Below are 57,671 nucleotides of genomic sequence, written 5' to 3'. Positions count from 1 at the left end.
CGGAAACGGCGTGGTCGGATAGGCGGGCGGGGCTTCAGAGCTCGCGCAGCGCGTAGAACTCGTCCCGTTTGAACGGGGCGGCGGCCGTCGCCACGGCCCGTCCGACGTCGGCGAACTCGGCGTCGAGCGGTGCGATCGTGACCCGGACGTGGTCGGTCTCGGGCGTTCCCACGACGAACGGGGTGCCGGGCGCCACCCGGATGCCCTCCGCTGCCAGGTGGATCAGGGCCCGCCGCTCGTCGTCCACGGGGATCCAGAGGTTGAGGCCCTCGGCGGTGGCCGCGGCGGCGTCGATTCCCTCGATCGCGGGGACGAGGGCGTCGCGGCGGCGCGCGTACTCCTCGCGGGCCCGGGCCACCGTGCGTTCCGCCGTCGGATCGGAGAGCAGGTCGTAGAGCAGGCGCTGCAGGATGCGCGGCGTCCAGCCGGGGCCGAGCGCGCGCCGGGTCACCACCCGGTTGATCACCTCGGCCGGGCCGGACATGGCCGCGATCCGCAGGTCGGGGCCGTGCGATTTGGAGAAGCTGCGGATGTGCAGCACCCGTTCGGGGATCCATCGGCCCAGGCTCAGATCCGGTGCGGCCACCACGGAACCGGAGTGATCGTCCTCGATCACCATGCACTGCGCATTCCCGCGCAGCAGGCGCACCAGTTCCTTCGCGCGGCCCGGTGACATCGAGCGGCCGGTGGGATTGTGCGCGCGGGGCTGGATGATCGCGGCCGACGGTCCCTGCGCGAGCGCCTGCGCGAAATCGTCGGGGCGGATCCCCTCGTCGTCGAGGCCCACGGGGAGCGGGTGCAGGCCGTTGATCTCCAGCAGATCCAGGAACTGGGGGAAGGTCGGGTTCTCCACGATCACCCGGTCGCCGTAGCGGGTGGTGGCGTCGAGCGCGCGCACGACCGCGTCCAGGGCGCCGTCGACGATGGTCAGGGCCTCTGAGGAGGTGGGCCAGGTGCTGCTCAGGAGCGCCCCGAGCTCGGGGACCACGGGGTGCTCGTGATAGTTCGTGGTCTCGCCCCGGCGGGCCACCGCCGCAAGGGATTGCGCGATCTCCGGCAACAGCCGCGGATCGGGAGCGCCGAGCGAGAGATCCCATCGGACGTCGCCGTGCTGGCTTGCCATGGCGCCCGTCCGCGACGACGAGGCGGGGCGACGGTCCGCACCGTCGGCGACGAAAGTGCCACTGCGCCCGCGCGATACGACCAGGCCCGAGCGGGCCAGGGCCTGCCAGCCGTGGCTGATCGTGGCGGGGGAGACGCTCAACTGCTGGGAAAGGGCGCGCACGGTGGGCAGCCGGTCGCCCGGCAGGAGCTCGCCGGTGTTGATCATGCGTGCGATCGCACCCGCGATCCCGGCGGGTGTGGGGTCGTCGATGTGCAGCGCCGGCGTGGGACGAATCGGGTCGGCCGGAGATTTATCCATCTCGCCTCCTCGGGGGCCGCGGTGCGGCACACTCCGTAACATACTCTCGCGCAACTGAAATATTCGGGAAATGTTTACCCAGGAGAGTATCAGAAGTAGTCGAGACGGATCGGAGGACACGATGACGGTGATCAGGGCGGCCATCACGCAGGCCACATGGACCGGTGACGAGGCGTCGATGGTGGACAAGCACGAGGCGCTGGCACGGCAGGCCGCGGCGGACGGCGCGCAGATCGTCTGCTTCCAGGAGCTGTTCCACGGCCCCTACTTCGGCATCGTCGAGGACGCCAAGTACTACGAGTACGCCCAGCAGGTGCCGGGCCCGCTCACCGAGCGGTTCGGCGCGCTCGCCAAGGAACTCGGCGTGGTGATCGTGCTCCCCGTGTACGAGGAGGAGATGCCCGGCCTCTACTACAACACCGCCGCCGTCCTCGACGCCGACGGCAGCTACCTGGGCAAGTACCGCAAGCATCACATCCCGAACCTCGACCGGTTCTGGGAGAAGTTCTACTTCCGCCCCGGCAATCTCGGCTACCCGGTCTTCGACACCGCCGTCGGCAAGGTGGGCGTGTACATCTGTTACGACCGGCACTTCCCGGAGGGCTGGCGCGAGCTGGGCCTGGGCGGCGCCGAACTGGTCTTCAACCCGTCCGCCACCAAGCCGGGGCTGTCGAACCGGCTGTGGGAGCTGGAGCAGCCCGCCGCAGCCGCGGCCAACCAGTACTTCGTGGCGGCCAACAACCGGATCGGCACGGAGACCGATGAATTCGGCGACCTCGCGGTCACCTTCTACGGCACCTCCTACTTCGTGGACCCGCGCGGCAACCTGGTCGGCGAGGCGGGCTCGACCGATACCGAGGAGATCGTGATCCGCGACCTCGACCTCGGGCTGGTCCGCGAGGTCCGCAACGACTGGCAGTTCTATCGGGACCGTCGCCCGGACTCCTACACCGCGATCCCCGCGCGCTAGGGCGGCCGCCATGACGACGACCTTCATCAAGGGCGGCACCGTGGTCTCGGCCACCGGACGCGGCGCGGCGGACGTCCTGGTCGACGGGGAGCGGATCGTGGCGCTGCTCGAACCCGGCACCACGGTGCTGGGCAGCGACCTCGCGGCCACCGCCGACACCGTGATCGACGCGACCGGTAAGTACGTGATCCCGGGCGGCATCGACGCGCACACGCACATGTCGATGCCCTTCGGCGGCACCAACGCCTCGGACACCTTCGAGACCGGGACGCGCGCCGCCGCCTGGGGCGGCACCACCACCATCATCGACTTCGCGGTGCAGAAGTTCGGTGAGCGCCTGGAGGATTCACTCGCCACCTGGCACGAGATGGCCGGCGGGGAATGCGCCGTGGACTACGGCTTCCACCAGATCGTCGGCGATGTGAACGCGGCCTCGCTGTCCGCCATCCGCGGCCTGCAGGACGAGGGCATCACCAGCTTCAAACTGTTCATGGCCTACCCGGGCGTCTTCTACAGCGACGATGCGCAGATCCTGCGCGCGATGCAGGTCTCCGCCGATACCGGGCTGCTGACCATGATGCACGCGGAGAACGGCCCGGCGATCGACGTGCTCGTGGAACAGCTGCTGGCGCAGGGCAAGACCGACCCGTACTACCACGGCATCGCCCGCGCCTGGCAGCTCGAGGAGGAGGCCACGCACCGCGCGATCATGCTCGCCCAGCTCACCGGGGCGCCGCTGTACGTGGTGCACGTCTCCGCGAAGCAGGCGGTCGCGCAGCTCGCCGCGGCGCGGGACCAGGGGCAGAACGTGTACGGGGAGACCTGCCCGCAGTACCTCTACCTCTCGCTCGAGGATCAGCTCGGCGCACCGGGATTCGAGGGCGCGAAGTGGGTGTGCTCCACGCCCCTGCGCTCGAAGCACGAGCACCACCAGGACGAGGTGTGGCAGGCGCTGCGCACCAACGATCTGCAGATGGTCTCCACCGATCACTGCCCCTTCTGCATGAAGGGCCAGAAGGACATGGGCATCGGGGACTTCTCCAAGATCCCCAACGGCATCGGCTCGGTCGAGCACCGGATGGACCTGATGTACCAGGGCGTGGTCTCGGGGAAGATCACCCTGGAACGCTGGGTGGAGATCACCTCCACCACCCCGGCGCGGATGTTCGGAATGTACGGCCGCAAGGGCGTTCTCGCACCCGGCGCCGACGCCGACATCGTGATCTACGACCCGAACGGGCACACCTCCATCGGACTCGAGAAGACGCACCACATGAACCTCGACTACTCCGCCTGGGAGGGTTTCGAGATCGACGGCCACGTCGACACCGTGCTCTCCCGCGGCAAGGTGATCGTGGACGACGACCAGTACCTCGGCCGCAAGGGCGATGGCAAGTACGTCCGCCGCGCGCTGAGCCAGTACCTCATCTAGGAGCTGACCATGGATTTCGGTGTCGTCCTGCAGTGCCACCCACCCGCCGCACGCACCATCGCGCTCACCAAACTGGCGGAGTCGCACGGTTTCAACCACGTGTGGACCTTCGATTCGCACCTGCTGTGGCAGGAGCCCTACGTGCTGTACGCGCAGATGCTCGCCGAGACCCGGCGAGTCACGGTGGGCCCCATGGTCACCAATCCCGCCACCCGGGACTGGACGGTAACGGCGTCGCTGTACGCCACGCTCAACGAGATGTTCGGCAACCGGACCGTGTGCGGCATCGGCCGCGGCGACTCCGCCGTGCGCGTGACGAACGGCAAGCCCACCACGCTGGCCACCCTGCGCGAATCGATCCACGTGATCCGCGAACTCGCCAACTCCCGGCCGGTGGAGTATCGCGGCTCGACGCTCCAGTTCCCGTGGAGCACCGGCTCCGAGCTGGAGATGTGGGTCGCGGCCTACGGCCCGAAGGCGCTGGCGCTGACCGGAGAGGTGGCCGACGGATTCATCCTGCAGCTGGCCGATCTGGACATCGCGGCGTGGATGATCGACGCGGTGAAATCGGCCGCGTCCGATGCCGGCCGCGATCCCGAGGCGGTGAAGATCTGCGTCGCCGCGCCGATGTACGTCGGCGATGATTTCGCGCATCAGCGCGATCAGTGCCGGTGGTTCGGCGGCATGGTGGGCAATCACGTGGCCGACATCGTGGCCCGGTACGGCGCCGGCGGCGCGGTACCCGCCGCCCTCACCGACTACATCGCCCAGCGCAGCGGCTACGACTACAACCAGCACGGACAGGCCGGGAACACCCACGCCGACTTCGTCTCCGACGAGGTGATCGACCGGTTCTGCCTGCTGGGCACCGTCTCCGACCATCTCACCAAGATCGAAGCACTGCAGAAACTCGGCGTGCACCAGTTCGCCGGCTACCTGCAGCACGACAACAAGGAGGAGACGATGCGCCAGTACGGCGAGCACATCATCCCCACCGTGAACCGCACCATCACGGCGAAGAAGGACGCCTGAGATGGCCGCCGTGGACACCGCGGACCCGGACCGTCTGGCCTACGAACTGGACCGCGAGTACGTCTTCCACTCCTGGTCGGCCCAGGCGGCGCTCGACCCGATGGTGGTCAGCCGCGCACTGGGAACCCGGGTGTGGGACGGCGCCGGGCGCAGCTATCTCGACTTCTCCAGCCAGCTGGTCAACGTCAACATCGGGCACCAGCACCCGGCGATGGTGCGCGCGATCGCCGACCAGGCCGCGCGCCTGTGCACCATCGGCCCCTCCGCCGCCAACCTGGCGCGCGGCGAGGCGGCGCGCCGCATCGTCGAGCTCGCGCCCGACGGCCTGACGAAGGTCTTCTTCACCAACGGCGGCGCGGACGCGGTCGAGAACGCGATCCGGATGGCGCGCCTGCACACCGGGCGCAGCAAGGTGCTCAGCGCCTACCGCTCGTACCACGGCAACACCGGGTCGGCCGTCACCGCGACGGGGGACTGGCGGCGGCTGCCGAACGAGTACGCCCAGGGACACGCGCACTTTCACGGCCCGTACCTGTACCGCTCCGAATTCTGGTCGCAGACACCGGAGCAGGAGTGCGAGCGGGCGCTCGCGCACCTGGAGCGCACCGTCACCGTCGAAGGCCCGGACCGCATCGCGGCGATCCTGCTGGAGTCCGTCCCCGGCACCGCCGGGGTGCTGGTGCCGCCGCCCGGATACCTGACCGGTGTGCGCGAGATCGCCGACGAGCACGGCGTTCTGCTGATCCTCGACGAGGTCATGGCGGGCTTCGGTCGCACCGGCGCGTGGTTCGCGCACACCCGGCACGGCGTGCGACCCGACCTCATCACCTTCGCCAAGGGCGTCAACTCCGGGTACGTGCCGGTGGGCGGCGTCGTGATCGGCGAGGCCATCGCGAAGACCTTCGACGACCGTGTGTTCCCGGGCGGCCTCACCTACAGCGGCCACCCGCTGGCGTGCGCCTCGATCGTCGCGGCGCTCGACACGATGGCCGAGGAGGGCATCGTCGACAACGCCGCCCGGATCGGGCGCGATGTGCTCGGCCCGGCACTGCGCGCGCTGGCCGAGGACTGCCCACTGATCGGCGAGGTGCGCGGCGAGGGCGTCTTCTGGGCACTCGAACTGGTCGAGGACCGCGCCACTCGCGCACCACTGCGCGCCGACCGGATGGGCCGGATCAAGACCGCCCTGATCGCGGGCGGCCTGCTGCCGTTCGTGACGGACAACCGGATCCACGTGGTCCCCCCGTGCACCGTCACCGATGTCGAGGTCGCCGAGGCGATCGCTATCTACCGCTCCGTCCTGATGTCAGGAGAAATCTGATGACCGTTCCCACCCTCGATCACCTCGTCGCCGGCCGCCCGTGGTCCGGCACCTCCACCCGCACCTCGCCGGTGTACGACCCCGCCGTGGGCACCGTGAGCACGCAGGTGCGGCTGGCCTCGGCCGCCGATGTCGACGCCGTGGTGGCGCAGGCGAAGGCGGCGCAGGTCGAATGGGGAGAGGCGTCGATCGCCCGCCGGATGGACGTGCTGTTCCGGTTCCGCGAGCTGCTCACCAGCCGCCGCGACGAGCTGGCGCAGATCCTCACCGCCGAGCACGGCAAGGTGCTCGCCGACGCCGCCGGCGAGATCGCCCGCGGGATCGAGGTGGTCGATTTCGCGCTCAGCATGCCGCACCTGAACAAGGGCGAGTTCACCCAGAACGCCTCCACCGGTGTGGACGTGTACTCGGTCCGCGAGCCGCTGGGCGTGGTCGGCATCATCAGCCCGTTCAACTTCCCGGCGATGGTGCCGCTGTGGTTCTTCCCGCTGGCCATCGCGGCCGGGAACGCGGTGGTCCTCAAGCCGAGTGAGAAGGATCCGTCGGCCTCGAACTGGTTGGCCGCCCTGCTCGACGAGGCGGGACTTCCGGCCGGCGTGATGAATGTGGTGCACGGCGACAAGGAGGCCGTCGACGCGCTGCTGGTGCACCCGGGCATCGCGGCGATCTCCTTCGTCGGCTCCACTCCGATCGCGCAGTACGTCTACCAGCAGGCGACCGCCGCAGGCAAGCGCGTGCAGGCCCTCGGCGGCGCCAAGAACCACATGCTGGTGCTCCCGGACGCCGATCTGGACCTCGCCGCCGATGCCGCCGTGAACGCCGGATTCGGCAGCGCCGGTGAGCGTTGCATGGCCGTCTCCGCGCTCCTGGTGGTCGACTCCGTGGCGGACGACCTGATCGAGCGCATCCGCACCCGGATGGCGTCACTGCGCACCGGCGACGGCCGCCGCGGCTGCGATATGGGCCCGCTGATCACGGCCGCGCATCGCGACAAGGTCTCGGGCTACATCGACATCGCCGCCACCGACGGCGCCACCGTGGTGGTCGACGGCCGGGGCGACGAATTCGACGGTGCCGCCGACGGATTCTGGCTCGGCCCCACCCTGCTGGACCGGGTGCCGCTCGACTCCGCCGCCTACCGCGACGAGATCTTCGGCCCGGTGCTCTCGGTGATCCGAGTGTCCGGGTTCGCTGAGGCGATCGAGATCATCAACGCCTCGCCCTACGGCAACGGCACCGCGATCTTCACCAACGACGGCGGCGCCGCCCGCCGGTTCCAGCGGCAGGTCCAGGTGGGCATGATCGGGATCAACGTGCCGATCCCCGTTCCCGTGGCCTACTACAGCTTCGGCGGCTGGAAGGCGTCCATGTTCGGCGACGCGAAGGCCTACGGCGCCGCCGGCTACGCCTTCTTCACCCGCGAGAAGGCCGTCACCTCGCGCTGGCTGGACCCCAGCCACGGCGGCATCAATCTCGGTTTCCCACAGAACGACTGATCGAACGACAGGGGCTCCGCCATGTCCGAACCGGTAACCGCGCCCAGTGATTCGGCGCTGCTGAACGCAGATCTGGCCCCCACGACCAAGGAGAACGCCACCTGGAAGTCGTGGGACCTGTTCTGCCTGTGGATGACCTCCGCGCACAGCCTGGGCAGCTACGGCTTCGCCGTGGGCATGCTCGCCCTGGGCCTGAGCGGCTGGCAGACGGTGGCGGCGCTGTTCGTCGGCGTCCTGATGCTGTGGGCCGGGTCCAACCTGATCGGCGTGGCCGGACAGAAGGTGGGCGTGCCCTTCCCGGTGTTCGCCCGCGCCACCTTCGGGATCTTCGGCGCCAACATCCCCGCGCTGCTGCGCGGCCTGGTCGCCGTGTTCTGGTACGGCATCCAGACCTACCTCGCGGCGCTGGCGGTGATCGCCCTCATCGTGCGGATCTGGCCGTCCACCGAGGCGTGGACGCACGGCGGCTTCTTGGGGCAGAGCCCGCTCGGATGGATCGTCTTCATGAGCCTGTGGGTGGTGCAGCTGCTGATCCTGTCCTACGGCATGGACATCGTGCGCCGGGTCTCGGACTTCGCCGGACCCGTGGTGTGGATCGGGATGTTCGCGCTGGCGCTGTGGATGCTGAACAAGGCCGACTGGAGCATCGACTGGAACGCCCGCACCGGTTCGCCACTGTCCGGGCCGAGCACCGTGGCCGCGTTCGTGGCCGTCGCCTTCCTCATGGTGGCGTTCATGGCCGGCCCGCTGGTGAACTACGCCGACTTCGCCCGGCTCTCACCGTCGACCCGCGCCATCAAGCGGGGAAACGCCCTCGGGATCCCGCTCAACGAGACCGCCTTCGTGCTGATCTCCCTGGTGATCTCGCTGTGCTCGCTGAAGGTCTTCGGGGACAGCTCGAAGGATCCGGTGGCCTTGGTCTCGGAGATCGACTCGGACGTGATCGTGGTGATCGCGGCACTGCTGTTCGCCATCGCCACCGTCGGCATCAACGTGGTGCTCAACTTCGTCTCGCCCTCCTACGACATCAGCAACGTGGCGCCGAAGTACATCTCCTTCCGCACCGGCGGCATCATCACCGCCGTGCTGTCGATCGTGGTGCTGCCGTGGAAGGTGTGGGGCAGCGAGACGGCGGTGGTGTACTTCCTCGGCGGCGTCGGAGCGCTGATGGGGCCGGTGTTCGGCATCCTCGTCGTCGACTACTACCTGATCCGCAAGCAGGGCACGCGGATCGCCGACCTGTACTCCACCCGCCCCGACGGTTCGTACTACTTCGTCCGCGGCGTCAACCCCGCGGCCGTAGCGGCGCTGGCGATCTCCGGGGCCGTGGCCGTGGTGATCGCGCTGGTGCCCACCTCGCAGTACGTCACAGCGCTGAGCTGGCCGATCGGTGCGGCTCTCGGGGCGGTCCTGGTGCTGGTCCTGACCCCGTTGCTCGGCGGCGGCTCGCGGGTCCCGAGCCCGGAGGCGGTCGCCACCGAGAGCTGACGGGGCGGTCCGAAACTTAGGACTACTATTAGAAGTATGCCGAGTGTTTTCGTGTCCCTGCGGACACGGAACTATCGGCTCTGGGCCGGCGGCCAGTCCGTGAGCCTGGTGGGCACCTGGATGCAGCGCGTCGCCGAGGACTGGCTGGTGCTGGACCTGGCGCACGGCCGCGCCTGGGTGCTGGGCGCGGTGATGGCCCTCCAGTTCGGCCCCACGTTGCTGCTGTCCGCGTGGGCGGGACTGCTCGCCGACCGCTACGACAAGCGGCGGGCGCTGATGTTCACGCAGTCCGCGGCCGCGCTGTGCGCCGCCGCGCTCGCGGTGCTCACGCTCACCGGGGCCGTGCAGTTGTGGCACGTCTTCGTGATCGCCTTCGTCTTCGGATGCACCGCGGCGATCGCGGGCCCGTTCCGGCAGGCCTTCACCATCGAGATGGTGGGACCGGAGCTGCTGCCCAACGCGATCGGGCTCAACTCCATGGTCTTCAACGCCGCGCGGATCGTGGGCCCGGCCATCGCCGGGCTGCTGATCGCGGGCGTGGGTACGGGCTGGGTGTTCGCGGTCAACGCCGTCTTCACCGGCGCGATCGTGGCCGCCCTGGTGGCGATGCGGGTGGGGGAGCTGCACCCGTCGCCGCCGGTGGAGCGGGCGAAAGGCCAGCTGCGGGAGGGCTTCCGGTACGTGCGCCGGCGACCCGAGCTGCTGCTGGTGATCGTCGCGGTCTTCTTCGTCTCCACCTTCGGCATCAACTTCCCACTGGCCCTGTCCATCCTGGCCCGCAAGGGCTTCGGGCTCGGTGCCGACGCCTACGGGCTGCTGTCCACGATGCTCGCCGTGGGCACCCTCTCCGGTGCGCTGATCGCCGCCAAACGTACCGGCCGGGCGCAGCTGCGCACCTGCCTGCTCGGCGGCACCGCCTTCGGTGTGGCGCAGGTGTTCACCGGTTTCGCGCCCTGGTTCTGGCTGGCGGCGGTGCTGCTCATCGCGGTGGGATTCCTGCAGATGGCCTTCACCACCTCGGCGATGAGCATCATGCAGCTATCAGTGGATCCCGAGTTCCGCGGCCGGGTCATGGGCATCTACATGCTGGCCTTCCTCGGCGGCACCCCGCTGGGGGCCCCGCTGCTCGGCGTCATCGCGGATGCCACCACGCCCGCCGCGCCACTGATCGTGGGCGGTGTGGTCTCCGCTGTCACCTGCGCGGTGTGCGGGATGTACGCGCTGCGTGCGTCGCGAAACAGCGTCTGAGCGGCCGGCCGAGGACACTATGGCCGCAGGTGCGCGCTGAGCGACAGTTTCGCGATGCGGCCCCGCCGCGGATCAGAAGCCGAAGAAGCTGCGGACCTTGCCGCGGTCCTCATGATTCGGCTCGGGCTCCTCGACCGGGGGCTGCGGCGCACCGTCGGGGACCTGCGGGGGCGCCTGCTGGACCGGCGGCTCGGCGACCGCCGCGGCGGGCACGAAGTCGATCACCTGGATCCGCGCCGGATCGAGATCCGTCGGCTCCAGCGGGTGCGTGAACCGGAAGCCCAACAGTTCCCGGTTGGCCTGCTCGGCGAATTCCATCGGATGGAAGGGGAGCGCGCGCGGATCGGGTTGCACGCCCTCCGCGTAGGTCAACGGGTGCTCACCCGCCCAGAACGGGCCCTCGAACCGCTCCGGCAGACCCTCGTCCTCCAGGATGTCGAGCGGATGCGCCGCGAAGGCGCGACGCACGGCATCGCCGGTGTGGATGGCGAAACCGCCCACCGCGCGATCCGGATCGGCGATCAGCAGGAAGCTGCGCGCGGCGGGCACCAATTCCCACCACGACGAGGCCAGCTCACTGGGACGGGTCACGCGCAGGCCCTCGTGTGCCACCACCGTCAGCCCGCCGTAGGAGCCCACGTACACGTGCCCCGGCAGCGGATCCGCCGCGCGGGCCAGGGATTCCGGACGCCCCGCCACGGGGCCGCCCAGGATGCGCTCGGCCACCGCACGGGATGCGGCCTCGTCGGGCCGCCCGGCGATGGCCAGGATGCCCTTCGGCTCGGCAACGTCGATGAACCAGATAGTCGCGGCTCTCGCGCCCACGGATCGTCCCCTCCTGTCGAGAAGTGCAGTGCGGCGGTCGGTCCGTCAGCCGTTCTTACCGCCGCGGACGCCCAGGAGCACGTCCTCCCACGACGGCATCTCGGGATGCCGCCGGTCGTGATCGCGGGGCGCCTCGGGGGCCTGCCGCGGTGCCTCCGGTGCGCGGTGGGGCGGCTCGCCGCCCACCGCGCGCAGCGGCTCGTCGACCTCGAAATCGTCGACGGGGGCGGTGCGCTCGATGCTGCGCAGGGCGCGCCGGGCATCGGGATCGAGCAGCTCGCGGGCCGTGTCGTCGATCGGGGTCGCGGTGCCGCCGTGGGCGCCCGGCGCGAACTTGTAGTGCGCCTCGTTGCGGGACTTGCCCACCGTCCACGCGATCCGCACCACCCAGCGGTTCTCGGGGCCCTTCCAGGCGTCCCACTCGGTGGTGTCGGTGTGGCCGCGCTCGACCAGCGCGCCGCGGATCACGTCCGCGAGCGCCGTGTGCATCGGGCCGTCGCCCCGCACGGGATGCGCGAGCTGCGCCAGCTCCGCCGCCCGAGCACGCTCCAGCAGCACGGGGCTCGCGAACCGCTTGATCCGGTGCACGGGGGCGCCCGCGAGCGCGGCGACCTCCTCCACGGAGGCGCCGGCGCGGATGCGGGCCTGGATATCGCGGGGCGAGAGCTCCGAACCCAGTTCGAGCTCGGTCTGCACGCCGCGCGTCAGCTCACCGGCCACGGCAGCACGCAAGGTGTCGTCGATCGGCAGCCGGAAACGTCCCGCGGAGCCCTCGCAGACCAGCGACGTCCCATCGTCGTCCAGCGCTACAACCCGCAGTTCCTGCATGGTGCAAGGGTAGTTGTTCGAACCGCTACGCGTCGGCAGACACGCGCTCGACCACGAAATCGATGCACCGGGTGAGGGCGGTCACGTCCTCCGGATCGATGGCCGGGAACATGCCGATGCGGAGCTGGTTGCGGCCCAGCTTGCGGTACGGCTCGGTATCGACGATGCCGTTCTCGCGCAGCGTCTTGGCCACGGCGGCGGCGTCGATCTTCTCGTCGAAGTCGATGGTGCCGACCACCTGGCTGCGCAGCGCCGGATCGGTGACGAAGGGCGTGGCGAACTCGCTGGCCTCGGCCCACTGGTACAGCCGATCACTGGAATCCTTGGTGCGGCCCACGGCCCAGTCCAGGCCGCCGTTGCCGTTGATCCACTCGATCTGGTTCGCGAACAGCAGCAGCGTCGCCAGCGCGGGGGTGTTGTAGGTCTGGTTCTTGCTCGAGTTGTCCACCGCGATGGGCAGCGAGAGGAACTCGGGGGTGTAGCGGCCCGAAGCCTTGATCTCCTCGACGCGCGCCAGGGCGGCGGGGCTCATGAGCGCGACCCAGAGGCCACCGTCGGCGGCGAAGCACTTCTGCGGCGCGAAGTAGTAGACGTCGGTGTCGGCGACGTTCACCGGCAGGCCGCCGGCACCCGAGGTGGCGTCGATCGCGATCAGCGCGTTCTCGCTGCCCGCGAGGCGGCTGATCGGCACCGCGACACCGGTCGAGGTCTCGTTGTGCGCCCAGCCGATGAGGTCGACCGACGGATCGGCGACCAGCTCCGGCGCGCTGCCCGGATCCGACGACACCACGATCGGGTCGCCGATGAACGGGTTGCCCTTGGCCACGGAGGCGAACTTGTTGGAGAACTCGCCGTAGGTGAAGTGCTGGCTGCGCTCGCGGATCAGGCCGAACGCGGCGGCGTCCCAGAAGGCGGTGGTGCCGCCGTTGCCGAGCACCACCTCGTAGCCCTCGGGGAGGCTGAACAGATCCTTGAGGCCGTCGCGCACGCGGCCCACCACGTCCTTGACCGGCTTCTGCCGGTGGCTGGTGCCGAACACCGAGGCGCCCGTATCGACGAGCGACTGCAGCTGCTCGGGACGGACCTTGGACGGGCCGCAGCCGAAGCGGCCGTCGACGGGCTTGAGCGCGGCGGGGATCTCGATCGTCATGCCCTAAATCCTAATGGTGTCCCACCCGGGTACCTCATCCGGCCGCCGGGCCGCGGGGCCGGTGTACTGGGCGGACGGTCGGATCAGCTTGTTGGACCGCTTCTGCTCCAGCACATGGGCGCACCAGCCGGCGGTCCGCGCGCAGGTGAACATCGCCGGCATCATCCGCACCGGGACGTTCGCGTAATCCAGGATCACCGCCGCCCAGAACTCCACGTTGGTCGAGATCGCCCGGTCGGGCCGGCGCTCGGCGAAGACCTGGTTGGCCTCGCGCTCCAGGGCGGCGGCGGCCTCGTAGCGGGGCGCGTCCAGATCCCGCGCCACCTCGCGGAGCACCGCGGCGCGCGGGTCCTCGGCGCGGTACACCCGGTGCCCGAAGCCCATGATCTTCTCGCCCCGGTCCAGGCGCGCGGTGACCACCGACCGCGGATCGTCGGTGCGCTCCACCTCGTCGAGCATCGGGAGCACGCGCGACGGTGCGCCGCCGTGCAGCGGGCCGGACAGTGCGCCCACCGCACCCGACAGTGCCGTCGAGGCGTCGGCCCCCGTCGACGCGATGACCCGCGCCGTCAGCGTCGACGTGTTGAGGCCGTGCTCGGCCGCGGCCACCCAGTAGGCGTCGATCGCCCGCACGTGATCGGGATCGGGTTCGCCGTGCCAGCGGGTCATGAATCGGTGCGTCACGGTGGGGGACCGGTCGATGATGTGCTGCGGCACCGCGGGCCGCTCCAGGCCGCGGGCCGATTGCGCGACGAAGCTCAGCGTCATCACCGAGGCGCGGGCCAGGTTCTCGCGGGCCGTGGCATCGTCGATGTCGAGCAGCGGTTCGAAGCCCCACAGCGGGCCGAGCATCGCGAGCCCGGCCTGCGCGTCCACGCGGACGTCGCCGCTGTGGATCGGCAGCGGAAAGGGCTCGGCCGCGGGCAGCGGGTTGCCCCACTCGCCGTCCACCAGCAGGCCCCACACCTCGGAGTAGGTGACGTGGTTGCGCACCAGATCGGCCACGTCCACGCCGCGGTAACGCAGCACCCCGCCGTCGCGGTCGGGTTCCGCGATCTCGGTGGTGAAGGCCACCACGCCCTCGAGACCGCCGGGAATGTCACTCGCCATGACGTCGACTCTAGTGAGTAGGTTGGCTCCGTGGACCTGAGTGCGATGCGTGAGAAGTACGACGGCGACGAAACCGACCTGGGGCCCGAGAGCCTGGAGGGCGGATGGGTGCCCGTGTTCCGGGCCTGGTTCGACGAGGCGGTGGCCGCCGGTGCGCCGGAGCCCAACGCGATGGTGCTCGCCACCGTCGACGAGACGGGGCTGCCCGCCACCCGCACCGTGCTGTGCAAGGGTCTCGACGAGCGCGGCGTGGTCTTCTACACCAACTACGGCTCCGACAAGGCGATCGCGATCGCGGTGAACCCGGTTGCCTCGGTGACCTTCCCGTGGATCGCCATCCACCGGCAGGTGCACGTGCGCGGCCGGGTGACGCGGGTGACGGCGGAGGAGACCGCGGAGTACTGGGCGCAGCGCCCCCGGGGCTCGCAGCTCGGGGCCTGGAGCTCCGATCAGTCCCGCCCGGTATCCGATCGTGCCGAGATGGCCCGCCGCTTCGCCGAGGTCGAGGCCCGCTTCGAGGGGCAGGACGTGCCGGTGCCCCCGGATTGGGGCGGCTACCGGATCACCCCGCAGGTGGTCGAGTTCTGGCAGGGCCGCGAGAACCGCGTGCACAACCGCGTCCGCCTCGTGGCCCCCGATTTCACCCCCGTCCGCCTCCAACCCTGACCCCTCCTTGACTTAACAGCGTTAGCCCACACCGTCTCCTGGGGATTCGCCTACACGTAACGCAGTTAAGTCACGGAAGGCGGCGCGGGCGGGCTACGGAGGGCGGCGCGGGGTGGGGCACCGAGGGTGCCGGGGTACGTCACAGCGGGAGCCGGGACGGCGGGGACGGTGGTGAGGACGCCGTACGATTTCCTGGTGCCGAGACTCCTCGCGGATACGCGACCGCTGCAGAACCCGGACTACCGGCGACTGTGGTGGACGGGCATCGTCACCGTGATCGGCGCGCAGCTGACCGCCGTCGCGGTCCCCGCGCAGATCTACGCGATCACGGGCTCGTCGGCCTACGTGGGCCTGACCGGCGTCTTCGGCCTGGTCCCGCTGGTAATCTTCGGCCTGTGGGGCGGCGCGATCGCCGACGCCCTGGACCGCCGGCTGGTGATCATCGGCACCACCCTCGGCCTCGCGGGCACCGCGCTGATGCTCGCCCTGCTGCCCGACAACGTGTGGCTGATCCTCGGCGCCTTCGCACTGCAACAGGCCTTCTTCGGCGTCAATCAGCCGACGCGCTCCGCGATCTACGCCAGGCTCGTCCCGCCGGAGCAGCTGCCGGCGGCGAATTCGCTCAACATGACCGTGATGCAGTTCGGCGCCATCGCCGGACCGATGCTGGGTGCGCCGCTGATCCCGGTGATCGGCGTGCACTGGCTGTACACGCTCGACGCCGCGAGCCTCATGGTCACGCTCTGGGCGGTGTGGAAGCTGCCGTCGATCAAGGCGGAGGACAAGGGGCAGTCGCTGGGGCTGAGTTCGGTGATCGACGGCTTCCGCTACCTCGCCGGGCACAAGGTGCTGCTCATGAGCTTCGTGGTGGACATCATCGCCATGGTCTTCGGCATGCCGCGCGCGCTGTTCCCGCAGATCGCGCACGAGAACTTCGGCGATCCCATCGAGGGCGGCTGGGTGTTCGGTGCGCTGTTCGCGGCGATGTCGGTGGGCGCGGTACTCGGCGGCGTGCTCTCGGGCTGGACCTCGCGGGTCTCCCGGCAGGGCCTGTCGGTGATCGTGATGATCGTGCTCTGGGGTGCCGCGATGGCGGGTTTCGGTGTGGCGGCGCACTTCAGCTGGCTCTGGGCGGCGCTGGTGCTGCTCGCCCTCGGCGGCGCAGCCGACATGTTCTCCGCGGCCTTCCGCACGACGATGCTGCAGGAGGCCGCGACCGACGATGTCCGCGGGCGCCTGCAGGGCGTCTTCACCGTGGTCGTGGCCGGTGGCCCCCGCATCGGCGATGCCTTGCACGGCGCCGCGGCCGCCTCGGCGGGTGCCGCGATGGCCGCGGCGGGCGGCGGCGTGCTGGTGATCGTGTTCACCGTGATCGCGGCGCTCGCCGTCCCGGCCTTCGTGCGGTACCGCGTGACCCGCTGACCTACGCTGTGGTCATGAAGGCGAACCGCGGAATCACTCTGGTACTGATGACTGTCGTCGCGCTGCTCGCGCTCAGCGGCTGCTCCCGATCCATCACCGGGACTGCGGTCGCCGCGCCGTCCACCCCCGGACAGTCCGTCTCCGACGGGGCCGTGAAGGTGGGCTCCGGCGGCCGCGAGATCACCATGTACGTCGACTTCCTGTGCCCCGCCTGCGCCAACCTGGAGAAGCGCGACGGCGCCGCCATCACCTCCGCGATCACGGCGGGAACGCTCACGGTGGCCTACCGGCCGATGGCCTTCCTCGACCGCCAGTCCGCGAGCGGCACCTACTCCTCGCGCGCGATCAAGGCCTTCGCGGCCACGGCGAAGGACTCCTCGCCCGTGATCACCCAGCGCTTCGTGACCGCACTGTTCGCCGCCCAGCCGCGCGAGGGCGGACCGTCGGACCTGACCGACCCGCAGATCGCCGACGTCGCCGCGAAGGCCGGGGTGCCCGCCGCGACCGTGGCCAAGATCCGCGACGGGAAGACCGGCGTCGACGCCGCGGCCATCGCCGCCGCGAACCTGAACTCCCTCAAGAGCATCGGCGGCACCGGCACGCCCACCGTGGTGAACAAGGGCACGAGGGTCGACCTCACCGACACCGGCTGGCTGCAGAAGGTGCTCGCCGGCTGACCTCAGATCGGGAAGCTCACCCCGGTGAGCTCCTCGGACACCTGCCACAGCCGCCGCTGCGCCGCGGCGTCGTAGGAGTACTGCGAGGACACGGTGACCTTCGGGTTGCCGCGCCGCTCGCCGCGCCCGTCGGGACCGAAGTACTGGCCGCCGAGCGCACCAGGATCGGTCGCGGCCCGCAGCTGCGGCAGCGCGCCGCTCGCCGCGTCCTGGTACATCGGCGTGGAGGCCATGATGATGCGCTGCAGGATGGGCGGCAGGTGCCGCCCCGCCTCGGTGTTGGCGACGCCCGGATGCGCCGCGAGGGCCACGGTGCCGCGCTCACCCCGCGCCCGCGCCTCGAGGCGGCGCTGCAAGGCGTAGTGGAACAACAGATTCGCGAGCTTGGCCTGTGTGTACGCCGCGACCTTCGGGTACGACCGCTCCCACTGCAGATCGCCGAAGTCGATCGCGCGGCGGTAGCGGTGCGAATCGCTCGCCACGGTGATCACCCGGGAGCCGGGCACGTCGAGTACCAGGTCGAGCACCTGCGCGGTCCAGGCGAAGTGCCCCAGATGCATGGTGCCGAACTGCAATTCGAAGCCATCGGCGGTGGTCTGCCGCTCCGGCGGGATCACGCCGGCGTTGTTGATCAGCAGGTCGATCCGGGGCGTGCTGGCGTGCAACTGCTGTGCCGAGTCGCGGATCGCGTCCAGCGAGCCCAGGTCCAGGCTGTGCAGCCGCACCGTGGCATTCGGTGCCGCGGCGGTGATCCGGCGCAGCGCATCCTCGCCACGCGCGGTGTCGCGGACCGCGAGCACCACCTCGGCGCCGTGCTGCGCGAGGACGCGCGCGGTCTCGAATCCGAGGCCGGTGTTGGCGCCGGTCACCACCGCGACCCGGCCGGTCTGGTCGGGTACGTCCCGTTCGGTCCACTTCGTCATGCCGCCTCCTGATCGTGTGCGACTGCAACACTAGGGGGTGGCGGCGCAGATCACACCGGGAACGTGACGCCGGTCAGTTCCTCCGATACCGACCACAGGCGGCGCTGCAGGTCGAGGTCGTAGGACTGAGCCGACGAGGCGACCACCTTCGGAGCGCCGCGCCGCTCGGCCAGGCCGTCGGGACCGTAGTACTGACCGCCCAGCGCGCCGGGATCGGTGGCGGCGCGCAGCTGCGAGAGCGCGCCGTTCGCCGCGTCGTGCGAGAACAGGGGAGCGGCCGCCTGCAGTCCCTGCAGCGCCTTCGGCAGGTTGCGCACCAGCTCGGTATCGGCGATGCCCGGGTGCGCCGCGATCGCGACGGTGCCGCGCTCGCCCCGGGCCCGTGCCTCCAGGCGGCGCTGCAGCTCGTAGTGGAACAGCAGGTTCGCGAGCGTGCTCTGGCCATAGGCCGCGACCCGCTCGTAGGAGCGTTCCCACTGCAGATCGTCGAAGTGGATCGCGGCGCGGATCCGGTGGGCCAGCGAGGCGACCGTGACCACGCGCGATCCGGGAACGTCGAGCAGCAGGTCGAGAACCTGTGCGGTCCAGGCGAAGTGGCCGAGGTGATTGGTGCCGAACTGCAGCTCGAAACCGTCGGAGGTGGTCTGCTTCGGCGGGTACATCACGCCGGCGTTGTTGATCAGCAGGTCGATCCGGGGCGTGCTCTCGCGCAGCTCCGCCGCCGCGGTGCGCACCGAGTCCAGGGAACCGAGGTCGAGGCGCTGCAGGCGCACCGTCGCACCGGGGGCCGTGGCGAGGATCCGCTGCCGTGCGGCCTCGCCCTTGCCGGTGTCGCGGACCGCGAGCACCACTTCGGCGCTGTGCTGCGCGAGAACGCGCGCCGTCTCGAATCCGAGGCCGGTGTTGGCACCGCTCACGACGGCGACGCGGCCCTCCTGGCTCGGCACGTCCCGCTCGGTCCAGTTGTTCGCCACGATGTCTCCTTCGGTTCCCGGCGATCGGCCGCCGGACTGCCCTCGACGGTAGGCCAGTGGGGCCGGGCGCGGGTTGCACGCGGTTGCGCCCGGGGCGCGAACGGCGCAACGCCCGTACTATTGCGCCCATGTCGGTGCAACCCGGGTTCACCATCGTCGGCGGCGGGTACACCGCCGAGATCGCGCGCACCGGCGGGGCCCTGCGCGGCCTACGGCGCGACGGTATCGCGCTCACCGAGGAGTGGCCGCTCGGCACGAAGCCGCCCGTCTCGGCGGGCGTCGTGCTCGCCCCGTGGCCCGGTCGCACCGAGGACGGCGTCTACGCCTTCGGCGGCGAGGTGCACCGGCTCACCGTGACCCACGAGGACACCGGCACCGCGAACCACGGGCTGGTCCGCGCCGTCGACTGGGACGACGTCGAGATCGCGACCGACGCCGTGACGCTGGCCGTCGACGTGGGGCGGCACCCGGGCTGGCCCTACGACCTGCACCTGCGCATCCGGTACTCCGTCGGTGCCGACGGCCTCGCCTGTGCCTTCGAGGCGCACAACACGGGCACCGTCGACCTGCCCTTCGTGGTGGGCTTCCACACCTACCTGCGCGTCGGTGAGACCCCGATCGACGAGTGCACCCTGGAACTGGGCGCGCGGCGCTGGCAGCCGCTCGACGAACGGCTGCTGCCCACCGGACCCACCCGCGCCACCGAGGGCACGATCTACGACTACACCGGGCCCGCACCGCTGGCCGGCGTGCAACTGGACACCCCGTTCACCGCCACCGACAACCGGTACACGCTGCGGGCGCCCGACGGACAGGTCGAGTTGTGGACCGATTCCCGTCTGCCCTGGGTGCAGGTGTTCACCGCCTCGGTCGAGGCCGCGCAGGGCTTCCTCGGGCACCCGCCGCAGCGGGCGCTGGCGGTCGAGCCGATGTCCGGTCCGGGCAACGCGCTGCACACCGGGACCGACGTGGCGACCATCTCTCCGGGCGGCTCCTGGGCCTGCTCGTGGGGCATCCGGTAGTGCGCGGAGTGGACGATCTGGCGACCCTGATTACGCGCCTGGCAGCGCGACCGCTAGGTTTCTACCCGGGTAGCCTTTTTATCAGCCGACTACAGCGAGGGGATACGAACATTGTCCACCGATGACAACACCGCGCCGGCGCAAGCTACGGTCACCTACCCCGGTGGCCAGATCGAACTGCCGATCGTGAAGGCGACCGAGGGCAGCGACGGCATCGCCCTCGGCAAGCTCCTCGCAGACACCGGTTACACGACCTTCGACGGTGGTTTCGTGAACACCGCATCGTGCAAGTCGGCCATCACGTACATCGACGGCAACGAGGGCATCCTGCGCTACCGCGGATACCCCATCGAGCAGCTGGCCGAGAAGTCCACCTTCATCGAGGTCAGCTACCTGCTGATCCACGGTGAGCTGCCGAGCCCGGAGCAGCTGGCCGAGTTCACCGCGAAGATCCAGCGGCACACCCTGCTGCACGAGGATCTCAAGCTCTTCTTCAACGGCTTCCCGCGCAACGCGCACCCGATGCCCGTCGTCTCCTCGGCGGTCAACGCGCTGTCGGCGTACTACCCGGACTCGCTGGATCACAACGATCCCGCCCAGGTGGAGCTCTCCACCATCCGCCTGCTGGCGAAGTTCCCCACCATCTGCGCCTACGCGTACAAGAAGTCGGTGGGACAGCCCTTCCTGTACCCGGACAACTCGCTGAGCCTGGTCGAGAACTTCCTGCGCATGACCTTCGGTTTCCCGGCCGAGCCCTACGAGGTCGACCCGGAGATCGTCAAGGCGCTCGACATGCTCCTCATCCTGCACGCCGATCACGAGCAGAACTGCTCGACGTCGACGGTGCGCCTGGTGGGCTCGTCGAACGCCAACCTGTTCACGTCGATCTCGGGCGGCATCAACGCCCTGTGGGGCCCGCTGCACGGCGGCGCCAACCAGGCCGTGCTGGAGATGCTCGACGACATCAAGGCCTCCGGTGGCGACACCAAGGACTTCATGAACAAGGTCAAGAACAAGCAGGACGGCGTGAAGCTCATGGGCTTCGGTCACCGGGTCTACAAGAACTACGACCCGCGTGCGGCCATCGTGAAGCAGACCGCGGACCGCATCTTCGAGCTGCTCGGCGTATCCGACGAGTTGCTCGACATCGCCAAGGGGCTCGAAGACGTCGCTCTGCACGACGACTACTTCATCGAGCGCAAGCTGTACCCGAACGTGGACTTCTACACCGGTCTGATCTACCGCGCGATGGGCTTCCCGACGCGCATGTTCACGGTGCTCTTCGCCCTCGGCCGCCTGCCCGGCTGGATCGCCCACTGGCGCGAGATGCACGAGGATCCGTCGACCAAGATCGGTCGGCCTCGGCAGATCTACACGGGCTACACCGCCCGTGACTACCCCGGTGCATGATGCCTCCGATCCGTCGGGACAACCTGCATCGCCTGATCAAGGGAGATGAATTGAGCAAGCCGGAGATCGAGTTCCCCGAGGGCCCCGCGCCCACCGAGCTCGTCATCAAGGACATCGTGGTCGGCGACGGCGCCGAGGCGCAGCCCGACAGCGTCGTGGACGTGCACTACCTGGGCGTGGAGTACGACTCGGGCGAGGAGTTCGATTCCTCGTGGAGCCGCGGCGAGTCGATCAACTTCCCGCTGCGCAGCCTCATCGCGGGCTGGCAGGAGGGCATCCCGGGCATGAAGGTCGGCGGCCGCCGCCAGCTGATCTGCCCGCCGTCGCTCGCCTACGGTCCCGCCGGTGGCGGTCACCGTCTGTCCGGCAAGACGCTGGTTTTCGTGATCGATCTGCTGGGCGTCAAGTAACTCGACGCCAGCCCGGCACGGGGCCTCGTCCCCGTGATGATCTGCTGGGCGTCAAGTAGCCCGACGTCCGCCCGGCACGAGCCCCGCACCGTTCGACGGTGCGGGGCTCTTGCGTATCAGCCCTCGGCCGCGGCGCGGGCCAGGGCGACGGTGGCCTGCCGCAGGTCCGCGGGGCCGTCGATCGGGGCGAGATAGCCCACCCGCGTCACCGACCAACCGCGCGGCGTGTCCACGCGGATGTCGAGGCCGTACCGGTCGGCCCGCTCGCAGCGCGCCGATGTGGCGTCCGGGTAGCCGCCGAACCGTCGGGCCATGTTGAGCAGGGCATCGGCGTGGTCGTCGTTGAGGTGGCGCACCGCGCCCGCCGCGTGCGGCGTCACCGGATCCGGTTCGGCGGCTGCGTAGTCCGCGCGCGACGCCGAGTCCATCCGGCCGTATCCACCCACCCAGCGCACCCGCTCCACGTCGAGCAGCCATAGCGTGAAGTCGCTGTAGTCGATGTAGTACTTCGCCGCGGGTACCGCGTTCAGGTGCGCCTCCCGGGCGGCGGCGAGTTCGTCGCCCTCCGGACGGAGGACGGTGCCGGCCAGGGTGATCCGCGCGTTCGCGAGCGGGTCCGACGGTGCGTCGGGCGCCACGATCGACAGGCTCGCGCGGGGGTCCCGGGCCAGGTTGCGGCCGTGCTCGGCCATGTGTGAGACGCACAGCACCGGGGCGCCGCCCAGCAGCCCGTAGGTCACCAGCGAGGCCCACGGCCCACCGTCCTCGGACAGGCTGCCGAGGGTGGCGGTGTTGGTGGCCGTGGCCACCGTGCGCGCCTCCTCGGCGGCGGAGGGGCGCCGCGGCTGCGTGACGTCCGTGAGGGGCGGGGCGATGGTGGGGGCGTCGCCCGGGTCGCCGTGGTCGCGTGTGGTCATGGCAGCAGCCTAGGGGCGGACGGCGCATCACCCCTCCGCCTGGCAAATTTCGGTTGACCGAAACTCTGTATTTGGATAGCCTTCGAGCGTGCTGACGGACGTGGATGTGCAGAAGGCCTCGCGGGTGCGGAAGGCGATGCTGTTGGGTCCGGCGTTCGTCGCCGCGATCGCCTACGTGGACCCGGGCAACGTGGCCGCGAACATCACGGCCGGCGCGCGGTACGGCTACCTGCTGGTGTGGGTGCTGGTGGTGGCCAACGTGATGGCGATGATGATCCAGTACCAGTCGGCGAAGCTGGGCGTGGTCACCGGGCGCTCGCTCCCGCAGATGCTGGGGGAGCGGCTGCCCCGTCGCGCCCGCCTCGCCTTCTGGGGGCAGGCGGAGATCGTGGCCGCGGCCACCGATGTGGCCGAGATCATCGGCGGCGCGCTCGCGCTCAACCTGCTGTTCGGGGTGCCGTTGGTGTGGGGCGGGCTCATCGTCGGCGTGATCTCGACGGTGCTGCTCACCCTCGCCGACGGCCGCCGTCAGTACCGGTTCGAGCTGGTCATCATCGCTCTGCTCGCGGTGATCGTGGTGGGATTCCTCGCGGGCCTGGTGGTGGCACCGCCGGACGCGGGCTCCTTCCTCGGCGGCCTCGTGCCGCGGCTGCAGGGCACGGAGACGGTCCTGCTGGCCGCCTCGATGCTCGGCGCCACCGTGATGCCGCACGCGATCTACCTGCATTCGGCTCTCGTCATCGACCGGCACGGCAAGCCCGGCGGTGCCGCCCGCGCGCGCCGTCTCATCCGGATCACCCGCATCGACGTGGTGATCGCGCTGGTCGTCGCCGGCGCCGTCAACATCGCCCTGCTCGTGCTGGCCGCCAGTGCCCTCTACGGACGCGAGGGCACCGATTCCATCGAGGGCGCGCACGCCGCGTTGCGCGACGCGCTCGGCCCGGCCGTCGCGGGCCTGTTCGCAGTGGGTCTGCTGGCCTCGGGCCTGGCGTCCACCTCGGTGGGGAGCTATGCCGGCGGCACCATCATGGCGGGGCTGCTGCACCGCCGGATCCCGGTGCTGGTGCGCCGCATGGTCACCATGGTCCCCGCGATCGGCGTACTCGCGATCGGCGTCTCACCGACCCAGGCGCTGGTCATCTCCCAGGTGGTGCTGAGCTTCGGCATCCCGTTCGCGCTGCTGCCACTGCGCCGGTACACGGGCGACCGCCGGATCATGGGCGAATTCACCGATGGTGCATTGCTGCGCTGGGCCTCCGCGGCGGCCGCCGCGCTGATCGTGGCGCTCAACGTGGCGTTGATCTACCTCACGGTGTCCGGCAAGGGGTAACGCCTGGATCTCCTTCGGTTTCCGTGGTTTAATCATCGCAAATCATGGAAGCAGGAATGCGGAGTTGATCCGCTGAGGTGGTCGGACGATGGCAGCACGCGGATTGGTGATGGCGCTGGTGGGCGTCACCGGTGCGCTCGCCGTCACCTGGACCCTGTTCGCCCCCACCGGGATCGATGAGGGCCGGGTCGAAGCCGGGACGCTCTCCGAGGTGGGCGCCGACCCCAGCGACCACCTCGACTGCGACGGCGGCCTCAAGGCCGAGGTCGGCTCCGCCCAGCACTGCACCCTCACCAGTGAGGGCGAGAAGTTCTCCGTCCGGCTGCGCGTCACCGGCGTCGACGGCGACAACGTGCGCTGGGACTCGGTGGTCGACGGTGACCCGCAGGCCGGGCGCCGCGTCACCACGGCCCAACTGGAGCGGCACACGAAGTACGTTCTGGCACAGCGCGGCCCGGTCGACACGGTGCGGTGCGACGGTGCGCTGCCCGCCACCGTCGGAGCCGTGCAGAAATGCGCCATGACCGACCGCGGCGTCAGCCGGCCCGTGCGGGCCACCGTCACCTCGGTGGAACCGCAGCGCGTGCAGTGGAGCGTCGTCGTCGGCTGATCAGCGGCGCGTGCCCAGGAACCGGTAGCGGTCCAGGCGCCGGCTGATCCGGATCGAATCGGGGATCAGCGCGAGCTCGGCGAGCGATTCGCGCACCGCCAGCCCCACCCGCCGGGAGAACTCGGTCGGCTCGTCGGCCGCGTCCGGGCGCTCGGGGATGATCCGGTCGATCACGCCGTCGGCGAGCAGATCGGCCGACCGGATCCGCTGCTTCGCCGCCATCTCCGGTGCGTGCTCGGTGTCGTGGTACATCACCGCGCTCGCCCCCTCCGGCGGCAGCGGGGCGAGCCAGGCGTGTTGCGCGCACAGCACGCGGTCGGCGGGCAGCATCGCCAGCGCTCCGCCGCCCGTGCCCTGCCCGAGCAGCACCGACACCGTCGGAACGCGGAGGGTCACCAGATCGGACAGGCTCCGTGCCACCTCGCCCGCGAGCCCGCCCTCCTCCGCCTCGGGCGACAGGGCGGCGCCCCAGGTGTCGATCACCAGCACCAGCGGCAGGCCGAGTTCGGCGGCCAGGCGCATGCCGCGCCGGGCAGCGCGCAGCGCCGCCGGACCGAGCAGGGGAGGAGTACCGGCCGAGTCCTCCTGACCGGCCCGGTGAACCGCGTTGTCCTGCCCGACGACGATGCACGGGAAGCCCTGCACCCGCGCGAGCGAGAGCAGCAGCGAGTGATCGGTCTCGCCCTCGCCGGTCCCGGACAGCGGCACCCGGTCGGTCGCGGCGTGCCGCAGGAAAGCGCGCACCCCGGGCCGCCCGGCCTCTCGGCTGATCCGCACCGAATCCCAGGCGGGGGTCCCTTCGCTCGCGGGCACCAGCGCTTTGCTCTCGCCCAGGTCGGGAGCGAGCGGATCGGCATCGGCGGTGCTCGACATCACCCGCAGCGCCCGATGCGCGAGCAGGCGCACGAACCGCAGCGGCACCACGCCGTCGATCAGCCCGTGCGCGAACAGGTTCTCCGCGGTCTGCACGCCCGCGGGGAAGGGTTCGCCGCGCACCGCCTCGTACACGCGCGGGCCGAGGAAACCGATTCGGGCGCCGGGCTCGGCGATGGTGATGTGCCCCAACGATCCCCACGACGCGAAGACGCCGCCCATCGTGGGATCGCGCAGGTACACCAGGTAGGGCAGACCGGACTGCTTGTGCAGGGTGACGGCGGCGGAGATCTTCACCATCTGCAGGAAGGCGACGGTGCCCTCCTGCATGCGGGTGCCGCCCGACGTGGGGGTCGCGAGGAGCGGCAGCCGCAGCGCCGTGGCGCGCTCGACCGCCGAGACGATCCGCTCGGCCGCCGCGACGCCGATCGAGCCGCCGAGAAAGGCGAAATCGCAGGCGATCAGGGCCACCCGTTGGCCGCGGATGCGGCCCTCGCCGGTGACCACGGCCTCGTCGTGGTGCGATTTCTCCCGCGCGCGCTGCAGCGCCGCCGCGTAGTCGGCGTCCGGATGCACGTCCACCAGCGGCCCGTCCCAGGAGGTGAACGTGCCGCGGTCGAGGACCGCGTCGATGAGGTCCTGCGCCGTGATCGCCATACCGACAGGTTAGCCACCGGGACCGTCGCGTTCGGATCGCAGAAGATTCTTTTCCTCGGAGTCGGAACAATCCCGGCGGCCGGTGTCGTTGGATCGAGGTATGACGGTTCCCGACATCACCCTCAATTCCGGCAAGACCATCCCCCAGCTCGGCTTCGGCGTGTGGCAGGTGTCCGACGACGGCGCCGAGGCCGCCGTCGCGGAGGCCCTGCGCGTGGGCTATCGCAGTATCGACACCGCGAAGGTGTACGAGAACGAGGCCGGCACCGGCCGCGCCATCGCCGCCTCCGGCCTGGACCGCGGCAATGTGTACCTCACCACCAAGCTGTGGAACTCGGACCAGGGCTTCGACGAGACGCTGCGCGCCTTCGACGCCTCGCTGGAGCGGCTCGGCACCGACTACGTCGATCTGTACCTGATCCACTGGCCCGTGCCCGAGTACGGCCGCGCCGTGGACACCTTCAAGGCCTTCCAGAAGATCCGCGACGAGGGCCGCGCGAAGTCGATCGGCGTGAGCAACTTCCGCGTCGAAGACCTGCAGCGCGTGATCGACGAGACCGGCGAGGCGCCGGCCGTCAACCAGATCGAGCTGCACCCCGGCCTGCCGCAGGACGAGCTGCGCGCCTTCCACGCCGAGCACGGCATCGCCACCGAGGCCTGGTCGCCGCTCGGCCAGGGCGAGTCGCTCGAAGACCCCACGATCGTGGAGATCGCGGCGGCGCACGGCGTGACCCCGGCGCAGGCGATCCTGCGCTGGCACTTGCAGCTGGGCAACGTGGTGATCCCGAAGTCGGTGACCCCGGCCCGCATCGCCGAGAACTTCGAGGTCTTCGGGTTCGAGCTGACGGCCGATGAGGTCGCGAGGATCACTGCGCTGCCGGGCCGCCGCATCGGTCCCGATCCGGCCGAGTTCAACCTCCGCTGATCTGGTCCCGGCGAGTGCGCCGGGACAGGCAGAAGGCGGCCGCCGCGACGGCGAGCAGGCCCGCACCCGCGAGTGCCGTGGTGCGCGGCCGGTCGTCGCGCGGTGGCGGCGCCGGCAGGTCGAGGCTCCCGGCCCTGGTGGCCCCGTCGGGCAGGTCCGCGGTGAGTGCCGCGACCGGGTCGACGATGCCCGCGCCCAGCGCCCCGGCAGGCAATGCGGCGGCGTCGCGGGCGGTGGACAGGATCCGGGCCCGCACCTGGGCCGCGGTGAGCTGCGGGAAGCGGGCGCGTACCAGCGCGGCGACGCCGGCCACGTAGGGCGCGGCGAAGCTGGTCCCCGCGAGCGGGGTGATGCCCTCGCGGGTGGTCTGGCCGTTCACCAGCCCGCCGCCGCGCGGTTCGAGCGTGGTGACATCGGTGCCCGGTGCGGCGACGGCCACCCACGGTCCGGCGAGGGAGAACGAGGCCGCGCGGCCGTCCGGTTCGGTGGCCGCCACGGTGATCACGTGTTCGGAGAACCGGGCCGGGGACGCGACGGTGACCGGTGATCCGGGTGTCTCGTTCTGCGCCGAGCACGCGCCGTCGCGTCCCACGTTGCCCGCGGAGGCCACCACGACCACGTTGCGGTCGAAGGCGAAACGCACGGCGCGGCTGAGCGCATCGTCGCCCAGGTTCGTTCCCGCGCCGCCGCAGGCCACCTCGGAGATGTTGATGACGGTGGCGCCCAGATCGACCGCGCGGGTCACGGCGTAGGCCATCGTGGTCACGTTCCCGTGGCTGTTGGCGCCGCGGTCCTTGGGCTCGAAGGCCTGGCTGGCCTGCCGGATCGCGATGATCGACGCACCGGGAGCGACGCCGACGAAGGCATCGCCCGGTGCCGGCCGCGCCGCGATGATGCCCGCCACCGCGGTGCCGTGCGCATCGCAATCGTCGCGGCCGTCGCCCGAGGAGACGTAATCGCCGCCGGGGATCACCTCGCCTAGCCGCGGGTGCGGTGTGACCCCGGTGTCGATCACCGCCACCTTCTGGCCCTCGCCGCGGGTGAACTTCCACGCCTGGTCGTAGCGCAGCGAGCGCAGCGCGTGATCGGCACGGGTGTAATCGGTCCCGGGCACGGTCTTGAGGGTGTGGCACTGCGTCTTCTGCACGGTCGGAGCGAGCGGGGCGATGGGGCCCCGCGGCGCACCGTCGGGCGGTGGATCGGAGGCGGGCGGCGCGGCGCCGGCCGGGGCTCCGACGGCCACCAGCAATCCCGCGGTCGCGATCCCGACGAGCGCGCGCCGCATCACAGGTTCCGGACGGTGGCGTACACGTCCCACACCCACCCGAGCAGCGGTCCCGCAGCCGCGATGGTCAGGTACTCACCGAGTTCCGCGAACCGCCGCTGGATGGGACTGAAGGTGATGCGAGGCGCGCCCACGCCGCAGGCCACGGCCAGTCCGGCGATCGCGGCGAGCGTCACCAGGCCCAGCACCGGCCACACGCCGTAGCCCCACGCCAGGCTGGTCGCCGTGCCGATCGCCACCGCGCTGCCGCCGAGGATCACCGAACCGGCCTGAACCGGATCGCCGTGGGTGCGACCGCGGAGGCAGTACGCGATCGCGATCACGGCGGCGAAAGCGATGTGGTGCAAGGGGAGTTCGCGCGCCACCGCTCCCACGAGCAGCGCGGCGATCGACCCGGCCGCCGCGGCGCCCACGGTGATCCCGGAGCACACCTGCTGCGCGTACCCGGTGCGCGGCGGCGCCCCGGCCTCCTCGCTCAGGCCGACAGCGACGGCGCCGACCCCCGCGACGGTGGGCGGCGGCTCGTCGTCGATCGGATCGATCCGTTCGCCCGCGGCGGGCACCTTCGGCAGCGGCAGTCGCGCGACCGATGCGCCGATCCGGGCGGCGAAGGTGATCACGATGTACGCGGCCACGGCCACGGTCGCGGCGATCGCAGCGCGGCGACCGGGCAGCCACAGCGCCGTGAACAGGGCGGGCGCCACCACCGCGGCGGCGGTGATGACGGCGATGTGCACCACCGTTCCGCGGCCGGTGATGCGCAGCGCGACAACGGCGGTCACCGCGGCGGCGACCACCCCGAGCAGGGCGTGCGGGGCGCCGTAGCGGCCGTCCACCCCGAGGGGGACGGCGAGCACACCGGCGGTGGCGGCGAGCACCGTGGCGCAGCTCGCCAGGGCGGTGGGCACGGGCCCCGAGCCGGTGAGGCGTCGCACCGAGGTACCGGCACCGACCAGGAGCAGGAGCGCGGCGCCCGCGGTCCACAGCAGCGCGAAGACACCGTCCACCGCGGGGCGGGCGCCGGATTCCCCGCGCGGCCCGAGGCCGAGGCGCAGGCTCACCGCGGCGGTGGCGAGCGTGGCACCGGCCAGCACGATCAGGCCCACGATCATCGCGGCGCGCTCGTTCCACCGGGTACCGGTCGCGAGATCGCCCGCCGCGGTGTCGAAGACGTCGTCGAACACGGCGGGCGGCGGCGCGGCCTCCGCGACGAACAGCACCAGCAGGTCGCCCTCGGTGATGCCCGCATCCGCGGGCGTCTGCGGCCCGGGCAGCGGCTCGCCGCCCACCGGTGCCAGCCGCCACGGCCGGGCCCATGCGGCTTCCGCGGTGCCCGAGATGCGATCGCCGAAGAGCCGGATCAGCTCCGGGATCAACACCTCGGTCGGTGTCTGCAAGGGCAGTGAGACATCGACCTGCGCGCCCCCGCACAGCACCGACACGCGGCTCAGCCGCGCAACCTCTGTCTCCGTGCCCTCCACCAGATCGGTCATAGCGTCCCCCTCGCATGCCGTTCTCCAGGCCCGCGACCGGGCCCGATGTCAATTAGACGCACGAGCGGGCCGATCGGTTCCACTTCCGACGAAGTTCGTCGAAGGGCTCGACGGCGGCGGCCCGGCAGTGCACAGTGGTGGCACGACGGCGCGTGGGGGCGCGCCGCAGGTGTGTGGGGGAGGCCGTTCGTGGCTGACGTGGTGTTCGAGCCGGTCACCGAGGGATTCGCGCGCAAGCAGCGCCTGGCGCCGCCGCGTGCGCCGGGGGGCGAGGTGGCGCTGCAGGCACCGCCCGAGGTGCCGCGCGCCGTGCCGGGCGGCCTGCTGGGCAAGCTGCTGCCGGTGGTGATGGTGGTGGCCGTCATCGGCATGGTGGCGCTGATGTTCACCTCGGGCAGCACCATGATGCAGAACCCGTTCATGATGATGTTCCCGCTGATGATGCTGATGTCGATGGCCGGCATGTACGGCATGAACGGCAATCGCAACGGGCCCAACGCCGCCGAGCTCAACGAGGACCGCAAGGACTATCTGCGGTACCTGGGGCAGGTGCGCGGTCAGGTGGAACGCACCCGCGGTGAGCAGCGCGCCGCGCTCGAGTGGATCCATCCCGATCCCGCCGCGCTCGCGGGGTGCGTCGGCACCCGCCGGATGTGGGAGCGCCGGCCCAGCGACCCCGATTTCCTGCACGTACGGGTCGGCATCGGGAGCCAGCGGCTGGCCACCCGGCTGGTGCCGCCGGAGACCGGCCCGCTCGAAGACCTCGAACCGGTGTCGACGGTGGCGCTGCGCCGGTTCGTGCGCCGCAACGCGGCGGTGCCGGGGCTCCCGGTGGCGGTGGCCCTGCGCGGTTTCCCCGCGGTCGGGGTCGACGGTCCGCGCGCCGCGGCCTACGACGCGGTGCGCGCCGTGTTGCTGAGCCTGGTGACGCTGCACGGTCCCGATCACGTGCGGATCGCGGTCGCCACCGACGATGCGGAATCCGCCGAGTGGTCCTGGCTCAAGTGGCTGCCGCACGCGGCGCACCCCACGGCATCCGACGCGCTGGGGCCGATCCGGTTGATCTTCGGCTCCGCGGCCGAGCTGGAGGACTCCATCGGGCCCGACCTCGCGGATCGCGGTGCCTTCGCCCGCGCCACCCCGGTGGACCCCACCCGGGTGCACCACGTGATCGTGCTCGACCGCGGCATCGTGGTCACCCCCGGTGGCCCGCTCGACGCCGCCGTCGGCATCGACGGCGTCACCCTCATCGACCTGAGCCCCGAACCCGGGGCGCTCGCCACCCGCAGTGGCCTGCAACTGGTGGTCGACGAGAGCGACCGGCTCGGGGCCCGCAGCGCCGCGGGGGTCGAGTTCTTCGCCCGCCCGGACTCGGTGACAGCGGGCGGCGCACAGGTGACCGCGCGCCGGATCGGCCGCTACCGGCCGGCATCGGTGGCGCAGCTCGTCGACTTCGACGCCGACGCGGGTCCCGGCGATCCGGGGCTTCCTGCGCTGATCGGGCTGTCCGACGCCGCGGCCGTGAGCCCCGAGACCGCGTGGCGCCCGCGCACCGCGCGGGAGCGGCTGCGCGTGCCGATCGGTGTGGGGCCGCGCGGCGAGCCGGTGGAACTGGACCTGAAGGAGGCGGCCGAGAACGGGATGGGCCCGCACGGGCTGTGCATCGGCGCCACGGGTTCCGGAAAGAGTGAATTCCTGCGGACGCTGGTGCTGTCGATGGTGGCCACGCACCCGCCGGAGGCGCTCAACCTGGTGCTGGTCGACTTCAAGGGCGGCGCCACCTTCCTCGGGCTCGAATCGCTCAACCACGTGGCGGCGGTGATCACCAACCTCGAAGAGGAGATCGCCATGGTCGACCGCATGCGCGATGCGCTGTCGGGCGAGATGAACCGCCGCCAGGAGCTGCTGCGCCGGGCGGGCAACTTCGCGAACGTCGGCGAGTACGAGAAGGCCCGCCGGGCGGGAGCCCCGCTGGACCCGATGCCCGCGCTCGTGGTGATCGTCGACGAGTTCTCCGAACTGCTCTCGCAGAAACCGGATTTCGCCGAGCTGTTCGTGGCCATCGGCCGCCTCGGCCGGTCGCTGCACATCCACCTGCTGCTCGCCTCGCAGCGGCTCGAGGAGGGCAAGCTGCGCGGCCTGGACTCGCACCTGTCCTACCGGATCGGCCTGAAGACCTTCTCGGCCAGCGAATCCCGCGCGGTACTGGGCGTTCCCGATGCCTATCAGCTGCCCTCCACGCCGGGCGCGGGATACCTCAAGTTCGACGCCGATCCGCCCCGCCGGTTCCATGCCAGCTACGTCTCCGGCGAGTACGTACCGCCGCAGGTGGCGGTGGCCGGCACCGCACGCTTCGGCTCCAGCGCCGCCGCAGGGCCGGTGCGGCTGTTCGGGATCGAGCCGGTCCCGGTGGAGCAGCCGCAGCGCACGGGCCTACCCGACGGGCTCATGCGCATCCCGGCGCAGCCCGGCGATCCGGCGCCGAAGCGCGAGCCCGTCGGCTCGGGGATGTCCGTGCTGCAGACCATGGTCGGCAAGCTCTCCGGCCACGGCCTCCCGGCGCACGAGGTGTGGCTGCCGCCGCTCGACGAGTCGTCGGCCGTCGGCGAGCTGGCGGAGCACCTGCGCCGCGTCGACCAGACGCCCCTGCGGGTGGCCGTCGGCATCGTCGACCGGCCGTACGATCAGCGCCGTGACCTGCTGGTGGTGGACCTGTTCGGCGCCCAGGGCAACGTGGCGGTGGTGGGCGGCCCGCAGTCGGGTAAGTCGACCGCGCTGCGCACACTGATCCTGTCGTCGTCGCTCACGCACACCCCGCGGCAGGTGCAGTTCTACGTGCTCGACTTCGGTGGCGGTTCGCTCGCGGGCCTGTCCGGCCTGCCGCACGTGGGCTCCGTCGCCGGACGGCTCGATCCGGACCGGGTCCGGCGCACCGTCGCCGAGGTCACCTCCGTGATCCGGCGGCGGGAGGCGGCCTTCCGTGAGCACGGCGTGGAGTCGATGGCGCAGTACCGCGACCATCCTGCGGCGCAGCGCGATCCGTTCGGTGACGTCTTCCTCGTGATCGACGGTTGGCAGGTGTTGCGCACCGAGTTCGAGGCCCTGGAGCCGCAGGTGAACGCGATCGCCGCGCAGGGACTCTCGTACGGCGTGCACCTGGTGATCGCCGCGTCGCGGTGGGGCGAGGTGCGCCCGGCGGTCAAGGACCAGCTGGGTACGCGGATCGAGCTGCGGCTCGGCGACCCGATGGACTCGGAGATGGGACGCCGCGTGGCCTCCCTCGTCCCGGTCGGGCGTCCCGGTCGCGGCCTCACGTCCGAGCAGTTGCACATGCTGGTCGCGTTGCCTTGCGGCGCACCGTCCGAGGACGTGCCGGTGGCGCAGGCCGCCGCGGTGGCCGAGATCGCCGCACAGTACGAGGAGCGCGCGCCCGAGGTGCGGATGCTGCCGGAACGGGTGCAGCTGGACCGGATTCCGGCGCGGCGCGGCGCACCGTCGACGCACGCCGTCCTCGGTATCGGCGAGTCCGAGCTGGCCGCGGCCACCCTGCAGTTCGAGTCGCAGCCCTTCTTCCTCATGCTCGGCGAGACCGAGTGCGGTAAGACGGAGGCCCTGCGCACCCTGATGACCTCGCTGATCGCGGCCGGCACGCCGAAGCAGACGAAGATCCTGCTGGTGGACTACCGCCGCACGCTGCTCGGCGCGGTGGAGGGCGAGCACCTCGCCGGTTACGCCTCGACCGCGGAGACGTTGACCACCTTGGTGAACCAGCTCGCCGAGGTGCTCAAGGGACGCTGCCCGGGGCCGGACGTCACCCCGCAGCAGCTCAAGGAGCGTTCGTGGTGGACCGGTCCCGATGTCTACCTGGTGATCGACGACTACGACCTGGTCGCCGGCCCGGCGGGCAACCCGCTCAGCCCGCTGATGGACCTGCTGCCGCAGGCCCGCGATGTGGGCTTGAAGGTGGTGATCGCCCGGCGCAGTGGTGGTCTCGCGCGCGGCATGTTCGAGCCCTTCCTCGCCCGGGTCCGCGACCTCGGTGCCGATGGCCTGGTGATGAGCGGTTCCCGCGACGAGGGCACGGTGCTCGGCTCGGTGCGGATGAGCCAGATGCCGCCCGGCCGCGGCACCTGGGTCTCCCGCGCCCGGGGCACCGAGCTCATTCAGGTGGCCATGGTGCACCCGGACGAGGAGGCCTAGTTGCCCTGTTCGGCGCTGGGCGCGCCCCATTCGTCGTCGGGCTGGATCAGCCGGATCCGGGAGCGGTCGCGCTCCATGAACCGGCGCTCGTAGACACCTTCGACACGCTTGCCGTCGACGGTGGCCGAGACGTACAGCCGTTCGCCGTCCAGCCGGGTGGTCAGGGGCAGCGGCGCATCGCCCTTCTTCTTACGGAGTTCGAGCACGTCGCCCTTCTGCTCGGTGAGCCATGCGGTGGTGTAGCCGGACACCTCCTGGGTGACCACGCTGTCGTAGCCGGTGCTGAACATCTTCAGGGTGGCGTTGTCGGCGTTGCCGCGCAGAGTGATCGCGAGATTCGGCCACGGGGCGGGCCCGCGGTCGGTGAGCGCCGCGGGCCGCCCGTCGATGGTGAACGACGTGGCCCGCCAGGTTCCGTCCAGGTCCGAGCGGGGCGTGTGGATCACGTAGTACAGCACGCCGCCCTGCACGATGCCGGTGATCAGGACGAACGCGGTCATGATCGATTTCAGCGAATAGCCGGTGACGCGCACCCACTTCCGCTGCGCTCCGGCGACGGGCAGCGCGGGCACCGGGTGTGCGCCGTCCCGGTTGAAGGCCACCAGCAGCAGCGGCCGCCAGTACCGGGCGGTGAGGGCGACGGCGATCACCAGCAGCTCCCAGGCCACCAGTTTCACCGGCACGTCGTAGAACAGGTCGAGGATCGCGACCTGCGTGGTCGCGACGATCGCCACGATCGAGCCGACCAGGGCGGTCCGGCGGAACAGCAGCAGCAAGCCCGCGGCGAGCTCGATCAGCCCGGTCACGATCGAGTAGCCGTCCGAGGCTCCCATGAATCCCCACAGCGTGTTGAACAGGCTGGTGTCGCCGGTGAGCTGGAGCTGATGCGCCGGCAGCTGCATGAAGCCCATCTGGGTGGGGATCGCTTTGGCGAAGCCGTAGTAGAGCATCGAGATCGCCAGGCCGTACCGCGCGAAGATCTCCAGGAGCCCGCCCAGCGATCGGTAGTTCGGGCGATCGCTCTTCCGGGCGAGCGCCGTCCAGACCGCGACGATCACCAGGCTCACCAGGATCCAGCCGAGGTGCATGCACCACATCCACATCTGATCGCCGCCCGAGGCGAGCACCACGTCCACGCCCTCACCGCGGACGGCGTAGCTGCCGATCTGGGCCAGGGCCCACCAGATTCCGGTGACGTACCAGAGGGATCCGAGTCCGATGTTGCCGTACACCGACAGCAGCAGGAGTCCGCCGCCGGTCACGAACAGCAGCCGGAAGGCGACCTTCTGGCCGTCCGTCCAGCGGGGCTCCGGCGTGGCCGCGTCGGTGTCGGCGACGGGCGGCGCGGGATTCTCGGGTGCGGTCATATCTGAAGGGTAGGGATCGTTCACCACATCTCCTAGTGACAGTTGTCATCGATCGCCACGGTCACGGGAACACCTCGATCGGTCGCTGCGGATCGGGTTCGGGGTGGGTGAACTTCACCTTCTCGGAGTCCCGAAGCATTGCTCGCCGTTCGTAACTCGCCGCGATCCGCTTGCCGTCGACGGTGCCCACCAGGGTCAGGTGATCGGCGTCGGGCTGGCGGTACTCCAGGCGCACGGGTTGATCGTCCTTGCGGCGCTTGATGTCCAGTGTCGTCTCACCGACGGTGAGGAACCAGGGGGTCACCCGGGCGGCGGTGTCCTGGGTGACCAGGTTGTTGTAGCCATCGCCCTCCGACTCGATCAGCCCGGGGCCGCGGTACGTGATCGCGATATTGGCCCAGGGCAGTCCGTCCTCGTCGGCGCCGAGGGTCGCCTGGCGACCGTCGATGTGGAAGGAGGTGGTGTGCCAGGTCCCGTCGAGGGTGGTGCGCGGGGACTTGATCACGCTCAGCGACAGCACCCCGATCGTCGCGGGCAGCACCAGCATGACCACGGTGACCAGCCCGGCCAGTCCCGTGCCGGTCCGGCGCAGCCAGGTGCGGTCGGCACCGGCGGCCGGCCAGATCGTGGGAGCGGGCCCGGAGGTCCTGCCGAGCACGGCCCGCAGCATGTTCGGCCAGTACGGCGCGAGGATGGCGACGGCGATCACCAGGAATTCGAAGGCCAGGAACTTGACCGGCACGTTGTAGAAGGTGTCGAGCAGGACCACCTGCCCCATGGACACGATGGCGCCGAGCGCGCCCACCGCCCAGGTCCGCCGGGACAGCAGGAGCAGCCCGGAGATCAGCTCGACCAGGCCGGTGACGATGGAGTAGCCGTCGGAGGCGCCCATGAATCCCCACAGCACGTTCATCCGGCTCACATCGCCCGACGGGGTGAGGGCGTAGCTGGGCAGTGCCATCGCGCCCATCTGGGTGGGGATCACCTTCGCCATGCCGTAGAAGATCATGCCGATGGCCAGCGCGAACCGGGCCACCCGCCACAGCAGGCCGCCCAGTGAGCGGTAATCGGTGCGGTTGCGGTCCAGCAGCGACCAGATCGCGGTGATCACGAGCCCGACCACCAGCCAGCCCAGGTGGTACTGCCAGATCGCGAGTGTGTCGCCGGTGCCGGTGATCTGCGGCGGGTTGTAGTCGGTGCCGCTCACGGCGGCCCAGAGCCGGGCGAACACCGCCTGGACCGGCGGCATGATCGGCGCGAGGAACAGGCTGCCGAAGACGGCCAGGATCAGCAGTCCTCCACCGAGGGTGAAGAGCAGCCGGAAGGCCACCTTCTGTGCGGTGGTCCAGGGCTGCGGGGCCGACGGTGCGGCATCGTCGGGGGAGTCGGACGGTAGGTCGGCGGACGGCGTCACCGGTGTGGTCGGAGTGGACATGAGGGAAAGGTAGGACGAGTGATGGCACCGTCACATCGGGGAAGGCCCCGGTTCGTCCCCTGATTCGTCCCCGGGGTGCGTCCTCGCGTTTTGACCTGCACCCCAGGTCCCGCGTACTCTGGTGCGCTGGTGTGTGGCGCCGCGCTGCCCTGATGGGGTGGTGCGGAGTCGAGTCCCGGGTCTCCGTTGGTCGCCGGGAGTGCTCTCGCTGCGCACGGGACCGGCACCGAACCATCGAGCAGAGGACCTCCTGTGCCTACTTACACCCCGAAGGCGGGTGACGTGACCCGCCAGTGGCACGTCATCGACGCTTCTGACGTGGTGCTCGGCCGCCTCGCCGTCGCAGCTGCCAACCTGCTGCGCGGCAAGCACAAGCCGACCTACGCCCCCAACGTGGACGGCGGCGACTACGTCATCATCATCAACGCTGAGAAGGTCGCCCTCTCGGGCGCCAAGCTCACCGACAAGCGGCACTACCGCCACTCGGGCTTCCCGGGCGGCCTGCGGTCCCGCACGATCAGTGAGGTGCTCGGCTCCACGAACCCGGAGCGCGTGGTGCAGAAGGCTGTTCTGGGCATGATCCCCAAGAACAAGCTGGGCAGCGCCATCGGCGGCAAGCTGAAGGTCTACGCCGGCCCGAACCACCCCCACGCCGCGCAGCAGCCGGTTCCCTACGAGATCAAGCAGGTGGCTCAGTGAGCGACGCGATCGAGACCAACGAGACCGACGCCGAGGTCGTTCCCAACGAGTACACCTCGGAGACCCCTGAGGCTTCGGCCGAGACCCGCGCCCCCCGTGGCCCGGTCGTCGTCGAGCGCCCCATCCAGACCGTCGGTCGCCGCAAGGAGGCCGTCGTGCGCGTGCGCCTGACCGCCGGCACCGGCAACTTCGTGCTGAACGGCCGCACCATCGAGGATTACTTCCCCAACAAGCTGCACCAGCAGCTGGTGAAGGACCCGCTGGTCACCGTTGAGCGCCTGGAGTCCTTCGACATCGCCGCCAACCTCTCCGGTGGCGGCCCCTCGGGTCAGGCCGGCGCCCTGCGCCTGGCCATCGCCCGCGCGCTGATCGAGGTCTCGCCCGAGGATCGCCCCGCGCTCAAGCGCGCCGGCTTCCTCACGCGTGACCCGCGTGCCGTCGAGCGCAAGAAGTACGGCCTGAAGAAGGCCCGTAAGGCTTCGCAGTACAGCAAGCGCTGATTGCAGGCTCTTCGCACAGGGCAGGCACTCGCATTCGTGCGAGTGCCTGCCCTGCCGCGTTTCTCCACCACTTCTCTGCAGTGAGGAATTCTTCATGGGGCGTCTGTTCGGGACCGACGGTGTGCGCGGCCTGGCGAATAAGGACCTGACCGCCGATCTCGCACTGCGGCTGTCCGCCGCCGCGGCGGCGGTGCTCGGTGCGCACGATCCGGACGGCACCGACCGTCCGTTCGCCGTGGTCGGCTGGGACCCCCGCGCCTCCAGTGAGATGCTCTCCGCCGCAGTCTCGGCGGGCCTCACCAGTGCCGGTGTCGACGTGCTGCTCGTCGGCGTGATGCCCACGCCCGCCGTCGCGCACCTCACCGCGGAGTACGACGCCGCACTCGGCGTGATGATCTCCGCCTCGCACAATCCCATGCCGGACAACGGCATCAAGTTCTTCGCCCGCGGCGGGCACAAGCTGGAGGACGCCCAGGAGGACGCGATCGAAGCGGCCCTGGACGATCCGGCTCCGCCGCGTCCCACCGGCGCCGGGATCGGGCGCGTCAAGCGCGCCTTCGACGCCGTCGATCGCTATGTGGCGCATCTGGAGTCGGCCGTGCACCGGTCCCTCGCCGGACTCACCGTGGTGGTCGACGCCGCCAACGGCGCCGCCGCGACGGTGGCCGCCAAGGCCTACCGCGATGCCGGTGCCACGGTGATCGCGATCCACGACGTGCCCGACGGCCTGAACATCAACCGCGACTGCGGTTCCACGCATCTGGAGAGCCTGCAGGCCGCGGTGCTCGCGCACGAGGCCGACCTCGGACTCGGGCACGACGGTGACGCCGACCGCTGCCTCGCGGTCGACGCGTCCGGACGGATCATCGACGGCGACGCGATCATGGCGATCCTCGCGATCGCGATGGACGAGGCCGGCGAGCTCACCGACCACACGCTGGTCGCCACCGTGATGAGCAACCTCGGCCTGCATCTGGCGATGCGCGCGGCAGGAATCACCTTGCGCACCACCGCCGTCGGTGATCGCTATGTGCTGGAGGAGCTGCGTTCCGGTGGCTACGCGCTGGGCGGCGAGCAGTCGGGGCACGTGGTGCTCCCGGGCTTCGGTACCACCGGCGACGGTGTGCTCACCGGGCTCAAGCTGATGGAGCGGATGGCGCAGACGGGACGCTCGCTGGCCGAGCTCGCCGCGGTCCTCACGGTGCTGCCGCAGGTGCTGGTGAACGTGCGCGTGATCGACAAGGCCGCCGCGATGGCGGCGCCGGCGCTCACCGCCGCGCTCGCCGCGGAGGAGGCCGCCCTCGGCGAGGAGGGGCGCATCCTGCTGCGTCCGTCGGGGACGGAGCCCCTGGTGCGCGTGATGGTCGAGGCCCCCACGGAGGAGGCCGCCCGCAGCACCGCCGAGCGGCTCGCCGGCCTGATCGGCTGACCCACTGGTCGAAACGTTTCGATTGGCGGTAGCATCGGGCCCATGACCAGTTACCGCGGCGTGCTCTTCGACTTCTCCGGGACCCTCTTCCGGCTCGAACCCGACCCGCAGTGGTTCGCGGGTCTCGCCGGTCCGGACGGTCGTCCGCTCGACGACGCCGCGCAGAGCGAGCTGCTGTACCGGATGACGGTGCCCGTCGGCGTGCCCGTCCCGATGGACGACGATGCCCTGCGCACCTGGCATGCCCGCGACCTCAGCTCCGAGGACCACCGCAACGCCTACCTGCACGTCATGGCGTCCTCCGGGGTCACCGACGCGGACGAACGCAGCCGGCTCTACGGCGAGTTCTCGGATCCGCTGAACTGGACGATCTATCCCGATACGGCGGCCGTTCTGCGGGCGGTGCGCGATGCCGGTCTGAAGGTGGGGGTGCTGTCCAACATCGGTTACGACATACGGCCGGCGTTCGAGCGCGAGGGGATCGACGGGCTGGTCGACGAGTTCGTCCTCTCCTTCGAGGTGGGCCACGTGAAGCCCGACGCCGAGATCTTCCGCATCGCGTCCGCCGCGCTGGGCCTGCCGCCCGAGGAGGTCCTCATGGTCGGCGACAGCGCCGAGGCCGACGGTGCCTCGCGCACCATCGGCTGCGGCTTCGCGCAGGTCGACCCGGTTCCCGTGGCACAACGTCCGGACGGACTCCTCGTCGCTGTCCGGGGTGCCGGCGCCATCGCCTGAGGTCGGGCGGAACCGATCCGCCCGCTGATGCGTCCAATGGGTGTAGGGGACCTACGGGCGATGGGGGATCGCATGGCCGGAACCGAGATCGATACAGCCGTAGTGGCCGGGGCGGGTGGCAAGTACTCGACGGTGGCGGACAACCTCGGGACCTCTGCCACTGCCCTACGTGCGGGCTCACTGTCGTCGGACAAGTTCGGACGCGAGTACGCGGACGAGGGCGAGCAGTGGAATGCGGCGATCACGGCGCTTGCCGCCCGTACGGACGCCTGGCGGGATGCGGCGCGGGCGATGGGAGTGGGACTGAACGCGTCGGCCGCCGCGCACAAGACCACGGATACCACCGGTGCGGCCGATGTGAAGGGCGCTGGGCGTGGCTGATCGCACGATCGATTCGATGCTCGACCTCGGCGCCGCGCCCTTGCAGTACTTCCGGATCGTGTTGAACGTGGCCTCGATGATTTCCGCGAAGCAGTGGCCGGACTGGCGTGATCACTTCTGTCGGGCCTACGACAACGAGCGAGGTACTGACCTCGAAGCCTTGCGCTCCGATGCGGCGAAGCTGCGCAAGGCGGCGTCGGTTGCGCGACAGGCGGCCACGGACCAGTCCGCCGCACGGGGTGACGTCGACCGCGGATGGCCGGATTCGGCCGGGCGTTCCGCGTTGGTCACACTCGACGCCCACCAGAAGCTGAGTACCCCCATCGCGGATTCGCTGGAGGCTACCGCCACCGCGGCGGATGCAGCCGATGGCGCGGTCGTTGCGGCGGTCGCGCAGAAGGTCGCCAAGCTGAACGCCGAGTTCACCGCGGCCGAAACGGAGACGCTCTCCCAGCAATTCGAGACCATGCCTCGCGGGATGCTGCTCGACGCCGAGTTCGTCGCCAATTTCGAAGCGCGGCTCACCCAAGACGTGGAACTGTTCGATTCGATCATCGCGGAGGCGCGGACAGCGATCGAAAAGGCGTACGCAGCGGTACCCGCCGCAGCGAAGGTGGATACCTCCGCTTTCCCCGCCCCACAGTTCGATACGTCACCGGGCGGCGGCTCGACGAATGGCGGAACCACTAATCCGGGCGGCACGACGAACCCCGGCGGCACCACATCGCCGGGCGGTGGCGGGACCACCTCGCCCGGTGGTGGGTCCACGGGAGGTGCCGGCACCGGCGGCTCGACCGGAGGATCGACGGGCGGGAAGACCGGCACCACGTCACCGTCGGGCCTCACCACCGGCACCTCGACGGCGACGACGCCCACCACCGGGATCACGCCGGCCAGTACGACGCCCGCATCGGCGACACCGTCGTCGACCAACCCGCTGTCCGGGCTGAGCGGATCGTCGGGGAGCGGCGGCATGCCCTCGTGGCTGTCGCAGCTGGTACCGAAGATCGCCGAGCAGCTCGGCCTCGGGAAGACCGACGACAAGACCGATGCCAAGGACGGCAAGGACGGCAAGGACGACGCCAAGGGCAAGGACGACAAGAACGGCACGTCCGGGACGAAGGACGCGCAGGGCAACACCGTGACCGCGAAGCTCAGTCCCGACGGCAAGACCGTCGACGTCACCGTCACGAAGCCGGACGGCACCCAGGAGAAGGCCACGCTCAAGGTGGGCGAAGACGGCAAGCTCACCCTCGACGATGCGAAGGACAAGCCCGCGGGCACCGTCCCCGCGGGAGCGACGCCGAGCGATAAGCCCTCCGGCGGCACCGCAGGTGCTGGAACCCCAGGGGGCGCTGGAACCACTGGCGCCGGAACCACTGGCGCTGGAAACCCGGGCGCCGGAACCACAGGCGGCGCGGCGAACACCGGTACTCCCGGAGCATCCGTCGGCGGAGCGTCCCAGGGCGCCACGCCGTCGGCGTCCACGGGCCCCGATCCGGCCGCTGTCTCCCCGGCGCCGGGTCCGAAGTCCGGCGCACCGCAGCAGGGGGATCAGACCCCGAGTGCACCCGCCGAGGAGCCGTGCCCGCCCGAACAGCAGGGCAGCGGCGCCGAACTCGCCGTCACCGTCCCCTAGGAGGCCCGATGCTGCCCGACGAGACGCCCGAGGAGGCGCACGCCCGCGCGATCCGCGCCGCGGAACGCCAGGACATGTTCGACCACCTCATCGAGGCCTTCGGTATCGAGGTTCCGGCCGAGCCGATCACCCGGCCCATCCCGGTGATCCGCGCCGACGACGAACACGATTCCTGGCTCAGCGCCGGCTGACCGCCGCGGGGCGCGGTCGTCAGGCGGCGCTGCCCAGGGCGAACACGAGGCAGGCGAAACCGAAGCCCACCACCGAGATCAAGGTCTTCGTCACGCTCCACGTCTTGAACGTGGTGGGCACGTCCATGTTCAGGATCCGGCCGATCATCCAGAAGCTGGCATCGTTGACGTGCGGGAAGATCGACGATCCGGCGGCCAGGGCGAGAATCACCGCGGTGGTCTGCACCGGGTTCAGGGCCGCCGCGGTCACCGAGGCACCCAGCAGCCCGGCCGATGTCGTGATCGCCACCGTCGCGGTGCCCAGCGCGATGCGCAGGATCGCGGCCACGATGAACACCGAGACGATCAGCGGCAGACCGATACTGCCGAGCACCGACGACAGTGCGCCACCGATCCCGCTGGCCAGGAAGATGCCGCCGAACATGCCGCCCGCACCGGTGATCAGGATGACCGGCGCCACCGGCCGCAGCGCCTGATCGAGGAGGTCCTCGATCACCGCCGCCGATTTCCCGCGCCGCACACCCAACACGGCGATGGCCACCAGGAGCGTGATCAACAGCGCGATCGGCGTGGAGCCGAAGACCGATGCCAGCGCCGCGTAGGTGTTGTCCTTCGCGAGCGTGCCGGTCTTCACCAGCGTCGCGAGCGCCGTGTTGGTGAGGATCAGGACCAGTGGCAGGAACAGCAGCGCCAGGATGATCCCGGGCCGCGGCGGATTCTCGACCCGCTCGGTCTCCTTTCCGCCGCTGAGGAAGTCGGGGACGGGGATGAAGATCTTCTTGCCGATGAAGATGCCGTACAGGTAGCCCGCGATGAACCAGGTGAGCACCACCACGGGCAGGCCGATCACGATCACCAGGCCGATGTCGCCGCCGAGCAGCACGGTCGAGGCCACCGCGCCGGGGTGCGGCGGGAGGAAGACGTGCATCGCGGACAGCGCTGCCGCCGAGGGGATGGCGTAGGTCAGGACGCTGCCGCCGAGCTTGCGGGCCACGGCGAAGATGATGGGCAGCATCACCATCAGGCCGGCGTCGAAGAAGATCGGGAAGCCGAACAGCAGCGATGCGACCCCGAGGGCGAGCGGCGCTCGCTTCTCACCGAAGACGCGGATCATGGTGTCCGAGAGGGATTGCGCCGCGCCACTGCTCTCGGCGAGGCGGCCGAACATCGCGCCGAAGCTGATCAGTAGGGCCACCTCGCCGAGGGTCTTCGCGAGCCCGCCCTCGAGTACCTTCATGATCGCGCTCACCGGGATCCCGGTGGCGAAGGCGGTCGCGATCGAGGTCACGCTCAGGGCCAGCAGCGGGTGCAGCTTGAACCGGAGGATCAGCACGAGCAGCCCCACGATCGCCACCAGCGCAATGCTCAGCAGCATCGCCGTGGGCATGGTCTGTTTCCAACCGTCGATCATCGGGTTCCTCCGGGTTGTCGGTGTGTGGATGCGTCATCGGGCGCTCGCGGGCATGCGAGAGCGCCGGGCGGCGAGATGAGTGGAAAGTAGGGGAGTCGGAGGGCCGGGATCTCAGGTCCGGCCGAGATCGCGGAGGGCCTTCGCCACGCGCTCCTCCTGCTGGGCGAGGAACTTCTCGAAATCGGTGCCGGTCGAGAACTCGTCGGTCCAACCGTTGCGGCGCAGCGCTTCCTGCCACTGCGGCGAGGACCGCATGCGGGCCAGCATGTCGACCAGGGCCCGGCGCCGGCCGGGTGTGATGCCCGGCGGCGCGAGCACGCCGCGCCAGTTGTTGAAGGTCAGGTCCACTCCGGCCTCCCGCAGTGTGGGGGCGTCGATTCCGGGAACCCGTTCCCGGCCCGATACGGCGAGCACGCGGAGACCGCCGCCGGCGATCTGACTGCGGTACTCCCCGGTTCCGGAGACGGCGGCGTCCACCCGCCGGCCGAGGAGCGCGGTGAGCAGATCACCGCCGCCTGAGTACTGGGAGAAGTCCACGCGGGCGGGTTCAATGCCGAGTGTCCGGGCGAGCTCCATCGGGAACAGGTGGTCCGGGCCTCCGGTGAACGATCCGCCGCCGATCCGCACGCCGCCGGGGTCCTGCCGCCATGCGGACAGGAAATCGTCGACGGTGCGGAACCGCGACTGCGCCGGCACGACGATCCCCTCCTGATCGTCGATGAGCCTCGCGAGCGGTGTCGCATCGGTGGCGCGGTAGGTACTTCGGACTGCGGAGCACGCGCCGATCACGCCGAGCCCCATCATCATGATGAGCGAGCCGTTGCCGCGCTCGTTCATCAACCGCGCCATCGCGACCGTGCCGCCCGAGCCGATCACGTTGAAGGCGTCGCACCGGGCCACGGCCTTCGTGTCCTCCAGGGTGCGTGCCGCCGTCCGTGCCGTGAGGTCGTAGCCGCCGCCGGGGCTGTGGGGCACCATGAACCGCAGATCGCGCGGCGCCCCGTCGGCCGCCCGCCCGCATGCCGACGATGCCCCGGCCAGCGCCAGGCCGGCTCCGACCACGAAGGCGCGGCGGCCGATCGGCCGCGCCGTCGCGTTGCGGATTGCGAGAGTCATCGTCACACCGGTAATACTGGACTACGACGTGATCTGCATCACGTATGTGAAAGAAACGGAAGTATTGAACGTTGTGGTCATGGGCGTCCGGCGCGGTCGGGGCGGCGGCACGCCGGTCCCGGAGCATGGCTGCGCAGTTCCTCGTGCTCCAGCTCGCGGTGATCGCCGCCGTCCTCCTGGTGGTGTCCGTCGCCTCGGTCCACCAGTCGACCAATGAGTTCCGCGCGATCCGCGGGCAACGGCTCTCCGCCGCGGCGGAGAACCTCGTCGCCACGCCCGTGGTGCGGGACGGGATCGACGACCCCGCGCGATCCTGGGTGCTCGCGCCCGAGGTCGATCGCGCGGCCGCCCTGTCGGGGGCGCGGACCGCGGAGATCATCGCCCCGGACGGCACCGTGATCGCCTCGACCGACCCGCGCCGCGTGGGTACCGTCACCGGATTCGGTCCGAGCGATGTTCTCGCGGGACGCGGCTGGTCGGGCGACCTCGACGTGAGCGGTCAGCGATCGATCGCCGCACACGTCCCGGTCCTGCGTCCCACGGGGGAGGTGGTGGCCGTCGCCGCGGTCAGCGAGGCCTATCCCAGCCGGTTGTCGCTCCTGCGGGGCGCGAGCGGACTGCTCGTGCTGTACCTCGGGCTGGGGGCGGCCTTCGGGCTCGTCGGGTCCTGGCTGCTCGCCCGCCGGATCAAGCGGCACACGCGCGGCCTGGAGGTCGACGAGATCGCCTCCCTCGCCGACCATCGCGAGGCACTGCTGCACAGCATCCGCGAGGGCGTGGTCGCCGTGACCGACGACGGGGTGATCACCCTCGCGAACGACGGGGCGCGGCATCTGCTCGCGCTCACCTCGGATGCGCTGGGGCGCACCGTCGACGAGGTCCCGCTGGAGCCCGCCGTGCGGGAGTTCCTGCGCGCCGGACCGATGGAGACGGACGTCGTCCTGGTGACCGCCGAGCGCGTCCTCGTGCTCAACCGGCGACCGGCATCGAGCCAGGGGAAGAGCATCGGCTCCGTGACCACCATGCGCGACAGCACCGAGGTGGCCGATCTGCAGAACCGCCTCAGCTCGCACAAAGGCGTGACCGACACGCTGCGGGCGCAGACGCACGAGTTCGCGAACCAGCTGCACACGATCTCGGGGCTCGCCGAACTCGAGGAGTACGCGGCGGTGAAGGATTTCGTGGCGGTCCTCACCCGGCGGCGCGCGGCGATCAGCGACGCCGTCACCTCCCGTATCGACGATCCCGCAGTCGCCGCGCTGCTCATCGCCAAGGTCTCGCTCGCGGCGGAATCGCTGGTGACGCTCGAACTGACGGAGGATTCCGCACTGCCGCACCTGGATCCGGCACTGTCCGCCGATGTGATCACGGTGCTCGGCAACCTGGTGGACAACGCTCTCGACGCCTGCGTCGGCGGGCCCGACGCCCGGGTGCTGGTGCACATCGAGGACGACGAGGAGGAGGGGATCGTGATCGAGGTGGAGGACACAGGGCCGGGGGTTCCGGAGGAGCTGCGGTCCCGATTGTTCACGCGCGGAGTCACATCGAAGGCCGCCGATCTCAGCGGCCGCGGCATCGGACTGGCGCTGGTCCGCATCGTCGCGCACCGGCACGGCGGTACCGCCGAGGTGGTGGACCGGAGCTCCGGCGGTGCACGGTTCCGGGTGCGCCTGCCCGGGCACGGTCCGGATCGCGCCGCAGTGGTGCGGAGCCGATCATGACCGAGGCCGTCCCCGAGCAACGGGTACTGGTGGTGGACGACGATTTCATGGTGGCCGAGATCCATCGCCGTTTCGTCGATGGGACACCGGGATTCCGGTCGGTCGGGATCGCCAGTACCGCCGAGCAGTGCTGGGAGCGGATCGCCGAGCTGGAGCCCGATCTGGTGCTGCTCGACGTGTACCTCCCCGACGGATCGGGACTGGATGTGCTGCGCCGGATCCGGGCCGAGGGCCGCGATGTGGGCGTCATCATGATCACCGCCGCACGGGAGGTGGATGCGGTCTCGGCGGCGCTGCACGGCGGCGCCAACGACTACCTCGTCAAGCCCTTCGACACCGCCCAGCTGCGTCGCAAACTTGAAGGATTCCGTTCCCGGAAGCGGATTCTGGAGGCGACGGAACACACGGATCAGGGCACCATCGATGCGCTGTTCGGCGGCACGCGGTCCGCCTCATCGCCGATGCCGAAGGGGCTCAGTACCGAGACGGGCGCACTGGTGCTGGAGGTGGTGCGCGCGCGGGGCGAGGTCTCCGCAGCCGAATGCGCGGACGGCGCCGGACTGTCCCGGGTGAGCGCGCGCCGCTACCTCGAGCACTTCCTCGTCACGGGCGCCGTCGACATCCGGTTGCAGTACGGCCGGGCGGGCCGTCCGCAACGGTTGTACCGCGCCGTCTGACCGGAGTCCTCAGACCAGGCTGCGGAGCCGCTCGCGCATGCTCGGCTGCTCGGGCTCGGCGTTCGGATCCCACACCACCGCGAGATCACCGAGATCCGCGTCGCGCTCGGCGAACACCTTGTACTCGTCGTCGCCGCCCACGGTGGCCAACAGGAAGCCGGTGAGCAGGGCGCGCACCGACTTCTGCGTGTTCTTGTCCGATCCACCGGCCCCGAGCGCACCGCGCACCGAGATGCCCTCGGCCAGGCCACCGGCCTCCGCATCGGGAACGATGCGCAGCTCCGTCGGACCCGTGTACCGCAGCGACAGCGCCGCGGCGTTCGAGGTCATCGACTGCTCGTCACCGGGCGCCGCCACGATCAGCGCGGGCGCGGTGGTGCCGGTCGCGGCCTGCTCGGCCTGCGGCGACGTGGGCGAGGGGAACAGCGCCGCCACCGCCTCCACCCGGCGGTCGGCCGCGGCGGCGATCAGTGCGGCACCCACACCGAAACCGTCGCCCACCACTGAGCGGCGGGCCTTGTTCACCGTGATGTCGCCGTCGCCGAGCCGCACCTCGGTGATCACATCGAGTGCGGTTCCCAGGTCGATCGCCAGCCGGGAATCGGAGGGCATCACACCGCGCTCGGTGTCGGGCGCCGCCACCACCAGGCCCCACGAGGCCAGGTGCTCGAGCGTCTTGCGGTACCGCTTCACGGGCGTCAGCCAGTCGTGCGCGAAGGCCACCGCGGGCAGGTTCATGCCCGCCTCGGGGGTGTAGATCAGGCCCGGCACGCCGGCCACGCCCAGATCCCCCTTGAGCACGCGGTGCGGTCCGCGACGCTTCAACTGCTTCACCAGCTTGTTCGCATCGGTCACGCCGCTCACGTTAGTCGATCTGACGTACCGTGGCCCTCGTGCGGCACTACCACCTCCCCGACACGGTCCGCGACGCCGAGGCGCCCCTGCTCAGAGCGCTGCCCGACGGTGCGCTCATGCGGCGCGCCGCGTACGGCCTGGCGCGGGTCTGCGCCGACGAGCTCACCGACCGCTCCGGTGGCGTCTCCGGCCGCCGGATCACGCTGCTGGTGGGCTCCGGCGACAACGGCGGCGATGCCCTCTTCGCCGGTGCGTACCTGCGCCGCCGCGGTGTCGCGGTCGAGGCGATCCTGCTCGATCCGGGGCGCGTCCACGACGCGGGACTGGCCGCCTTCCGGCGCGCCGGGGGCCGCGTGGTCACCGCACCGGGCCGCCCCGATCTGGTGATCGACGGCATCGTCGGGATCAGTGGCCGCGGTGCGCTGCGGCCCGAGGCGGCGCGCCTGGTCGAGGAGATCGATGCACCGGTCGTCGCGGCCGATACCCCGTCGGGCGTCGGCGTGGCCACCGGCGTGGTGCACGGCCCGGCCGTGACCGCCGCCGTGACCGTCGCCTTCGGGGCGCTCAAGCCGGTGCACGCCCTCGCGCCCGCACAGTGCGGACGGGTCGAGCTGATCGACATCGGCCTGCGGCCCGGCCCCGGTGAGCTGGTCTCCTTCGAGGACGCCGATGTCGCGGCCCGCTGGCCCGTCCCCGGCGCCCGGGACGACAAGTACACCCTGGGTGTGGTCGGTGTGCTCGCGGGCAGCGCCACCTACCCGGGGGCGGCGGTCCTCGCCACGGGCGCGGCGGTGCGCGCCACGTCCGGCATGGTCCGGTACGCCGGCACCGGCCGCGAGGCGGTGCTCGCCGCCTGGCCCGAGGTGGTCGCGACCGATGAGCCGTCGGATGCGGGCCGGGTGCAGGCCTGGGCGGCCGGGCCCGGCATGGGCACCGACGGTGCGGCCGCGGACCGTCTGGCCGCCGTGCTCGGCCGGGACCTGCCGACGGTGCTCGACGCGGACGCGCTCACCCTGCTCGCCGAGCATCCCGGTCTGCTGGCCGATCGCACGGCACCCACGGTGCTCACCCCGCACGCGGGGGAGTTCGGCAGGCTGGCCGGGCCGGTGGGGAACGACCGGGTGGCCGCGGCCCGCGAGCTGGCGGCCTCCTTCGGGGTGACGGTGCTGCTCAAGGGGCATCGCACCGTGATCGCCGCTGCCGACGGCGCCGCGGTCGTCGACACCGCCGGATCGAGCTGGGCCGCCACCCCCGGGTCCGGGGACGTACTCACCGGCATCGTCGGCGCCCTGCTCGCCTCGGGGCTCGACCCGCTGGACGCCGCCGCGTGCGCAGCCCGGGTGCACAGCCTCGCCGCGGACCGCGCCGCCGACGGTGCGCCCACCCACGCCGCGGCGATCAGCGCCGCCCTCCCGCACGTCCTCGCGGCGATCCTGCGGGACTAGGCTGATGCCCGTCATGACCGAGATCCCCGGTCGGCTGGACCGACCCACCGCGCACATCGACCTGGGCGCCGTGACCCACAACGTGCAGGTCGTGGCGCAGCACGCGCCGACCGCCGAGGTGATGGCGGTGCTGAAAGCCGATGCCTACGGTCACGGCGCGCTGCCGGTGGCGCGGGCGGCGCTCGCCGGCGGTGCCACCGAACTCGGCGTCACCACGGTCGACGAGGCGCTCGCCCTGCGCGACGCCGGGATCACCGTCCCCATCCTGAGCTGGCTCAGCACTTCCGGCTACGAACGCGCGATCGCCGCGGATGTCCGGCTCGGGGTCAGTTCGCCGCGGCAGCTCGCCGAGGTCGTCGCGGCGGCGCGCAGCGTGGGCAGGCCCGCGGTGGTGCACGTCAAGGTCGACACCGGACTCAACCGCAACGGCGTCGCCCCGCACGAATGGGCCGCCACCCGCGACGCCCTGGTCGAGGCCGAGCGCGCGGGCACCGTCGAGCTGCAGGGCGTGTTCACCCACCTCGCGCACGGCGACGAGCCCGAGCATCCGTTCCTCGACGTGCAGCGCGAGGCTCTGGCCGCGGCGGCCGCCGACGCCCGCGCGCACGGCCTGCGACCCACCCGGGTGCACGCCGCCAACTCGGCCGCGGCCCTGACCCGGCCCGATCTGCACTTCGACCTGGTGCGCCCGGGAATCGCGATCTACGGTGGAATCCCGGTGCCCGGCAGGGATTTCGGGCTACGCCAGGTGATGACCTTCGCTGCGCCGGTGATCCTGGTGAAGCCGCTCGCCGCGGGCGACGGCGTGAGCTACGGGCACACCTGGATCGCGCCGCGGGACACCGTGGTGGGGCTGATCCCGGCCGGGTACGCCGATGGCGTGTGGCGGCCGCTGAGCGGCCGGTTCGAGGTGGCGATCGGTGGCCGGCGGTTCCCCCAGGTGGGCCGGGTGTGCATGGACCAGTTCGTGATCGACCTCGGTCCCGACGGTGGCGGGGTGACCGAGGGCGATACCGCGGTGCTGTTCGGGGACGCACCAGGCGCCGCCCGCGCGTCCGACTGGGGCGAGCTGCTCGGCACCATCGACTACGAGGTGCTCACCGCCGTGCGCGGCCGGGTGGCCCGCGAGTACACGGGGGAGCGGTGAAGGCGTCCGGCGCCGGACGGCATCGCCCCGGCCCCGCGGTCCTCGCCGGTCTCGGCACGTCGGTCGCTGTCGCCACGCTGACGGGGCTCGCCGCCGCCCGCCGCGCGCTCGGCGTGCGGGTCGACGACGACCCGATCAGCGCCGACGACCTCACCTTCCGGTCCGACCGGGAGACGATCGTCATGAGCTCCGACGGTGTGCCGCTGCACGTCCGCGAGGTCGGCCCGCGCGATGCCCCGATCACGGTGCTGTTCATCCACGGTTTCACGCTCCGGTCCGCGAGCTGGGTGCTGGTGCGCAACGCCCTGCAGAGGCGCTGGGGCGACGGGGTCCGGATGGTCTTCCCGGACTGCCGCGGGCACGGCGACTCGGGCTCGTGCACGCCCGAGCAGAGCACCGTCGCACTGCTGGGCGACGACATCGCCACCGTCATGGACGCCCTCGTGCCGACCGGCCCGGTGGTCCTGGTGGGGCACTCGATGGGCGGCATGGCGATCTGCGCGCTCGCCACCGGGCATCCCGACCTGATCGGTTCCCGGGTGGTGGGAGCGGCACTCCTGGGAACCGCCTCGCATGCGCTCACGGACTCCGGTCTGGCTGCCGCGCTGCGTAATCCGGTGCTCGACATGTTCCGTGCCGCGGTGCGGTTCCTGCCCTCGGTGGTGGGCCGCGGACGCGACGCGGTCAAACCGCTGGCCGAACCTTTCGTCACCGCCGGCGCCTATGGTCGCGGCGACCGCAGCGCCACCATGACCCACTTCTCGTCGACGATGAGCCTGTCGGCCCCGCTCGACACCACGGCCGGATTCATGGCCGCCCTGGAGAGCTACGACGAACAGGACGCGCTGCCCATCCTGCGCGACATCGCGACATCGGTGGTGTGCGGCGATCACGACTGGATGACCCCACTGCGCAAGTCGAAGGCGATGGCCGAGGAGCTGGACACCGAGCTGATCGTGCTCGCGAACACCGGGCACATGCTGATCCTCGAGGCCGCCGACCGGGTGGCGCTCGCGGTGGCGGCGCTCGTCGACCGGGCGGTGCCGCGATGACCGGCGGAGAGCGGACGCTCCCCGAGGTGGAGGACACCGAGGCGCTGGGCCGGGAACTGGCGGCCGGCCTCGCCGCGGGCGATCTGGTGATCCTCGACGGTCCGCTCGGCGCCGGTAAGACGGCGCTGACCAGGGGGATCGCCGCCGGACTCGGCGTACAGGGCAGGGTCTCGAGCCCCACCTTCATCATCGCTCGCGAGCACCGTCCGGGTGCGCCGGGCAGGCCCGGTCTGGTGCACGTCGACGCCTACCGCCTGGGCGGGCTCGACGATCTGGACGCACTCGACCTCGATACCGACCTCGAGGACTGCGTCGTCGTCGTCGAGTGGGGCGAGGGTGTGGCCGAGCGCCTCACCGATCGGCACCTGATGGTGCGGCTGCGTCGTGCCGAGGGCACCGATGTGCGCACCGCGCAGTGGCGGTGGGTCGAGGCCTGAACCGCCTCGGTACCCGCGCCGAGGCAACCGTACGGCCAACGACGTATGACCTCTGAATGTCGCGTCGGGACAGTTTTGTCGCAGTTCACGTTTCCTGCGGGGATATGTCCTATTCGGGGCTGCAAAAATCGGAAGTATGGGTAAAGTCTATCTTCAAGTCTGTGTAGTAAAGGTTGCAGAAGATGACTAAGTCGCGGGCAGTAGTCGCAGGTGTCGCCGTCGTGGGTCTGATCACCGCAAGTGCGTGTGGGACCAACGGCGGGAATCAGAGCACGGCGGACGGTGATACGCGAAACGCGCCACCGACCGCGGCCACCGACCAGGCCGGCCCGGCGGCCGGTTCGGCGGCGACCGGTGCGGGCCAGGGCGGGAGTCCGGCCACGGCCGGCGCCACCGGGGTCGCGAACGGCAGGAACGGTGCGGGACCGCGCACCCCGGCCCCCGGCGGCAACGGCATCACCGAGGTGGTCCCGGGCTGCTACGTCAAGCGTCCCGTGCAGCCCGGCATCAGCCCGATCCTGAGCCCGATGGAGATCGACTGCACCAGCCCCAAGGGCGACTACGACGGTGCGCTGGGCCCACGCGTCATCGGCATCGGTGCGATCAGTGCCGTGATCGACGGCCGCCCGGTGGATCCCGTCGGTCCCCGGATCGCGGACTACACCCTGATCGCGCGGGCGAACGCCATCGCAGCTCGCATCGCGGCCAACAGCGCCGCCGCCGACGCCGAGCGCGCCCGCGCTGCCGCGGATGCGGCCAACAAGAGCTCGGACGCCGCAGCGCAGAAGGCAGCCGACGCCGCCCGCCGTTTCCTCGATGCGGACAAGGCTGCGAAGGACGCGGAGGCCGCCGCCGAGAAGGCCGCTGCCGATCAGGCCGCTGCCGAGAAGAACGCGGCCGAGAAGGACGCCGCCGCGAAGAGCGCGGCGGACGATCTCGCCGCGGCCAAGGATGCCGCCGAGAAGGCCTCCGCCGCTGCCGAGAAGGCGGCCTCGGACAAGGCAGCGGCCGATAAGGAAGCAGCCGACAAGTCGGCGGCCGCGAAGGAGGCGGCGGACCGGCTTTCCGAGGCGCAGGCGGAATCCGAGAAGGCCTCCGCCGCAGCGGAGAAGGCTGCTGCCGATAAGGCCGCGGCACAGAAGGAAGCCGCCGATCGCGCCGCAGCGAAGGATGCCGCGGACCAGAAGGCCGCGGCCGATAAGGCCGCTGCGGACAAGTCCGCAGCGGATAAGGCGGCTGCGGATAAGGCCGCGGCCGATGCCGCCGCGGACCGCCAGCGCGCGGACGATGCCGAGAAGGCCGCCGCGGATAAGGCGGCCTCCGATAAGGCGGCGGCGGACAAGTCCGCGGCCGCGGCCGAGGAGGCGGCGAAGGCCGCCGAAGCGGCGCAGAACGATCCGAAGCACGAGGAGGCCGAGAAGGCCGCCGAGGCAGCCCCCGAGAAGGCAGCGGCGGATAAAGCCGCCGCAGATAAGTCCGCCGCCGAGCAGGCGGATGCGCAGAAGGCTGCGGATGCGGCCGAGAAGGCTGCCGCGGATAAGGCGGCCGACCAGAAGGCCGCCGACGATAAGGCCGCCGCCGACAAGGCCGTGGCGGATAAATCCGCGGCGGAGCAGGCGGATGCGCAGAAGGCTGCGGATGCGGCCGAGAAGGCTGCCGCGGACAAGGCGGCCGACCAGAAGACCGCCGACGATGCGGCAGCCGCGTCGAAGGACGCCGCCGACAAGGCCGCGGCGAACAGCGATGCCGCGACCAAGGCGCGCGAAGACGCGGACAAGGCGGCCGCGGACAAGGCCGCGGCCAGCACCGACGCCGCGGCGAAGGCCGATGCTGCGGAGGCTGCTGCACAGAAGTCCGCCGACGATGCGTCGGCGGCGCAGAAGGCGGCGTCGGACGCGGCGCAGGCGAGCGATCAGGCGGAGTCCGCCGCGAAGGCCGCCTCGGACAAGGCGGCCGCCGATAAGGCGGCGGCGGACCAGGCACAGGCGGATAAGTCCGCCGCCGACAATGCGAAGGCGCAGGCCGATAAGGACGCGGCCGAGAAGAGCGCTGCCGCAGCAGATGCCGCGAGCAACTCGGCCGCTGCGGCGGTCACGGCGGACGCGACCGCGAAGGCGGCGGAGGAAGCCGCGGCGAGTAGTGCGGCGGCGGCGGATGCCGCGGCGCAGAAGGACGCCGCCGCGAAGGACGCGGCCGACAAGGCCTCCGATGCCTCCGCCGCGGCCGATAAGGCTCGGGCGGCGCAGGAGGCGTCGGAGAAGTCGGCTGCGGAGGCGGCGAAGGCCCGGTCCGATGCGGATGCGGCGGCGAATGCGGCGTCGGATAAGGCTGCGGCGGATCGTGCGACGGCGGACGGCTCTGCGGCGGCGAAGGATTCGGCTGCCAAGGCGGCGGCGGATGCGGCGTCGGTGGCCTCGGATAAGGACGCCGCTTCGAAGGCCGCGGCGGATGCCGCCGCGGCGGCGAAGGACACGGCGGACAAGTCTGCCGCCGATCAGGCGGCCGCGGAGAAGGCGGCCGCTGACGCCGCGAAGATCGCGCAGGACCGCGATGCGGCGGCGAAGTCCGCCGCCGATGAGGCGGACCGCAAGCAGGCGGCCTCGGATAAGGCAGCCGCCGATCAAGCAGCTGCCGAGAAGGCCGCCGCGGACGCCGCCGGCAATCAGTCCCAGGCGGATGCCGCGGCGCAGGCGGCCTCGGACACGGCGAAGGCGGCCGCTGATAAGGCGGATCAGTCGGCCCAGGCGAAGGCCGATGCGGATGCGGCCAAGGCCGCGGCCGACGATGCCGCCGCCGCCAAGACTGCGGCGGATGAGGCCGCGGCGCAGGCGGCCTCGGATGCCAAGGCGGCCGCAGACCAGGCGAACGCCGAGAAGGCGCAAGCGCAACAGGCCAAGGACGCCGCGGATAAGGCCGCTGCTGAGAAGGCCGCGGCCAGTTCGGACGCCGCGGACAAGGCGAGCGCAGCGGACGCCGCAGCGCAGAAGTCTGCGGCCGATGAGGCGGCGGCCCAGAAGTCCGCCGCCGATGCGGTGACGATCCGGGACCAGTCGGAGGCCGCGGCGAAGGCCGCCGCCGATAAGGCGACTGCTGATAAGGCAGCGGCGGAGAAGTCTCAGGCGGACAAGGCTTCCGCCGATGCCGCGAAGGCGGCTGCCGACAAGAACGCGGCGGAGACGGCGGCTGCGGCGGCAGCGGCGGCGGGCAACTCGGCCGCTGCGGCGGCGTCCGCGGAGTCTGCCGCGAAGGCCGCCGAACAGGCATCGGCGAGTAGTGCGGCGGCGGCGGATGCCGCGGCGCAGAAGGATGCCGCCGCCAAGGTGGCCGCGGACCGGGCGAGCGAGGCGGCAGCAGCCGCCGATAAGGCTCGGGCGGCGCAGGAGGCGTCGGAGAAGTCGGCTGCGGAGGCGGCGAAGGCCCGGTCCGATGCGGATGCGGCGGCGAAGGCGGCGTCGGATAAGGCTGCGGCGGATCGTGCGACGGCGGACGGCTCTGCGGCGGCGAAGGATTCGGCTGCCAAGGCGGCGGCGGATGCGGCACAGGCCGCGTCGGATAAAGCTGCTGCAGCACAGGCGGCCGCGGACCGGGCCGCGGCAGCGAAGGATGCCTCGGACAAGTCCGCTGCGGACGCCGAGAAGGCGCGGCAGGACGCCGCCGATGCGGCGCAGGCGGCCAAGGACCGCGAGGCCGCTGCTCAGGCCGCTGCGGACAACGCCGCGCGGCAACAGTCCGAGGCGGATGCCGCCGCCGCATCGCAAGCCGCGGCGGAGAAGACCGCGGCCGATGCGAAGCAGGCGGCCGATGACAAGGCCGCCGCCGCTCAGGCCGCGGGCGACAAGGAGAAGGCCGCCTCCGACAAGGCGGGCCAATCGGATCAGGCGAAGTCCGACGCGGATGCGGCGAAGGCCGCGGCGGACGAGGCCGCTGCTGCGAAGACCGCCGCAGACCAGGCGGCGGCGCAGGCCGCTGCGGATGCCAAGGCCGCAGCGGACACGGCGAGCGCCGAGAAGGCCCAGGCGGAGCAGGCGAAGGCGGCGGCGGATAAGGCCGCTGCGGATAAGGCCGCGGCGAGCTCGGACGCCGCGGGCAAGGCGAGCGCAGCCGACGCTGCAGCCCAGAAGTCGGCCTCCGATGCGGCGGCGCAGAAGTCGGCGGCAGACGGGGCAGCGGATCAGCGCGCGGCGGCGGATGCAGCGGCGAAGACCGCCGCCGACAACGCGGCATCGAGCCGGGCGGCCGCCGACAAATCGGCCGCCGACGAGGAGAACGCCAAACGCGCGGCGGATCAGGCCGCGCAGACCAAGAGCGAGACCGAGGCAGCGGCGAAGACGGCCGCCGATAAGGCTGCGGCCGATAAGGCGACGGCCGATCAAGCGGCCGCAGACAGTGCGACCGCGCAGGCGACCTCCATCGCGGCCAACAAGGCGCTGGACGATGCGCAGACGGCAGCGAAGGCGGCATCCGATAAGGCCAGCGCGGATCAGGCCGCATCGGACGCGGCGAAGGCGCAGCAGGAGGCTCAGGCGCAGGTCGCGGCCATCGAGCAGGCGAAGGCCGCCGCCGCGGAGGCGGATGCGAAGGCCGCGGACGCGGCTAACGCCAGCAAGAAGGCCGACAGCGACGCCAAGGCGGCCCAGGATCTGGTGGACCAGCGCCAGAAGGAACTGGACGACGCCGAGAAGGGCCTCATCTACAACGCGCTCGACAAGATCCTGCTGCAGCGGATCAAGAAGGCGCAGTCCAACCTCGATGCGGCCAAGAAGGCGCAGGACCAGGCCGACGCCAATGCCGACGCCGCGAAGGCGGCCTCCGATAAGGCCGCGGCCAACCAGGCCGCGGCGGACAAAGACCGGCAGGCCGCGATCGCCGCGGAAGCCGGCGCGCGCGACGCCCTCGACAAGGCGAACAAGGCGAAGGATCAGGCTGATAAGGCCGCCGCCGATGCGGCCGACAAGTCCGCCGCCGCGGATAAGGCGGCGGACGCCTCCGCTGCGGCCGTGGGCAATGTCGACTACGACGACACCGCGGTGAAGGCGGCCAAGGACAAGGCCGCTGCGGCTAAGGACAAGGCGGACAAGTCCGCCGCCGATGCCGCGAAGAACCCGAACGACCCCGATGCGGCCGCCCGGGCCGCGGCGGACAAGGCCGCCGCGGATCAGGCCGCCGCCGATGCGACGAAGGCGGAGCGCGAGGCCATCGCCGAAGCCGCTGCTGCGGCGGATAAGGCTGCGGCGGATGCGGCGGCGAAGGCGAAGTCGGAGTCGGATGAGGCTGCGGCGGCGAAGGATGCGGCGGATAAGGCTGCTGCGGATGCTGC

The 57,671-nt window shown here is 71.0% G+C and carries 48 protein-coding genes (1 of these 48 only partly in view); 32 read left to right on the top strand and 16 right to left on the bottom strand.

Annotated features, from left to right (window positions below):
* Positions 1-22, top strand: partial view of a DUF2537 domain-containing protein gene (locus tag ABD108_RS03830; protein ID WP_305110081.1) — the end only. The gene continues 254 nt to the left of window position 1, outside the view; 22 of the gene's 276 nt are visible here — the last part of the coding sequence; the start codon falls outside the window, past its left edge; it ends in the stop codon at positions 20-22.
* 12 nt (positions 23-34) lie between these two features.
* Here the strand turns inward: ABD108_RS03830 and ABD108_RS03825 are convergent, their stop codons facing one another.
* Positions 35-1,423: an aminotransferase-like domain-containing protein gene (locus tag ABD108_RS03825; protein WP_343929419.1), complete on the bottom strand. Its 1,389-nt coding sequence runs from the start codon at positions 1,421-1,423 to the stop codon at positions 35-37.
* A gap of 121 nt (positions 1,424-1,544) precedes the next feature.
* On the opposite strand from ABD108_RS03825, the gene ABD108_RS03820 reads away from it, so the two are divergent.
* From ABD108_RS03820 to ABD108_RS03790, 7 genes are read left to right on the top strand one after another with little or no spacing between them, the layout of a single operon-like run.
* The gene (locus ABD108_RS03820; RefSeq protein ID WP_220656462.1) at positions 1,545-2,393 is read left to right on the top strand and encodes a nitrilase-related carbon-nitrogen hydrolase; all 849 of its coding nucleotides are present in this window, start codon (positions 1,545-1,547) and stop codon (positions 2,391-2,393) included.
* 10 nt (positions 2,394-2,403) lie between these two features.
* Entirely contained in the window at positions 2,404-3,825 is a 1,422-nt protein-coding gene (gene hydA, locus ABD108_RS03815) for a dihydropyrimidinase (protein WP_305110078.1), read from the top strand.
* 9 nt (positions 3,826-3,834) lie between these two features.
* On the top strand, positions 3,835-4,857 hold the full coding sequence (locus tag ABD108_RS03810) for a TIGR03842 family LLM class F420-dependent oxidoreductase (RefSeq protein WP_343929417.1): 1,023 nt from the start codon (positions 3,835-3,837) through the stop codon (positions 4,855-4,857).
* A gap of 1 nt (position 4,858) precedes the next feature.
* Positions 4,859-6,178, top strand: coding sequence for an aspartate aminotransferase family protein (locus ABD108_RS03805; RefSeq protein ID WP_343929415.1), 1,320 nt, complete (start codon positions 4,859-4,861; stop codon positions 6,176-6,178).
* Positions 6,178-7,674: a CoA-acylating methylmalonate-semialdehyde dehydrogenase gene (locus tag ABD108_RS03800; protein WP_305110075.1), complete on the top strand. Its 1,497-nt coding sequence runs from the start codon at positions 6,178-6,180 to the stop codon at positions 7,672-7,674. The genes ABD108_RS03805 and ABD108_RS03800 overlap by 1 nt, the downstream gene beginning before the upstream one ends.
* A 21-nt stretch (positions 7,675-7,695) precedes the next feature.
* Positions 7,696-9,162 carry an NCS1 family nucleobase:cation symporter-1 gene (locus ABD108_RS03795; RefSeq protein WP_343929413.1) on the top strand — a complete coding sequence of 489 codons (1,467 nt, stop codon included), beginning with the start codon at positions 7,696-7,698 and terminating at the stop codon, positions 9,160-9,162.
* Positions 9,163-9,198: 36 nt separating this feature from the next.
* Complete coding sequence (locus ABD108_RS03790) at positions 9,199-10,410, top strand: MFS transporter (RefSeq protein WP_220656456.1); 1,212 nt, start codon at positions 9,199-9,201, stop codon at positions 10,408-10,410.
* A gap of 72 nt (positions 10,411-10,482) precedes the next feature.
* On the opposite strand, the gene ABD108_RS03785 is transcribed toward ABD108_RS03790, so the two are convergent.
* Genes ABD108_RS03785 through ABD108_RS03770 form a run of 4 tightly spaced genes read right to left on the bottom strand, consistent with a single transcriptional unit; the run spans position 10,483 to position 14,323 of the window.
* The gene (locus ABD108_RS03785; protein ID WP_220656455.1) at positions 10,483-11,235 is read right to left on the bottom strand and encodes a DUF6928 family protein; all 753 of its coding nucleotides are present in this window, start codon (positions 11,233-11,235) and stop codon (positions 10,483-10,485) included.
* A 45-nt stretch (positions 11,236-11,280) separates the two neighbouring features.
* Positions 11,281-12,063, bottom strand: coding sequence for a septation protein SepH (sepH, locus tag ABD108_RS03780; protein ID WP_220656454.1), 783 nt, complete (start codon positions 12,061-12,063; stop codon positions 11,281-11,283).
* Positions 12,064-12,088: 25 nt separating this feature from the next.
* On the bottom strand, positions 12,089-13,213 hold the full coding sequence (gene serC / locus ABD108_RS03775) for a phosphoserine transaminase (protein WP_343929411.1): 1,125 nt from the start codon (positions 13,211-13,213) through the stop codon (positions 12,089-12,091).
* A 3-nt stretch (positions 13,214-13,216) separates the two neighbouring features.
* Complete coding sequence (locus tag ABD108_RS03770; protein ID WP_220656452.1) at positions 13,217-14,323, bottom strand: citrate synthase 2; 1,107 nt, start codon at positions 14,321-14,323, stop codon at positions 13,217-13,219.
* A 45-nt stretch (positions 14,324-14,368) separates the two neighbouring features.
* Here ABD108_RS03770 and pdxH point away from each other — a divergent pair, with 45 nt between their 5' ends.
* The 3 genes from pdxH to ABD108_RS03755 all read left to right on the top strand — a co-directional run bounded on the left by pdxH (position 14,369) and on the right by ABD108_RS03755 (position 17,088).
* Positions 14,369-14,989 (top strand): pyridoxamine 5'-phosphate oxidase, encoded by a 621-nt coding sequence (gene pdxH / locus ABD108_RS03765; RefSeq protein ID WP_220658455.1) that lies wholly within the window; start codon positions 14,369-14,371, stop codon positions 14,987-14,989.
* Between the two features lie 195 nt (positions 14,990-15,184).
* Positions 15,185-16,411 (top strand): MFS transporter, encoded by a 1,227-nt coding sequence (locus ABD108_RS03760; protein ID WP_343929410.1) that lies wholly within the window; start codon positions 15,185-15,187, stop codon positions 16,409-16,411.
* 47 nt (positions 16,412-16,458) lie between these two features.
* Positions 16,459-17,088: a DsbA family protein gene (locus ABD108_RS03755; RefSeq protein ID WP_343929409.1), complete on the top strand. Its 630-nt coding sequence runs from the start codon at positions 16,459-16,461 to the stop codon at positions 17,086-17,088.
* A gap of 2 nt (positions 17,089-17,090) precedes the next feature.
* Here ABD108_RS03755 and ABD108_RS03750 read toward each other — a convergent pair whose 3' ends face one another.
* Positions 17,091-18,011, bottom strand: a complete 921-nt coding sequence (locus tag ABD108_RS03750; RefSeq protein WP_343929408.1) for an SDR family NAD(P)-dependent oxidoreductase — start codon at positions 18,009-18,011, stop codon at positions 17,091-17,093.
* Positions 18,012-18,061: 50 nt separating this feature from the next.
* Complete coding sequence (locus tag ABD108_RS03745; protein WP_343929407.1) at positions 18,062-18,985, bottom strand: SDR family NAD(P)-dependent oxidoreductase; 924 nt, start codon at positions 18,983-18,985, stop codon at positions 18,062-18,064.
* Between the two features lie 128 nt (positions 18,986-19,113).
* Between ABD108_RS03745 and ABD108_RS03740 the strand changes: the two genes are divergently transcribed.
* The 3 genes from ABD108_RS03740 (at position 19,114) to ABD108_RS03730 (ending at position 21,827) form a co-directional block, all read left to right on the top strand.
* Complete coding sequence (locus ABD108_RS03740) at positions 19,114-20,007, top strand: aldose 1-epimerase family protein (protein WP_343929406.1); 894 nt, start codon at positions 19,114-19,116, stop codon at positions 20,005-20,007.
* A 111-nt stretch (positions 20,008-20,118) separates the two neighbouring features.
* Positions 20,119-21,417 carry a citrate synthase gene (locus ABD108_RS03735; RefSeq protein WP_220656446.1) on the top strand — a complete coding sequence of 433 codons (1,299 nt, stop codon included), beginning with the start codon at positions 20,119-20,121 and terminating at the stop codon, positions 21,415-21,417.
* Positions 21,414-21,827, top strand: coding sequence for an FKBP-type peptidyl-prolyl cis-trans isomerase (locus ABD108_RS03730; protein ID WP_343929404.1), 414 nt, complete (start codon positions 21,414-21,416; stop codon positions 21,825-21,827). Before ABD108_RS03735 ends, ABD108_RS03730 begins: the two co-directional genes overlap by 4 nt.
* Positions 21,828-21,943: 116 nt before the next feature.
* On the opposite strand, the gene ABD108_RS03725 is transcribed toward ABD108_RS03730, so the two are convergent.
* On the bottom strand, positions 21,944-22,744 hold the full coding sequence (locus tag ABD108_RS03725) for a HugZ family pyridoxamine 5'-phosphate oxidase (RefSeq protein WP_343929402.1): 801 nt from the start codon (positions 22,742-22,744) through the stop codon (positions 21,944-21,946).
* Between the two features lie 88 nt (positions 22,745-22,832).
* On the opposite strand from ABD108_RS03725, the gene ABD108_RS03720 reads away from it, so the two are divergent.
* Positions 22,833-24,074 carry an Nramp family divalent metal transporter gene (locus tag ABD108_RS03720; RefSeq protein ID WP_343929400.1) on the top strand — a complete coding sequence of 414 codons (1,242 nt, stop codon included), beginning with the start codon at positions 22,833-22,835 and terminating at the stop codon, positions 24,072-24,074.
* 88 nt (positions 24,075-24,162) lie between these two features.
* Positions 24,163-24,684, top strand: coding sequence for a DUF4333 domain-containing protein (locus ABD108_RS03715; RefSeq protein WP_343929398.1), 522 nt, complete (start codon positions 24,163-24,165; stop codon positions 24,682-24,684).
* Here ABD108_RS03715 and ABD108_RS03710 read toward each other — a convergent pair whose 3' ends face one another.
* Entirely contained in the window at positions 24,685-26,214 is a 1,530-nt protein-coding gene (locus ABD108_RS03710) for a carboxyl transferase domain-containing protein (protein ID WP_343929396.1), read from the bottom strand.
* A gap of 115 nt (positions 26,215-26,329) precedes the next feature.
* Between ABD108_RS03710 and ABD108_RS03705 the strand changes: the two genes are divergently transcribed.
* Complete coding sequence (locus tag ABD108_RS03705) at positions 26,330-27,139, top strand: aldo/keto reductase (RefSeq protein ID WP_343929701.1); 810 nt, start codon at positions 26,330-26,332, stop codon at positions 27,137-27,139.
* Here the strand turns inward: ABD108_RS03705 and mycP are convergent.
* A complete protein-coding gene (gene mycP / locus ABD108_RS03700; protein ID WP_305110064.1) occupies positions 27,126-28,424 on the bottom strand; it encodes a type VII secretion-associated serine protease mycosin in 1,299 nt (432 codons plus the stop codon). The genes ABD108_RS03705 and mycP overlap by 14 nt on opposite strands.
* Positions 28,424-29,917 (bottom strand): type VII secretion integral membrane protein EccD, encoded by a 1,494-nt coding sequence (gene eccD, locus ABD108_RS03695; RefSeq protein ID WP_343929394.1) that lies wholly within the window; start codon positions 29,915-29,917, stop codon positions 28,424-28,426. Before eccD ends, mycP begins: the two co-directional genes overlap by 1 nt.
* Positions 29,918-30,106: 189 nt before the next feature.
* Between eccD and eccCa the strand changes: the two genes are divergently transcribed.
* Positions 30,107-34,117, top strand: a complete 4,011-nt coding sequence (gene eccCa, locus ABD108_RS03690; protein WP_343929392.1) for a type VII secretion protein EccCa — start codon at positions 30,107-30,109, stop codon at positions 34,115-34,117.
* Here the strand turns inward: eccCa and ABD108_RS03685 are convergent.
* Both ABD108_RS03685 and ABD108_RS03680 read right to left on the bottom strand, forming a co-directional pair.
* Entirely contained in the window at positions 34,114-35,484 is a 1,371-nt protein-coding gene (locus tag ABD108_RS03685; protein WP_343929390.1) for a hypothetical protein, read from the bottom strand. The genes eccCa and ABD108_RS03685 overlap by 4 nt on opposite strands.
* Positions 35,485-35,545: 61 nt before the next feature.
* Positions 35,546-36,919, bottom strand: a complete 1,374-nt coding sequence (locus ABD108_RS03680) for a hypothetical protein (protein WP_343929388.1) — start codon at positions 36,917-36,919, stop codon at positions 35,546-35,548.
* A 252-nt stretch (positions 36,920-37,171) separates the two neighbouring features.
* Between ABD108_RS03680 and rplM the strand changes: the two genes are divergently transcribed.
* The 7 genes from rplM to ABD108_RS03645 all read left to right on the top strand — a co-directional run bounded on the left by rplM (position 37,172) and on the right by ABD108_RS03645 (position 42,493).
* Positions 37,172-37,618 (top strand): 50S ribosomal protein L13, encoded by a 447-nt coding sequence (gene rplM, locus ABD108_RS03675; RefSeq protein ID WP_220656435.1) that lies wholly within the window; start codon positions 37,172-37,174, stop codon positions 37,616-37,618.
* Positions 37,615-38,118: a 30S ribosomal protein S9 gene (rpsI, locus tag ABD108_RS03670; protein WP_255585505.1), complete on the top strand. Its 504-nt coding sequence runs from the start codon at positions 37,615-37,617 to the stop codon at positions 38,116-38,118. Before rplM ends, rpsI begins: the two co-directional genes overlap by 4 nt.
* Before the next feature lie 94 nt (positions 38,119-38,212).
* Positions 38,213-39,547 carry a phosphoglucosamine mutase gene (glmM, locus tag ABD108_RS03665; RefSeq protein WP_220656434.1) on the top strand — a complete coding sequence of 445 codons (1,335 nt, stop codon included), beginning with the start codon at positions 38,213-38,215 and terminating at the stop codon, positions 39,545-39,547.
* Between the two features lie 42 nt (positions 39,548-39,589).
* The gene (locus tag ABD108_RS03660) at positions 39,590-40,282 is read left to right on the top strand and encodes an HAD family hydrolase (RefSeq protein ID WP_305110060.1); all 693 of its coding nucleotides are present in this window, start codon (positions 39,590-39,592) and stop codon (positions 40,280-40,282) included.
* A gap of 72 nt (positions 40,283-40,354) precedes the next feature.
* Complete coding sequence (locus tag ABD108_RS03655) at positions 40,355-40,663, top strand: hypothetical protein (protein WP_305110059.1); 309 nt, start codon at positions 40,355-40,357, stop codon at positions 40,661-40,663.
* Entirely contained in the window at positions 40,656-42,302 is a 1,647-nt protein-coding gene (locus ABD108_RS03650) for a hypothetical protein (protein WP_343929386.1), read from the top strand. Before ABD108_RS03655 ends, ABD108_RS03650 begins: the two co-directional genes overlap by 8 nt.
* Before the next feature lie 8 nt (positions 42,303-42,310).
* Positions 42,311-42,493: a hypothetical protein gene (locus ABD108_RS03645; protein WP_220656430.1), complete on the top strand. Its 183-nt coding sequence runs from the start codon at positions 42,311-42,313 to the stop codon at positions 42,491-42,493.
* 19 nt (positions 42,494-42,512) lie between these two features.
* Here the strand turns inward: ABD108_RS03645 and ABD108_RS03640 are convergent, their stop codons facing one another.
* Positions 42,513-43,901, bottom strand: a complete 1,389-nt coding sequence (locus ABD108_RS03640; RefSeq protein WP_343929699.1) for a GntP family permease — start codon at positions 43,899-43,901, stop codon at positions 42,513-42,515.
* Positions 43,902-44,015: 114 nt separating this feature from the next.
* Positions 44,016-45,020 (bottom strand): Bug family tripartite tricarboxylate transporter substrate binding protein, encoded by a 1,005-nt coding sequence (locus ABD108_RS03635; protein WP_344185672.1) that lies wholly within the window; start codon positions 45,018-45,020, stop codon positions 44,016-44,018.
* 125 nt (positions 45,021-45,145) lie between these two features.
* Between ABD108_RS03635 and ABD108_RS03630 the strand changes: the two genes are divergently transcribed.
* Both ABD108_RS03630 and ABD108_RS03625 read left to right on the top strand, forming a co-directional pair.
* Entirely contained in the window at positions 45,146-46,741 is a 1,596-nt protein-coding gene (locus ABD108_RS03630; protein WP_343929384.1) for a sensor histidine kinase, read from the top strand.
* Positions 46,738-47,418, top strand: coding sequence for a response regulator (locus ABD108_RS03625; RefSeq protein ID WP_305110056.1), 681 nt, complete (start codon positions 46,738-46,740; stop codon positions 47,416-47,418). The genes ABD108_RS03630 and ABD108_RS03625 overlap by 4 nt, the downstream gene beginning before the upstream one ends.
* 9 nt (positions 47,419-47,427) lie before the next feature.
* Here the strand turns inward: ABD108_RS03625 and ABD108_RS03620 are convergent, their stop codons facing one another.
* Entirely contained in the window at positions 47,428-48,273 is an 846-nt protein-coding gene (locus ABD108_RS03620) for a dienelactone hydrolase family protein (RefSeq protein WP_425579759.1), read from the bottom strand.
* A 38-nt stretch (positions 48,274-48,311) separates the two neighbouring features.
* Here ABD108_RS03620 and ABD108_RS03615 point away from each other — a divergent pair, with 38 nt between their 5' ends.
* The 5 genes from ABD108_RS03615 to ABD108_RS03595 form a co-directional block, all read left to right on the top strand.
* Positions 48,312-49,718, top strand: a complete 1,407-nt coding sequence (locus ABD108_RS03615) for an NAD(P)H-hydrate dehydratase (RefSeq protein WP_343929380.1) — start codon at positions 48,312-48,314, stop codon at positions 49,716-49,718.
* 4 nt (positions 49,719-49,722) lie between these two features.
* On the top strand, positions 49,723-50,865 hold the full coding sequence (gene alr, locus ABD108_RS03610) for an alanine racemase (protein ID WP_343929378.1): 1,143 nt from the start codon (positions 49,723-49,725) through the stop codon (positions 50,863-50,865).
* The gene (locus ABD108_RS03605) at positions 50,862-51,917 is read left to right on the top strand and encodes an alpha/beta fold hydrolase (protein WP_220656423.1); all 1,056 of its coding nucleotides are present in this window, start codon (positions 50,862-50,864) and stop codon (positions 51,915-51,917) included. Before alr ends, ABD108_RS03605 begins: the two co-directional genes overlap by 4 nt.
* Entirely contained in the window at positions 51,914-52,354 is a 441-nt protein-coding gene (gene tsaE, locus ABD108_RS03600) for a tRNA (adenosine(37)-N6)-threonylcarbamoyltransferase complex ATPase subunit type 1 TsaE (RefSeq protein WP_343929376.1), read from the top strand. The genes ABD108_RS03605 and tsaE overlap by 4 nt, the downstream gene beginning before the upstream one ends.
* A 182-nt stretch (positions 52,355-52,536) precedes the next feature.
* Positions 52,537-57,671 (top strand): hypothetical protein (locus ABD108_RS03595; RefSeq protein WP_343929373.1); only part of this gene is annotated, 5,135 nt, incomplete at its 3' end.

Source organism: Tsukamurella strandjordii (assembly GCF_039525985.1).
In the GTDB taxonomy this organism is placed as follows: Bacteria; Actinomycetota; Actinomycetes; order Mycobacteriales; family Mycobacteriaceae; genus Tsukamurella; species Tsukamurella strandjordii.
This window is presented reverse-complemented; position numbering and strand designations above follow the sequence as displayed.

Coding starts and splice junctions, on each gene's coding strand:
- ABD108_RS03825 (WP_343929419.1), bottom strand. CDS start 1,423: ATGGATAAATCTCCGGCCGACCCGATTCGTCCCACGCCGGCGCTGCAC.
- ABD108_RS03820 (WP_220656462.1), top strand. CDS start 1,545: ATGACGGTGATCAGGGCGGCCATCACGCAGGCCACATGGACCGGTGAC.
- hydA (WP_305110078.1), top strand. CDS start 2,404: ATGACGACGACCTTCATCAAGGGCGGCACCGTGGTCTCGGCCACCGGA.
- ABD108_RS03810 (WP_343929417.1), top strand. CDS start 3,835: ATGGATTTCGGTGTCGTCCTGCAGTGCCACCCACCCGCCGCACGCACC.
- ABD108_RS03805 (WP_343929415.1), top strand. CDS start 4,859: ATGGCCGCCGTGGACACCGCGGACCCGGACCGTCTGGCCTACGAACTG.
- ABD108_RS03800 (WP_305110075.1), top strand. CDS start 6,178: ATGACCGTTCCCACCCTCGATCACCTCGTCGCCGGCCGCCCGTGGTCC.
- ABD108_RS03795 (WP_343929413.1), top strand. CDS start 7,696: ATGTCCGAACCGGTAACCGCGCCCAGTGATTCGGCGCTGCTGAACGCA.
- ABD108_RS03790 (WP_220656456.1), top strand. CDS start 9,199: ATGCCGAGTGTTTTCGTGTCCCTGCGGACACGGAACTATCGGCTCTGG.
- sepH (WP_220656454.1), bottom strand. CDS start 12,063: ATGCAGGAACTGCGGGTTGTAGCGCTGGACGACGATGGGACGTCGCTG.
- serC (WP_343929411.1), bottom strand. CDS start 13,213: ATGACGATCGAGATCCCCGCCGCGCTCAAGCCCGTCGACGGCCGCTTC.
- ABD108_RS03770 (WP_220656452.1), bottom strand. CDS start 14,323: ATGGCGAGTGACATTCCCGGCGGTCTCGAGGGCGTGGTGGCCTTCACC.
- pdxH (WP_220658455.1), top strand. CDS start 14,369: ATGCGTGAGAAGTACGACGGCGACGAAACCGACCTGGGGCCCGAGAGC.
- ABD108_RS03755 (WP_343929409.1), top strand. CDS start 16,459: ATGACTGTCGTCGCGCTGCTCGCGCTCAGCGGCTGCTCCCGATCCATC.
- ABD108_RS03750 (WP_343929408.1), bottom strand. CDS start 18,011: ATGACGAAGTGGACCGAACGGGACGTACCCGACCAGACCGGCCGGGTC.
- ABD108_RS03740 (WP_343929406.1), top strand. CDS start 19,114: ATGTCGGTGCAACCCGGGTTCACCATCGTCGGCGGCGGGTACACCGCC.
- ABD108_RS03730 (WP_343929404.1), top strand. CDS start 21,414: ATGATGCCTCCGATCCGTCGGGACAACCTGCATCGCCTGATCAAGGGA.
- ABD108_RS03725 (WP_343929402.1), bottom strand. CDS start 22,744: ATGACCACACGCGACCACGGCGACCCGGGCGACGCCCCCACCATCGCC.
- ABD108_RS03715 (WP_343929398.1), top strand. CDS start 24,163: ATGGCAGCACGCGGATTGGTGATGGCGCTGGTGGGCGTCACCGGTGCG.
- ABD108_RS03710 (WP_343929396.1), bottom strand. CDS start 26,214: ATGGCGATCACGGCGCAGGACCTCATCGACGCGGTCCTCGACCGCGGC.
- mycP (WP_305110064.1), bottom strand. CDS start 28,424: ATGCGGCGCGCGCTCGTCGGGATCGCGACCGCGGGATTGCTGGTGGCC.
- eccD (WP_343929394.1), bottom strand. CDS start 29,917: ATGACCGATCTGGTGGAGGGCACGGAGACAGAGGTTGCGCGGCTGAGC.
- ABD108_RS03685 (WP_343929390.1), bottom strand. CDS start 35,484: ATGACCGCACCCGAGAATCCCGCGCCGCCCGTCGCCGACACCGACGCG.
- ABD108_RS03680 (WP_343929388.1), bottom strand. CDS start 36,919: ATGTCCACTCCGACCACACCGGTGACGCCGTCCGCCGACCTACCGTCC.
- glmM (WP_220656434.1), top strand. CDS start 38,213: ATGGGGCGTCTGTTCGGGACCGACGGTGTGCGCGGCCTGGCGAATAAG.
- ABD108_RS03660 (WP_305110060.1), top strand. CDS start 39,590: ATGACCAGTTACCGCGGCGTGCTCTTCGACTTCTCCGGGACCCTCTTC.
- ABD108_RS03655 (WP_305110059.1), top strand. CDS start 40,355: ATGGCCGGAACCGAGATCGATACAGCCGTAGTGGCCGGGGCGGGTGGC.
- ABD108_RS03645 (WP_220656430.1), top strand. CDS start 42,311: ATGCTGCCCGACGAGACGCCCGAGGAGGCGCACGCCCGCGCGATCCGC.
- ABD108_RS03635 (WP_344185672.1), bottom strand. CDS start 45,020: ATGACTCTCGCAATCCGCAACGCGACGGCGCGGCCGATCGGCCGCCGC.
- ABD108_RS03630 (WP_343929384.1), top strand. CDS start 45,146: ATGGCTGCGCAGTTCCTCGTGCTCCAGCTCGCGGTGATCGCCGCCGTC.
- ABD108_RS03625 (WP_305110056.1), top strand. CDS start 46,738: ATGACCGAGGCCGTCCCCGAGCAACGGGTACTGGTGGTGGACGACGAT.
- alr (WP_343929378.1), top strand. CDS start 49,723: ATGCCCGTCATGACCGAGATCCCCGGTCGGCTGGACCGACCCACCGCG.
- tsaE (WP_343929376.1), top strand. CDS start 51,914: ATGACCGGCGGAGAGCGGACGCTCCCCGAGGTGGAGGACACCGAGGCG.